This is a genomic window from Devosia sp. (assembly GCF_036676215.1).
Lineage (GTDB): Bacteria > Pseudomonadota > Alphaproteobacteria > Rhizobiales > Devosiaceae > Devosia.
In genome coordinates this window covers 1-51281 of record NZ_JAKFDJ010000074.1, presented here as the reverse complement: position 1 = coordinate 51281, position 51281 = coordinate 1, and the positions used below count along the sequence as shown (strand labels likewise).

The window sequence follows — 51281 nt, the reverse complement described above, 5'->3', positions numbered from 1 at the left end:
CATGTGCATTTGCATCATCGGCGTGGTGACTCCCCCGCCCTGCTGCATCATGCCCATCGCGTCCGGGCATTGGGTCATCGCCTTGCCTGCAGGTGGAGTTGGAAGCTGAGCGGTCTCGTCTGCCGGTGCCTCGGTTACTGTCGAGGGGGTATCGGCGCCTTCGGGGTGATGCGGGTCGATCTGGGCGATCGCAGGATTGGCGAGGCCCAGGAACAGCGCCGCGACGAATAAGGACTTGGTAGCGCGCATAGGTCTTCTCCCTTGCGTTGTGCTGAATTGAATATGGTGGTGACGAGACGCCGGCAGCAGGGCCGCTTGAGCGCAGGTGAGGGCGAAAACGTCAGCGACCGCCAAGGTCGCTTTGTCAGCCGAGGTCGCGGGGCGGATGGCGGTTGACGAGAGGATCGATCCCGTGGAGGCATTGCGCCCGTGTAAAAGCCCAGGTCCGGCGCACGGAATCTGCGAAGCCGGGGGCAGCGGCCGGTGCGACGAGGGCAGTACAACCGGCGCTGCCGCAATGCGCCGCACTTGAGCGACAATCGGCGATCCGGTCGCTGCACGAATCTTGCATGCAGGCGTCGTGCGGGCTCGATGCGTGATCGACACTGGCCATGCCGTGCAGCCCGACAGTGGTGTCGGGCAATGCCGCGACCGCCGCTGAGCCGAAGCCGAGCGACAATGCCAGGCTGAAGATCAGCGCTGTCACCAGGACTCGAAGTTCACCGCGCAATCGAACCATTCTCATACCGTAAGGCTATCCCAAGAGGCGTCATTGATCGAAATCAAAGTCGCGTCACGTGTCGGTGCTGCACTTCCAAGTGTGCCCGTTTTATCGCGGCTGGCGCTACAGCGGTCGAAGAGCAGCCAGCGTCACCGAGACTAACCGCTCCACCGCCTGCTTCGATTGCAGGTCGGCCGCGCCCGCCACCGCGCTGAGGCAATAAACGGCAAGCTCGCCGGCCGGCACGTCCACTCGTATCTCCCCGGCAGCGCCCGCTTCGGTGATGATGTCCGAAAGAAATGCCGTCAGGTGTTCGCGGGCATGCACAACGTGTCCACCCCGATGCAGGGCATTGGCGAGTTCGCCGCCTTCGTGGTTATGGCCCATCAGCCCATAGGCATCGAGCACCTTGCGCAGGCGCTGAAGAGGCGAACCGTCGCTCGCCGCGATCGCGGTGAAGGACGCCAAGTGCCGATGAACTTGTCGTTCATGCCAGGCAAGCAGCACCGCCTCCACGTCCGGGAAATATTTGTAGAGCGTAGCCCGGCCTATACCGGTCTCCTGCGCTATTTCCGACATGGTCACCGCGGCAAGGCCCTTTCGCGTGACGAGATCGGCTGTCGCGTCGAGGGTGGAATCCCTGACGTTGCGCTTGTGTGCGTCGATCGTGTCGTTCCAGAGCTTGGGCATGGCAGCCGTCATAGCCGACAAACTGACTACAGTCCATACAGATTGAATTGACCGAGACACACTGTATTGATAAATTGAGTCAGTGGAGGCCTTCATGACCGACCGAAAGCGCAGACCCGCCCCCGGCGGCTATTCGACACCCGGATGGGTGAAGGGGCTCGGCATTGCCGCCGCAGTCGTCGTGGTGCTTCTGATCATTGCGTTGGCGGGAGGGCTTGGCGGCAATCACGGTCCTGGACGCCACATGACGCAGGCCCAGACAGCGCAATGAGGGCGGGACCGGCACTTCGCAGACTGCTGCTGACGCTTCATATAGTCACGTCGATGGGGCTGGTGGGTGCGGTCGCGGCTTTCCTGGCTTTGGCTATTGTCGGCCTCACCACCGGTGCCGGCGGACCGCCGGTCTATCCCGCGATGGATTTGCTCACAGGGTACCTCATCGTACCGATGGCGCTGATGAGTCTGGCAATCGGTACGTTTCAGTCATTGGTCACGCCCTGGGGGCTGATCAGGCACTATTGGGTGGTGGCGAAGCTGATCCTCACCATTGCCGTGGTGGTGGTGCTGTGGATGCAAACCGGGAACATCCGGATGCTGGCAATGCAGCCAGTTGGTGCCGACGGGCCGGAACTAGCCGCCGCGCGTGCGTCCATGGTTCTGCACGCGGGTGGCGGGCTGCTGGTTCTTCTCGGTGCAGTGATCCTATCGGTCTACAAGCCCCGGGGGCTGACGCGATATGGCTGGAACAGGCGTGCGTCAGCGGGCGCCGAAGAGGCGTGAGCAACAGCCCTGAACCATGATCATCTCAATTCGCGGCGGGCAATCTTGCGAAACGACGTACTTCTTCATAGCGTCGATGGTGCGCGCGAAAGGTTCCATCCAGTCGGGCAGCGTTGCGGTCCGCGTCGCCAGCCGCCACGCTCCTTCCATCGTCTGGTAGGTGACGCGACCCAAAAGCAGCGTATCGGCCCGGCCCATGCTCTCGGTGGCGTGGAGATGGGTAGCGCGCAGCATCGTCTGCTGCAGCGCCTCATCCGACGGTATGTCGCGCTGTGGTCGACGCACCCATCGAGCGTCACGTTGATGGAGTAGAGTCCACAATCGATACCGGCGAGGCGCGCATTTTTGTACGTTCCGGTGGAAGTGGTCCACCACTGGCTGAGGACCCCGCACGACGATAGCCGCTGACGGGGGCGCCGGGCATGTGAGGGGAACCGGCGCCGCCCATTGAGGTCAGACCTCCTGCCGCAATCAGGCTTTGAGAAGCGCCGCGAACTGGCGGATGTCGGCGACAAAGAAGCCAGGGTCTTCCCACGCCGCGAAGTGGCCGGCGCTTTCCATATCGTGGAACTGAACCACGTTGCCGGCGGTCTGGCGGTCCGCCCATTCACGTGGCAGGCGGACGCCACCCGGGATGGGCGCTTCGGTGGCGACCGCAACCGGAACGCCGGTGTTCTTGCCCTTGATGGTCGGCGGCTGCATTGCATTCTGGTTGTAGACCCGGAAGGACGATGCCGCGGTCTCGGTCAGCCAGTGGATCATGATGTTGGTGATCAGCTCATCGCGGCCGAAGCGGGCATCCGCCTCGTCGCCGACGCCCATTCCGGCCATGAAGCTCATGATCCAGCCAGCCAGGCCCACCGGTGAGTCGTTCATGGCGAACGCCAGGCTTTGTGGCTTGGTCGCGTGGATCAGATTGAAGGCGCCGTGGGCGAAGAACCACTGCTGGATGGCACCGGCATAAGCCTGTTCGGGCCCGCTCAGGGCAGCGAAATCCGTAGTCTGGTCGGGATAGCCCACATCGGTCACGTGATAGCCGAGGAGCACTTCCGGATGGTGCTGGCTCAGCGACATCGAAATGATGGAGCCCCCGTCGCCACCCGCAGCGATGAATTTGCCGTAGCCGAGCGTCTCGGTCATCAGCCGGGCGAAGAGATCGGCGACCTTGTCCATCTGCAGGGCCGTCCTGCCGGAAAAGCCGGTCCCGGGAATGGACGGGACAACGACGTGGAAATCCTCCGACAGCGGCGCGATGACGCGATGGTAGCGATAAAAGGAGTCCGGCCAGCCATGCAGCAGCAAAAGCGGAACAGCATCCGGATTGCTCGACGGCTGATGGACGAAATGCAGATCGATGCCGTCCATGTTGACCTTGTAGTTGGCAAAGGCATTCAAGCCCGCCTCGGCCTGCCGCCAATTGTAGCCGTCGATCCAATAGTCGGTCAGCCTCTTCATGTAGTCGAGATTGGTTCCCATGGCCCAACCGGCGTCCGCCGGTTCATCCGGCCAGCGCGTGTGTTCGAGCCGGTATTTGAGGTCGGCGAGCTGTGCCTCGGGGATGGCGATCTCGAAAGCGGTCGGGTTGGTCATCGCAGAGGTCTCCTGTGAGAAGGTGGTTTTGCTGGCGTAGCCAGCGAGCAGGGCCGAGGCGGCGAGGGTCTTGCTGAATTGACGACGGTTCATAGTCTTCTCGTTCCTTTCGCTACGGGTGGACGTGGAAGCGGGTTCGGAGCAGGGCGCGCGAGCTCACGTTGACGCGGGGACGAATGTCGCCACGCCTGCCGTTCGGTTTGGGCGATGGGTTAGATGGAGAGCTTGCCGCGCATCACGACGATGCCGGCGCCGGATATCTCCGGCTCAGGTGCGAGGCTGACCCGGAGAATGCTCCGCCGCCCCATCTTGGTGCCCTGCTCGATCTCGATGGTTCCTTCAATCAAACCTTCGCTCTCGAGATAGGCGCCGAGCGGTCCGGCCGCGGTGCCCGTCGCTGCATCTTCCCACAACCCGACGGTCGGGTTGAAGAATCGCGCATAGGCGCTATGGGGTGCAGATTCCTCGAAAGCATAGACGTAGCAGCCCTCGGCACCAGCTTCGCTCAGCAGCTTGAGCAGTGCCTTGGCGGCCGGTTCGGCACGATCGACCGCGGCAGCGTCGCTGAGGCGCACAAGCAGGTGGGGCACGCCTGTGTCTGCGACGCGCGGCGCGGGTTTGGAACGAAGATCCTCCGGCGCCAGCCCCAGCGCCGCCGCCAGACGCGGGATATAGGTCAGCGGTGGGCCCAGCGTGAGCGCAGACTGCTTCACATGGCCGAAGATCCGTCCTTCAATGAGACGGAGCCCGACCGGCAGGACCGCGTCTCCAATCTCCTGGCTGAACATATGGTGCCCCTCGATGGGACCGAGCTTGCCTTCCCCCGCCAGCCAGAGCCAGGCGCCCAGTGCATTGTGGCCGGCACCCACGACCTCCGCCCCCGCTGCGGTAAAGGACCGGAGCTTCAGGTCAGCCCTGCCGCTCCGCATCACGAAGGTCGTTTCAGCCTGGTTGAACTCGCTGGCGATCCGCCGCATCTGCGTATCGGAAAGCCCGTCCGCGTCTTCGACAACAGCGAGCGGGTTGCCGCTCAGGGAGGTATCCGCGAAGACGTCGATCAGCCCGGCTGTGAGAACAGTGGTGTTCGGTTGCAGCGACACGGCGCAGCTCCTATCCTTCGAATGGAAGGACAGTGCACCAGGGCAGCGCAGCGGTAAAACGCGCATTCCTTGCCCACATGACAAGGGAAACTAATCATTCGGCCTTCAGTGGAGTCCCTCCGGATCTTCGAAATGTGCGTCAGCATCGGCAGCTTCGCCGGTGCTGCCGATCGTCTTGCACTCACGCCGGCAGCAGTCAGCCTCCGCATCCGCAGCCTCGAAGCCGAGCTTGGGCAGGCTCTGTTCACCCGCGTCGGCCGGCGTGTGGTCCCGACCCCCGCCGCCGTGACGCTGGCGCGCGAAGTTCGGCGCGCGCTGGACGATATCAACGTAGCGCTCGAGGCGTTCCAGACGCGAACCGCACCACTTCGGGTAACCGTGCCGCCGACATTTGCATCCCGCTGGCTTGCCCCCCGGCTGTCGAGCTATCGAGCGGCAGGCGGCGCCGCTGTCGAGCTCGACATTTCCTCGGACGTGCGTGACCCAACCGCCTTCGACATTGCTATACGGACGGGGCGAGGGGGTTGGGACGGCCTTGCCGAGTACCCGCTCATGCCTGTCGACGTTACTCCCATGCTGGCCCCGAGCCTGCTTGCAGCCCGTACGCTCGGTGCGCCGGAGGATCTATTGGACTTCGACCTTCTGCCGCATCCCGATTGGGCAAAGTGGTTCGCGCGAGCCGAGCGGCCTATGCCGGCCGGGTTGCGCTTCTCCTCTGTCGACTATTCCATCTTCGAGCTCATCGCCAATGCGGCGGTGGGCGGCCTTGGGGTCGCGCTGTTGTCGCCAACACTCTTTCGTCCGCTTCTCGACGACGGGTCGCTCGTCGCGCCCCTGGAACCAGTGTTGAAGGGCCCGGATTGGTACTTCGTCCTGATCCGTGAAGGCGACCAACGCCCCGCGCCACGCACGTTTTGTGATTGGCTCTGCGAGCAAACTCGAGCGTCGCTGGATTCAGTGCCAAGCGAATGATTGCGCCAACAAGTCGGCCCCCACGCACGCGGGTAGGTGTCCGCTTGGGGCCAATTCCGCACACTAAGGCCAAACGCCGGAGCGTCCGCTATTCTCGACGAGCGTCTGGTCAGCGGACAGTCCGCTCACGGCCCCTACCCTGCCAGTCCGTTTTGCGCCCCATGTCCGTTATTGGGGCCAGCTTTCGCACTGCCCGACGCCTCGGCTGGGGCGGCGGCTTCGGCAGCTCTCCTTGTTCGCAGCAAGGCATCAAAGCAATACCGCCCCGCGCGAGGCGGGGCGGTATCAGGGAGGAAAGGGAGACTTCCGCGGATCAGGAAGGCTGCACGAGCCCGGCTTCGACCAGCGGCCGGATGGCTTCGATTTCGCGTGCCACGGTTTCGCGCATTTCCTCGGGTGTATTGAGGACTGGCGCGACGCCGAGCGCCACCAGTTGCGCCTTCGACTCAGGCAGCGCAGCCCAGGCCCTGAGCGTGTCGTTGATCTTGCTGACGACTTCTGCGGGCATGCCTTTGGGGCCGACGATGCCGAACCACAGGGTCTGCTCATAGCCAGCAAAGCCCTGCTCGGCCACTGTCGGTAAGTCCGGCAATTCGCTCATGCGCTCGGCGGAAGTGACGGCGATGGCTTGCAGCTTGCCTGCCTTGATATGCGGCAGGTAGTTGGCGGGCGCATCGGCCGAGAAGTCGATATGGCCACCGAGCAGGTCGGCCGCGAGCGGCGGCGAGCCCTTATAGGGCACATGGTTGATTTCGATGCCGGCTTCCTGGCCGATGATGGCGGCGCAGATGTGACCCTTGGTGCCGGCGCCAGGATTGCCGATATTGACCTGGCCCGGATTGGCCTTGGCATAAGCGACCAGTTCCTGCAGCGTCTTGGCCGGCGCATTCATGCTGGCAGTGATCAGCGCCGGGCTATCGGCGAAAACGGTGATCATCTCGAAGTCGGCTTCAGGATCATAGGCCAGGTTGGTCTGCACCACCTTGTTGGCTGCGAGGGGGGCGCTGCCCGAGACCAAGATCGTGTAGCCATCGGGAGCGGAACGGGCCAGTTGGCCACCAGCCAGAGCGCCGGCCGCACCGGCAACGTTTTCCAGCACGAACTGCTGGCCATATTCCTTGGTCAGGATATCGGCGACGAGGCGCGCCAGGATGTCGCTGGTGCCGCCGGGTGGATAGGCCGAGATAACCGTGACCGGCTTGGAGGGCCAGCTATCCTGGGCAAACGAAATGCCCGTCGAGGCCAAAAGTCCTGCGGTACCACCAAGGACGATGAATTCGCGTCTTTTCATATATTCCTCCTGCTCGCCCTTTTTGAACGACTTGGGCTTGGCTGAGGCAATATCTAGCGCATCGGTGCAGCAGCTGGAATTTGTCAGGCGGCGCGTTTCATCTCACGAAACGGGCCCCTCGCCCGCCAGCCAGCGGTCTTCACCCGCGTGGAATTCGGCGAGCTGGTCGGGGCGGTCGTCGCCTAACAGGTCCTGGTTCACCCTGATGCCGCGGCTGCGCTGGATATAGGTGAGGAACTTGTAGGACGGCCGCATGGTATCGAGCAGCTGACGATCAATCGGCAGCGGGTCGGAGGCCAGGGTGGGCCCCATCACGTCGCGTTCAAAGAGGACGTGGAAGCTCGCCAGCTTCCAGTCGCCGTCCTCACGCACGGCGCGGGAGAAGAACCGGCAGAATACCTGGAAATCGATCTCGATGTCTTCGAGCCGCGCGCGGTTGAAGATCATGGCCGGGCTCTCGATGGTGGCGCGATGGCCCTGCACCTGGGCGAAGGCAGGGAACACCCAATGCTTGGAATTGCCGGTGTTGCTCATCCACTTGCGTGTGGCCGCGACATAGGCATCGCCGCCGGTGCCATCATACCAGCTGGTGCGGACATAGGCATCGCGATGAAAGCACGCAGCCATTACGCCGAACCTTTGCTGGTCGCGAGCGAAACGCTCGCGGCGCACGAGGTCGAACAGCTCGGTGCGGTCGAATTGGTTCTGCAGACGCGCCTCGCGACTGGTTTGCATATGTGTTTCCTCGTCTTGGTAAGTCGGCTCAGTCGATTTCCTGAAGACCCTCCTGTCGCACCTTGCGGAAGGCGGGAAGGAGGATGGAGACGAGCAGCACCAGGGCGATCAGCAGGGTGCTCATACTGACCGGACTCGTGAAGAACACGCTCGCATTGCCATGCGAGATCAGCAGGGCGCGGCGCAGGTATTCTTCGGCCATCGGGCCCAGGATCAAGGCCAGGATCAGCGGCGCCGGCTCGGCCCCGGCCTTGCGGAAGACGTAGCCGAGCACGCCGAACAGGGCCATCAGATAGACGTCGAAGGCGCTGTTGCGGATACTGTAAACGCCGATGGCGGTAAAGACGCAGATCAGCGGGAACAGAAACTTGTAGGGCACCGAAATCAGCTTGGCCCACATGCCGACCAGCGGCAGGTTGAGGATCAGCAGCAAGAGGTTGCCGATCCACATGGAGACGACGAGGCCCCAGAACAGTGCCGGCTGTTCGGTGAGGATATTGGGGCCGGGCTGCACGCCCTGAACGACGAGCGCACCGATCATCAACGCCATGGTGGCGGTGCCAGGCAGGCCCAGGGTTAGCATGGGAATGAAGGCGGTCTGGGCGGCGGCATTGTTGGCCGCTTCGGGCGCGGCCACGCCCTCGATGGCGCCCTTGCCGAATTGCTCGGGGTGCCTGGAGAGCTTTTTTTCCAGCGCGTAGGCGGAGAACGAGGACAGCAGCAGGCCGGCGCCGGGCAGGACGCCGAGCAGCACGCCGACACCGGTGCCGCGGATGATGGGCGCGGTCATGCGCTTCCAGTCTTCGCGTGTGGGGAACAGTGAGCTCACCTTGGCGATGGTGGCGGCGCGGGAATGCTCGTTCTCGAGATTGGCGAGCACATCGCCCAACCCGAAGATGCCGGTTGCAATGACGACGAAGTTGAGCCCGTCCAGCAGATCCACCGAACCGAAGGTGTAGCGCGCGGCACCAGAATTGACGTCAGTGCCGATCATGCCGAGCAGCATGCCCAGCAGCACCATGCCGAAGCCGGTGAGCAGCGAGCCCGAGGTCAGCACCATAGAGGTAACGAGACCCAGCACGATCAGCGAGAAATATTCGGTCGGGCCGAAGCTGAGCGCCATGCCGGCCAGGATCGGCGCAGCGATGACGATGAACATCGTGCCCACCGTGCCGGCAAAGAAGCTGCCGATGGCGGCGGCGGCGAGGGCCCTGCCTGCCTTGCCCTGCTTGGCCATTTCGTGGCCGTCGAGCGTGGTCACCACCGAGGAGGCTTCCCCAGGCAGGTTCATCAGGATCGCCGTGGTCGAGCCGCCATATTGCGAGCCGTAGAAGATGCCAGCCAGCATGATAAGCGCGGTGTCGACCGGCAGCCCGAAGGTGAAGGGCAGCAGCATCGAGATGGTGGCGATGGGACCAAGACCCGGCAGGACGCCGACGGCGGTGCCGAGCAGCACGCCGGCAAAGCAATAGGCGAAATTGGTCAATGTGCTGGCAGTCTGTAGGCCGAGCAGGAGCCCGCTGAAGATGTCCATTTCGACCTCTTGGAAACTAGGGTGCGCCGAGAGCCTGCAGCCAGCTCCCGACAAGGGGGATGGGCAGGCCGAGCAGGGTCACGAAAAGCACGCCGCAGACGAGCGCGAAGGACACCGCGCCGACGATGGCTTTCCAGTTTAGCTCGAAGCTGATGCTGGCGGTGCCGGCCCAGACGCACAGCAGCAGTACCGCGAGGGGCAGGCCAAGCTTGTCGAGCAGGAAGCCGAAGACGACGATGGCAATGGTCACGGTGGCAATAGGCAACCAGCGCGCCATGCGGATCACCTCGGACCGGCCCAAACGTGAGCGTGCCAGGATGGCAATTCCGGTCAGCGTCAGCAGAGCCGAGATGGCGACCGGGAAGAAGCCGGGACCCATGCGGCCGGGTGTGCCCAGAGGGTATTGCAGCGCCATCAGCAAGGCAACGAGGCCGATGGCGGCGAAGAGCCCGCCCTGCACCACATCCTGCGTTACTTTCATCTGCACTCTCCCTCTCGCTTCTGCCGGTTGTGAGGCTAGCCCGGATAGCCCAGCACGGCCTTGACTTCGAGATATTCGCGGAAGCCGTAGATGCCGAATTCGCGGCCATTGCCGGATTGCTTGTAGCCGCCGAAGGGCAGGCTGCGGTCGAAGGCTGCGCCATTGAGATAGACGCGCCCTGCCCTGATGCGCTTGGCGAGTCTCAGCGCGCGCTGGGGGTCGCTGGACTGCACGAAGCCGGCAAGGCCGAAGGGCGTGTCATTGGCGATCTCGACAGCCTCGTCCTCGGTTTCGTAGTTGAGGATGGAAAGGACGGGTCCAAAAATCTCCTCGCGGGCGATGGTCATCTGCGGAGTGACGTCGCCAAAGACGGTGGGGTGGACGTAGTAGCCGCGGTTCATTTCGGCGGGACGGCCCAGCCCGCCGGCGAGCAGGGTCGCACCCTCGTCGATACCGGTCTGGATGAGCTTTTGCACCTTGTCGAACTGGCCTTGGCTGACCAATGGCCCCAGCGTCGTCTCGGGCCGCAGGGGGTCGCCGAGCCGGATGCTGGCGACGGCAGTGCGAGCCGCGTCGAAGGCGACATCGCGCTGGGACACATGCACCAGCATGCGCGTCGGGGACTGGCAGTTCTGCCCGGCATTGGTGTAGCAGGCATGGACGCCGGCGATCACGGCGGCGCGGATATCGGCGTCCGGGAGGATGATATTGGCGGACTTGCCGCCCAGTTCCTGCGCCACGCGCTTGACCGTCGGGGCCGCGAGCATGGCAACGCGAATGCCCGCACTTGTTGAGCCCGTGAAGGAGACGAGGTCGACCTCGGGATGGGAGGCGATGGCCTCGCCCACGGTCGGGCCATCGCCATTGACCAGATTGAAGACGCCGGCCGGGAGGCCCGAATCATGAATGATCTCGGCCAAGATCATGGCGCTGAGCGGCGCAATTTCGCTGGGCTTCAACACCACTGTGCAACCGGTTGCAATGGCTGGCGCAACCTTGGAAGCGACCTGGTTGAGCGGCCAGTTCCAAGGCGTGATCAGCCCGCAAACGCCGATGGGCTCGTGGCGCACGATGCCGGCGCCCATGCGCTCCTCGAAGGCGAAATCGGCCAGCACACGGGCGGCTTCCTCGAAGTGAAAGAGCGCCACGGTGGCCTGGCGTTCGGTGGCGAAGGTGATGGGCGAGCCCATTTCGAGCGTCATGGTCCGCGCCAGTTCAGGCAACCGGGCGCGGAAGCCATCGATGATGCCACCCAGCCAGAACAGGCGCTGTTCGACACTGGTCTCGCAATAGGTGGCGAAGGCGCGACGGGCTGCGGCCGCGGCGCGGTCGACGTCGGCGGACGAGCCCAGGCTGATCCGGCCGATGGCCTCTTCGGTCGCCGGATTGATCACGCCGATCGTCGAAGCGCGCATCGGGTCCACCCACGCGCCATCGATGTAGAACATCAACCTGTCCATGCCTGCCCGTCCATGCGCCCAACAAGGGCAATCGTTGTTGCAACACTATTTCATAAGCCCATGGCCGCAATGCACGACCCGGAGCGTTCCGTCAGGCGAATATGCGCCCTGGTTTCAAAGGTGGCGTCCCTCGTCCACCGGCACGACAATGCCGGTGGAGCTGGTCAGATTGACAATGCAGGCCACCACGGCCCGAGCGACATCGTCGGCCGTGGTGACATGCCCGAGCGGCAGGCGCTCGGCGGTCTTTTCCAGTTGCTCGCGGGTGCGGCCCGGCACGAAGCCGGTATCGACGCCGGCCGGCGAGACTGAAAAAACACGCACCTTGGGCGCCAGCACCTTGGCGAGGGCGATGGTCAGGGCATCCACCCCGGCCTTGGCCGCCACATAGGCGAGGCTGCTGCCGATTCCCGTGCGCGCGGCAATGGAAGAGACATTGACGATAGCCGCACCGGCGCCGCGTTCGAGCAGCGGACGGAAGGTGCGCATCACCGCAAACGGCCCGCGCAGGTTGATCATGACAGTGCGGTCGAAAATCTCGTCGCTCAGGGCCGCGAGATCGGTAGCCGGGACAGGCGTAGTCGAGCCGCCGGAATTGACCAGGGCGTCGAGACTGCCGAAGCGTTGCTCGACCGCAGCGGCCGCTGCGGTGATGCTCTGGGCATCCTCCATGGAGATGCGCATGGCGAGGTGTCCACTGCCTTGGAGGCCAGCGACGACTTCATCGGCGATTTCCGGGCGGCTGTTGTAGCCGACGATGACGGTGGAGCCGAGGGCCGCGAGGCGGGCGGCCGTGGCCCGGCCGATGCCACTGCTGCCCCCGGTCACCAGGACGGTGCGCGGCACGGCAAGTGAGGGGATATCAATCATTGCCATGCTAAATCTCCCAGCCGAATTACGACCTGAAGTCCTTGAGCGCCGCGGTGGCGGCATTGCGGATGAAGCCGTGGTCACTCGATATGACGATGGCCGTGGCGCCTAGCCCGGTGACGAATTCCATATCAGGCTTGGTGGTGGGCAGCATCATCAGCGGCGTATCGGCGTCCTTGGCCGCCGCGGCGACGCACCGGGCGAGCTCGGCAACCTTGCCTGCTGCCTCCGGATCATCGCGGAACGATGCCGTCAGGTCGCCCCGCCCGACGAACAGCGCGTCGATGCCCTCGACCCGGGCAATATTGCCGGCCAGGTCGATGGCATGGTGATCTTCGATCATCGGGATCACGGCGACCTGGCTATCCTGCAACCGCATATGCTCGACCGGACCGACACTGCCCCAGTTGCTGGCGCGCGACAGCCCGACAAAGCCGCGCGTGCCATCGGCATAGCGGGCGGCGCGAGCGATAGCGGTGGCTTTTTCGACCGAGGCGACATGGGGGACCATGATGCCCATGGCACCCGAATCGAGAACTGAGAGCACGTTGGCTTCGGTGAATTCTGGGATGCGGACGATGGGCGCCATATTGGAGGCGCGGGCGGCGAAGATCATCAGGTCGGTGATGCTCCGGTCGAGAGGGGCATGCTCCTGGTCGATGATGATGAAGTCGTAGCCCATCTGGCCCAGCATCTCGATGACCTGCGTGGTCGGCAGCTTGACGAAGGTTCCAAACAGGCGCTGACGGCCCAGTAGGCGGCTGCGGAAGGTGGAAAAATGCGGGCGCTGCTCGGACATCGGTGGTCTCCTTGTCCGCACCTTCTACACGCAGATGGAGGACGCATGAGCCATTGAACCAAGCTCGTTTCCCTGTGCGAAATGGTCCGCTGGGCCGTTTCTGCGAGCGAAACGGACGGCGAATCCCGTTGCGGCCAGGCGACGGCAAGTGGGATTTACTCACTCCGAAAACCGCATGTGCGGCCGTTCGAAGGACCAAACCGTGGCCGATCCGACTATCCTCACCTGCGCGGTGACGGGCAATATCACGACGCTGGCGCAGACGCCCTATTTGCCAGTCACCCCCGAGCAGATCGCCAATGCCGGGCTCGAAGCCCTCCGGGCAGGCGCCGCCATCATCCATGTGCATGTGCGCCATGACGACGGCCGCCCCAGCATGGAACTTAGGCACTATCGCGAAGTGGTCGAGCGGCTGCGGGCGGCCGACGAGGACGTGGTCATCAACCTGACCACCGGGCCGGGACAGCGGTTCATTCCCAGCGAGGACAACCCGGCCGTTGCGGCGCCCGGCACGACGCTGATGCGGCCCGAACCGCGCGTGTCGCATGTGGAAGTGCTCCGCCCCGAGCTCTGCAGCCTCGATTTCAACACGATGTATTCGGGCACCTCGGTGGTCATCAACACGCCGACCAACCTCTCCATCATGGCCGAGCGCATCCAGGCCGCTGGCGTGCGCCCCGAAGTCGAGGTGTTCGACAGCGGGGATATCCAGTTGCTCAACGACATGGTGCGCCAGAACAAGCTGGAGGCGCCGGTGTTCTGCCAGATCGTGCTGGGGGTGCGCTATGGCGCCATCGCCACGCCTGAAACGATGGCCTATCTCATAAGCCTCTTGCCATCCGGAACGAACTGGGGCGGCTGCGGCATCGGGCGCTTCGAATATCCGATGCTGGCCCAAGCTTGGCTACTCGGCGGTCACATCCGCGTTGGCCTCGAGGACAACACCTTCATCGAAAAAGGCGTGCTGGCCGAAAGCAACACCCAGCTGGTGAAGAAAGCCGCACGCATCGTGCGCGAACTGGGCGGCCGGCTGGCGACACCCGGCGAAGCACGCGAAATCCTGGGGCTGAAGAAGCAAGCGCCGCTCCCCGAATAGGGGCGGCGCGGTATATTGGTAGGAGCCACCGAAATGTATAGTGCGAGCGATCCGCGATCCACCCTGGCGGGTGACAAGCCCAAGTCCGAGCCAGGCTGGGTGCATACCTCCTTTTTCGGCTCGCAGCTGGCGCTGTTTTACGGCACCGCGCCGCAGATCAGTGACGCCAGCGGCGAGACCTGGATCAGCCGCGGGCAGAACGTCGTCATCGCCTACAGCAAGGCCTTGGCGGGAGGCGTATTCGAACGCGTCGCGCAGGCCGACGAGTATGCAGTCATTATCCCCGATGCGGCAACCCAGGTGGAAGTCACCACCGCGGCGGGCGCCGAGGTCGTGCCCGGATATTCGGTGGTATTCGTGCCGCCGGGCAACAGCACCATCCGCATGCTGACTGCGGGTGCGATCGTGCGGCTGCTGACACCGAAATCGGCGGACATGGCCGATGCCGCGTCGAACGCGGCGGCGTTTGAAGAGCCCCATCCCAATGTGCCGCCATTCCAGCCGTGGCCGGAACCGCCAGGCGGATTGAAGCTGCGGTGGTACACGCTCGACGTGCCCGACGATCCGTCGCGCTTTGGCCGCATCTATCGCTGCACCACCTTCATGGTGAACTTCCTCGCCCCACGCGTCGGCCCGCGGGCGCGCAACAACGTTTCGCCGCATCACCACGATACCTTCGAACAGTGCTCCCTGGCCCTCACCGGCGCTTTCACCCACCACTTGCGCTGGCCGTGGACCACCAACATGAGTGTGTGGCGCGAGGACGAGCACCTTTATTGCGAGTCGCCCTCGGTCTGCGTGATCCCACCACCCGCGATCCATACCACGACTGCCGAAGGGCCGGGCATGAACCAGCTGGTCGACATCTTCGCCCCGCCGCGTATGGACTTTTCAGCCAAGCCGGGCTGGGTGCTGAACGCCGACGACTATCCGATGCCCAACGCATAGCCGACACCGTGCGTTGAGGACAAAAAGGCCGGGGTGGTGGGCACCCCGGCCTTTCTATTGCTTACGTTTGCGATCGATCAGGGCGTCAGGCCGACCAGGCGACATGGGTTGGTGGTCACCATGGTGCGGACATCGGCCTCGCTGTAACCCAGCGCCAGGCAGAGCTTGATCGCCTGGCGCATGCCTTCGACAGGGGTGGGATTGTCCACCTGGCCCAGGTCGGAGCCGATCGAGGAATTGGCCACGCCCGCCGCATCGATATGATCCTTGAGCTCCTGGGGCGAATAGACGTTGAAGCGCGAGTCGACATACATGGCGGCGGATTGTTCAACGATGACGCCGAGTTTGGCGAAGTCGCTCACGTCTTCCGGAGTGAAATGGAGGCCGTACATCGGATGATTGATCAGCAGCCGCTTTACGCCGCGGCTACGCGCCTCGTCGAACAGCTTCCAGATTTCCCAGACATGCAGGTGCCCGGACGAGAGGATAACGTCGAACTCGGCGATCTGGTCGAGGATCTGCTTGACGACGTCGAGGACGTTGCCGAGTTCGTCGAGCACGGTCAAAGCCGGCGAATTCACCAGTTGCACGTTGGAGACCAGTCGCGCCTTGCGATGCGCGCTGCGGATGTGGTTGGCAGACTGCGCGGTAGGCATCCAGATCAGCTTGGCGCCCATCTTGAGCTGGGCATCGACCACGTAGGGGTTAAGCCCGCCGGTGGAATTGTTCAGCACGAGGCCACTGAACATGGAGAAATCGGGCTTTTCAATCAGCCGCTCCATCAGCGGGATGAACGGCGCAGCGGAATAGTGATGGTCCTTGAACAGCACGGCGCGCATGCCGGCCGCGATGGCCTCTTCGGCGGCCTGCATATGGTCGAGCTGCCGGGGCATGGTGGAGGGTCCCGAATGCACATGCAGATCGAGTGCGCCATGCAGCAGACCGGCTGCAACGCCCTCATCCACGCCGGCCATAAGCTGCCGCGCCTCTTCCCGATTTTGCTGACTGGTGCCCATGAAACTCTCCCGCTGATACCCAGCCGGCATAGAGGTTGACGCCGGCGCCGCTCAACCTATAGTCCCCCCTGTTTCGTAGCGCGGAACGCGCATCGCGGGAGGACGGAGCCAGTGGGCATCAGATCGATCGAACGCTGTCTCAACGTGTTGTTGGAGCTCAACCAGCAGCCCATCAACACCATTGCGCAGCTGCATGCCCGCACCGGACTGCCCAAGCCGACGCTCGTGCGCATCCTCAAGACTCTTGAGGAAGCGGGCTATGTCGAGAACGACACGCGCCAGGGTGGCTACCAGGTCAGCGCGATGGTGACCTCGCTGAGCTCCGGCTACCACAAGAGCCCGCTGGTGGTGGAAGCCGGCCGGGCCTGGGCACTGGCCATAACGCGCAAGTACAAATGGCCCGTGGCCATCGCCCTGCCCGACTATACCAGCATGATCGTGCGCTTCAGTACCGTGCCCGACAGCCCGGTGTCGCCGTTTCACAGCACGGTCAACCGGCGCCTGCAGATGCTGACGCGCGGGATGGGGCTGGCTTATGTCGCCTTTGTCGAAAGCGAGGAATTCGCGCTGATCCTCGATGCCCTGACCAAGTCGGACGACCCCGAGGATGGGCTGAGCCACCATCCCGATGAGCTGAACCACCTGCTGACGCGGGTGCGCAAGGCGGGTTACGCGACGCGGGCATCGTTTGTCGAACCGCGCAACTCCAATACCATCGCGGTGCCGATCATCAGCCAGGAGGGCCGCGTGCTGGCGAGCCTGGGCCTCACCTATTTCAAGTCGGCCTTTGCTACGGAACAGGAGGCGTGCGAGCGCTTCGTGCCGATTTTGCGGTCGGCGGCCGTTGCCATTTCGGATGACCTTGGCCGCCTGTCCAAGAACATGTCGGTGGATGTATCGGAGTTCGGCGCGATCTAGGGCCGCTCGCCGGCCCGGGCTTCATCCATCGCCAGCACGACCTTGCCGAGCTGTTCGTTGGCGTCCAGCAGAGCGTGGGCTTCCCTGACCTCGGTCAGCGGGAACACGGCGTGGATGCGGGTGATCATCCTGCCCGATTCAAGCAGGGGCCACACAGCCTCTACCAACGCCGTTGCTAAGCTGCCTTTGTAATCCGTGCTGCGCGGCCGCAAGGTCGATCCGGTCAGCGTCAGGCGGCGGCGGACGAGGTCGCGGATATTGACCTCGGCCATCTTGCCCTGGTGGCTGGCGATGAAGACCAGGCGTCCATCATACGCCATGAGATCGAGCTGCTGCTGCACATACGGCCCGGCCTGCGCATCGAGGACGACGTCGAGGCAGTGCTCGCCGGCGTGCTCGCGGATGGCGCCGGCCCAATCCTCGCGATGATCGAAGACCGCGTCGGCCCCCAGTTCGGTGCAGGCTGCGCGTTTTTGGGCGCCGCTCGCCGTGGCGAAGACGCGGGCATTGCGCAGCAGCTTGGCCATCTGGATACCGGCCATACCGACACCGCTGGAGCCGCCCTGGATCAGCAGTGTTTCACCCTCGCCCAGCCGACCCAGCCAGATGATGTTGTTCCAGGCTGTGAACAGCGCCTCGGGCAGCGACGCGGCCTCGACGAAGCTGAAGCCAGCGGGGACCGGCATACATTGCGCAGCCGGCACCACAAGGTAATCGGCATAGGCGCCGCCATTGGCCAGAGCACAGACTGCGTCGCCGATCTTGAGCCTATCGACGCCCTCGCCTACCGCCGCAACCCGCCCTGCCGCATCAAGCCCAGGAATGTCGGTGACGCCAGGCGGTGGCGGATAAAGCCCGCGCCGCTGCTGGATGTCGGGGCGGTTGACGCTGGCGGCGAGCACTTCGAGCAGCACCTCGCCGGGACCCGGCGCGGGCGTCTCCCGGCTGACGATGTCCAGCACCTCAGGCCCGCCGGGCTCGGTAATTTCAACGACGCGCATACGCTCATCCTCTTTTCAATGAGGCCTGTCCGGTAGCAGCTTGTGGCGGCGCTACAAATCGGCTCTCACTTGATTTCGGTGCGTGGAACGCTGTTCCTGCTCCAGCAGCGCGTTCCGTCAGGCGGAACTTGTGGCCAAGCGGCATTGTTCTGCCGGCCGATGGCCGCAAGGGTCAAACGTGGCGTCGACTGCCATTTTACCAGAAGTTGCCTTGCTTCCAAACCGGACCACCGCTTCATGACGATACATTCCGACCTGCTTGCCGCACTGATCTTTCTTGGTTTCGGCATTGTCGCCATCGTCATCGGATGGGGCTATGGCTTTGGATCGCCGGCGGCGCTCGGTTCGGGGGCGATGCCGATGCTGGTCGGGGCGGGTCTCTGCGCCATGGGGGTGGTGCAATTGGTGCAGAATGCGGCGGCGCGGCGGGCCGGGCAGCAATTCGTCTCGGCCTTCCCGCGGCGCGAACTGCGCCCGCTGCTGCTGATCCTGGCCGCCGTTCTCGCCTTTGGCCTCCTGATTGACCGCCTGGGCCTTCTGCCTGCCCTCGCTGCACTGGTCGGCATCAGCTGGTTTGCCGATAGTGGGGGGCGAAAACGCGAAATGCTGGCCGTCATGGTCTGCGTCGGGGTTCTCCTCGTGGCCATCTTCTATTTCGGACTGGGCATTCCGTTCCGCCTCGTCAGCTGGAGGTTCTGAGCCATGGATCTGGTTTCCTCGCTCGTCATGGGCCTGCAGGTGGCAGTTACGCCGATCAACCTGCTCTATTGCCTGCTGGGCGTGACGCTCGGCACCGCCATCGGCGTGCTGCCCGGCGTCGGTCCCATCATCACCATCTCCCTGCTGTTGCCGCTGACCTTCGGGCTGACACCCGAGGCCTCCATCATCATGCTGGCCGGCATTTTCTATGGCGCGGCCTATGGTGGCTCGACCACGTCCATCCTGGTCAACCTGCCCGGCGAAGCGGCATCGGCCGTGACCTGCATCGACGGCCACCAGATGGCGCGGCAGGGGCGCGCCGGCTCGGCGCTGGCGGTTGCAGCGCTGGGCTCCTTCTTTGCCGGCACGGTGGGCACGCTGATCATCGCCCTCGCGGGTCCGCCGCTGGCGGGCATCGCCATGCGGTTCGGCGCCGCCGAATACGCGGCCCTGGTCTTTGTCGCCTTGCTCAGCACGGCGGCGATGACGCGAGGTGGCGTGGTCAAGGGCATTGGCGTGGCCTTGCTCGGCATGGTGTTCGGCACGGCTGGGTCCGATGTCTCGACCGGCCTGTTCCGCTTCACCTTCGGCATTCCCGAACTGCGCGATGGCGTGGAATTCGCGGTGCTGGCCGTGGGGCTGTTTGCCGTGGCCGAAATCATCGGCAATATCGGTGAGCCGCAGGGCGATGCCGTATCGTCGCGCAATATCGGCCGGCTGTGGCCATCGCGCGAGGACTTCCAGCGATCCTGGCCCGCAGTATTGCGCGGTACCGGGCTGGGCTCTCTGCTCGGTGTGCTGCCGGGCGCCGGTCTCGCGATGAGTTCCTTCACCGCCTACATGATGGAAAAGACGGTATCCAAGGACCCGTCGCGGTTTGGACAGGGGGCGGTTGAAGGTGTGGCAGCACCAGAATCGGCGAACAATGCGGCATCGCAAACCGCGTTCATCCCGACGCTGCTGCTGGGCGTTCCGGGCAGCCCCACGATGGCGCTGATGCTGGGTGCCTTCATGATCCATGGTGTCCAGCCCGGGCCGCGCATGATGGGTGATCACCCGCAGCTATTTTGGGGCCTCATCGTCTCGATGTGGGTCGGCAACCTGTTGCTGGTGGTCCTCAACCTGCCGCTGATCGGTCTGTGGGTGCGGCTGCTGCGTGTGCCCTACCACTGGCTCTATGTGTTCGTGCTGGCCTTTGCCTGTGTCGGCGTGTTCACGCTCAGCTCGTCGCAATTCGACATCTATTCGCTCGTGTTCTTCGGTGCGCTTGGCTATCTGCTCAAGGCAGCGGGCTGCAATCCGGCCCTGTTCATCCTCGGCTTCATCCTCGGGCCGATGTTCGAGGAGAACTTCCGCCGTGCCATGACGCTGTCGCGCGGCGATCCGATGATCTTCCTTGAGCGCCCGATCAGCCTGGCGCTGGTGCTGATTGGCGTCGCCGTGCTGCTGGCTACGACGACCTCCTTTGTGCGGCGTGGCCGCGCCGAGGCGACGGACTGAGGCGCCCCCGTCGCAGCAGCCGTCGGCACGACAAGAAACCTACGCCGGGCGTCCCCGCGTAGGTTTTCATTATCGGGCAGCGGCAGGCTAGTTGCGCAGCGGCGCCAGGATAGAGTCGATATCGCCTGCACCATCAAGGCCCAGCAGGCCCCCGATCAGCCGATCGGCGACATCGGCAGGGAGGACGCCGTCGACATTGCCGCGGAACTTGTCGAGATAGACCGCTTCGCTGGCCGGGTTGCGGCTGGTGCCCAGCATGTCTTCGACGGTGTGACTGATCACCCGTCCGTCGGCCAGACCGATGGTCACGACGCCGCGCGAGCGGCTGGTGTCGGCGTCGGCGAGAGGGTCGGCGATGTGGACGACCTTGTCGGCCAGCGCATTGATCACCGGGTCGGTGAGGCTGGACTGGCTATAGGAGGATTTGTCGAAGCGCCCCAGCGCCAGGGCTTCGGCGACAGTATGCTGCAGGCTGATGCGGCCATGCCACGAGCTGCGCGGTCGGCGCTTTTCTTCCACCGGTTCGCACACCGTGCGGAAGGAGCGCTGCATGATTTCGCAGCGGATTTCGACGATGTCCTCAAGCCCGAACGTGTGGTTGGCACGCAGCTCGAGGGCGGCCGCGATGAAGGGCATCAGCGTATAGGCGCAGGGATAAAGCTTGGGCGCGATGTTGAGCACTTCCCAGCGCGTGCCCAGCTGATCCGTGAGGGCGCCGAAGCGGAAATCCACGTCGGACTGGATGTAACTGCGGTACCAGCCGAACTTGCCCTCGAACACTTCCGCGGGCCCGGAAATTCCCTGTGCGGCCAGCGCCGTGGCGCGAATGCCGGCTGCAGCCGCGAAGCCGACATGGAGAATCTTGGTGTCGGCGCCGTCCTGGAAGGCGCTGATGGAACCGGCCGATAGACTGGCGGCGGTGCCGACCGCATCGGCCATGACCTTGGACGACAGTCCGCGCAGCCGTGCCGCCGTATAGGCGGCGGCGAAGACGCCATAGACGGCGGTGGGATGAAAGCCCAATTCGTGCATGCGCACCGGCGACACCTGACCCAGACGGCAGAAGATTTCCGAGCCGATCAGGACGGCTTCAAGAAATTGTCGCCCCCTGGTCGGAGCCTGCTGCGCCTGCGCCAAGGCGGCCGCCAGCACGACGCCGGTGGTGTGGATATTGGAGGCGATATGGGTATCGTCGAATTCGAGGAGCGAGGCGGCCACGCCGTTGAGGAAGGCGGCGCCGGCAATGGAGGTCTCGCCGCGATCCCAAAGGGCATGGACGCCAGTGCCGCCGTCGGTCTCCCGCTGCGCGCGCGCTGCGGCTTGGACGCTGCGCAGGCCGCTCGATGCAAGCATGACGCCGACATGGTCGAGAATACGCAGCTTGGTGTTGTGGATGACCTCGGCCGGGGCATCGTCAAGCGAGAAGCCGACGGCCCAGTCGGCAAGTTTGGAACTCAGATATGGCATCGGCAACCCCCGGTCGGGATTGGCCCCGGGGGCCGTTGATAGATGCCGATGGCGGAGCCGCCATCGGCTTGAGAATGGCTACTGCGCCAGGTCCAGCATTTCGCCCAGTTCGCCGACATAGGTGTATTCGTCAGCCAGATGCGCGGCTAGGTCGGCATTTCGAACTGCGAAACAGCGCTGCACGGATCACGATGAAAACGGCCGCCGGCGCAATGCTATGCGCCGGCGACGGCTGGTGTCAGTCAGATTACTGCGAGAGGCCGAGGCCGGTCAGCAATTCCTCGAAGCGGTCGTAGTCGGCGCGCAGGGCGGCATCGAGCTCGGCGCTGGCCATGAAGCGCGGCGTGACGTTGGCCTTGCCCAGCTTGTCGGCGAAGGCCGGATCGGCGATGGCTTCCTCAAGCGCCGTTTCCACCATGGCGACGACCTCTTCGGGCATGCCGCCGGGGCCCATCACCATCTGCCAGCCCGTGCCGCTGATGCTGTCATAGCCGATCGAGGCCAGGGCCGGCACGTCGGGAAATTCCGCCATCGGCTCGTCGCCGGGAACCGCGAGCGCCATCACTGCGTCCTGGCGTGCCTGCGGCACGGCGGCGGCGTCCATCATGAACTGGATGTCGCCCGAGAGCACGGCCTGCACGACTTCGGCAGCGCCCTTATAGGGAATGTGCGTCGCCTCGATGCCCATGACGTTGAGCATGTCCACCGTCGAGACGTGCCCGGTGGAGCCGACGCCGACCGAGCCGTAGTTCATCTCGCCGGGATGTTCCTTGCCATAGGCGACGAACTCTTGGATCGTCGTCACCGGCAGCGACTTGGACGAAACCAGCAGGCGCTTGGCTTCGCTGACATTGGCGATGGCGGTGAAGTCCTGGAAGGGCTCGAAGCCGACGTCGGCCAGATGCGGCGCGGTGGTGAAGATGGCATTGCCGGCCAGCAGGAGCGTCGAGCCGTCGGCGGGGGAGCGCGCGACCTGCTCGGCGCCGATGGCACCGCTGGCACCGCCGACATTTTCCACGACAAAGTTGACGCCGAGCCGGCGGCCGAGTTCATCGGCCACGAGACGCCCGACCGTGTCGCCGGCGCCGCCTGCCGCATAGGGCACGACCATGGTCACGGTGTCGACAGGATAGGCGCTCTGCGCCAGGGCCGGCGCCCCAACCGAAAGCGTCAGCATCCCGGCCAGAATTGCAGCTTTTTGTTGTTTCATAGTGTTCCTCTCCCTGTTGTCCAGCACACGTGACAGTTCTTGGCGGGCGTTCGCCAGCCTTGGCCGCTGCTCATTTCGCCAAACGAAACGACGTCACGCCCGGTGTGTAATGCATCAGACAGAGCAAGATTCAAAAAATGTGGCAGCACGGCCCCATTCCAGAGGTTCCACCCATGTCGTGGTCTTGGCCATGCCGGGTGTGGCGACATCCAGGCGGCGCTGGGCGCACAGACTTCGACGCGAGCGGACACGGGCATTCATCGGCAACTGGGTTGCCATGATTGCCGATCTGGCCCGGCCGCTTTGTTACCGTTGCATCCACGCCACAAATCTCGCTCACAACATTGCGAGTGATTGCTCCCGTTAAGGTTTGCAGAGTATTGATTTTTCGCGCGGAATGGCCCGCTGAGTCCGTGCGGGGCGAGGTGGAGCGGCCGTTAGGCGCTGTTGCCGTGCATGGAGCTTCGATGAACAAGATCCTGGTCTGCCTGATCGCCGCTCTGGTCGGTGCTGGTGGTGTTTTGCCCGTTTCCGGCCAGGAACTGGCCGGCTTGGCCGCCAGCCCGGTGATCATTGCGCCACCCCAGACGGCCCTGGGCCGGACCATAAAGGCCGGGCTTTCCACCGCCTATTATGGTTCCGCCAAGGATGGCGCCGCCTATTCCGAGGCGCAAAAGCTCTATTTCTTCTATGGCAGCCGCCATTTTGAGCCAATCTGGCTCGACGCCGCCCCCAATGGCGACGTGACGTTCTCCGAACCGGCCCGGAAAATCCTCAAGCTCTTTGAAGCCGCCGAGAGCGAGGGCCTGCGTCCCCAGGACTATCTGACACCCGACCTCAACCCCGTCGGAGCCAAGGGCGATCCGCTCAGGCTCGCCGCGCTCGAGACGGCCTTCTCCGCCGCTGCCCTGCGCTATGCCACTCATATCTATTCCGGCCGCATCCTGCCGCAGTCGGTCAGCGCTGCGCTCGACATCGCGCCCAAGAAACTCGACGAGGCCTCACTGCTGGTGCAACTGGCCACCAGTCCAGATCCGGTTTCCATCCTGAGCGCGCTTGAGCCGGACCATCCCGAATTCCTCGCCCTCAAGGCCGCTTTGGCGACTTTCGAGGAGACCGATCTCGATCGCCCGACACCCGTCGCTGAAGGCCCAACCCTGAAACCCGGCATGAGCGATCCGCGCGTGCCGGCGCTGCGGGCCCGTCTTGCCCTGCCGCCGGTCGACGGCCTCGTCTATGACGATGCGCTGGTCGAAGCCATGAAGGCCTTCCAGGGCAGCCTCGATCTCGAAGTCGATGGCGTCATGGGTCCGGCGACGCTGGCCGCGCTCAATGGCGGCGTGCCGGTGACCCGGGCCGACATTCTCGCCAATATGGAACGCTGGCGCTGGATGCCGCGCGATCTGGGCGCCTTCAACGTGTTGGTGAACGTTCCCGAATTCCGTCTCGCCATCAATCGCGACGGTCAGGAGGCCTATACCACCCGCGTCGTCGTCGGCACGCCCAGGAACCAGACGCCGATCTTCTCGGACAATATCCGCCACATCGTGGTGAACCCCTATTGGAACGTACCCAGCTCGATCCTCCGTGGCGAGGTGGCGCCCGCCGTGCTGAACAATCCGGGCTATATCGACAACCAGAACATGGACCTGCTCTACAACGGCAGCGCCGTCAGCCCCTGGCAGGTGGATTGGACCCAGGTCAGCACCACCAATTTCCCCTTCCGGGTGCGCCAGCGCCCGGGCCCCGGCAATGCCCTGGGCCAGATCAAGTTCCTCTTCCCCAACAAGCATGACGTCTATCTGCACGATACGCCGTCCAAGTCGCTGTTCGCCCGCTCGTTCCGCGCCTTCAGCCATGGCTGTGTCCGCGTGCAGAACCCGATGGAGTTCGCCGATGCCCTGATGGCCAACGAGGCCAATATCAGCCGCGCCTCGCTCGAAGCCATGTTCGGCTCGTCCGAGCGCTGGGTGAATCCGGACAAGCAGATCCCGGTGCACATCGCCTATTTCACCCTGCGCGTGGATGCCGATGGATCGCTCAAATCCTTCGGCGACGTCTATGGCCACAATGCCAAGCTGATCGCAGCCATGGGCCTCGATAAGCCCGCCTTTGCCCCCGAGATCATCGCCGAGGCAACGCCGGTGGCTGAGCTCTCCCCCTGATCTTCTTCACTCTCCCCGCAGGGGAGCGTGAGCATTGCCCGGCCCTTCCGGTTAACCTCCGCTTTACAATTTCGCCTTGGTTGCGCCCGGTTTTGCCCTTATTGAATTGTGGGTGAGGGTCCGGGATTGGCTGTCTGCAATCTCGTTAGCGTTAATCAAATCGATGATTTTTTACGCTAACGTGCGACGACAACTGGAAATAACCGGGCAGAGTTTGGCGTGGCGGGGACTTCTTTTTTGCAAAGGCACCATATCGCGCGGCTAGTGTTTGCCGCCCTTATGAGCATCACCGTCATCCTTCCCCAGGCCGTTCTGCCTGCGGCGGCCGCGTCCGAGCGCGCCCTCTATCTCTATTACACCCACACCAAGGAGACGGCCCGCATCGTCTTCAAGCGCAACGGGCAATATGTCCAATCGGGGCTCAGCGAGCTCAACCGGTTCCTGCGCGACTGGCGCCGCAACGAGCCCACCAAGATGGACCCGCGCCTGTTCGATCTGGTCTGGGAAGTCTATCAGGAGGTCGGCGGCAGCCAGCCGGTGAACATCGTCTCGGCCTATCGCTCGCCTGCTACCAACGCCATGCTGGCCAATAAGTCCTCCGGCGTTGCCGACAATTCCCAGCATATGCGCGGCACCGCCATGGATTTCTTCATCCCAGGCGTGTCGCTGGCCAAGCTGCGCGCTGCCGCCATGCGCAAGCAGGTGGGCGGCGTCGGCTACTACCCCACTTCAGGCAGCCCCTTTGTGCACCTCGACACTGGCTCGGTCCGCGCCTGGCCGCGCATGACCCGTGCCCAGCTCAAGGACATCTTCCCCGACGGCCGGACTATGCACGTGCCCACCGACGGCAAGCCGCTCTCCCAGGAGGGCTACCAGGTCGCCATGGCCGAGTGGAAGCGCTGCCACGCCTATCCGTGCAATGGCGGCAGCTCCTCGGGCACCCAGGTTGCCGAAGGCGGCAGCGGTCGCACGCTGATGGACCTGTTCTTTGGCGGCAATGATCAGCCCGCTGGCGTGAACGCCGCCGTCTCCGCTCCGGTTCAGGTCGCCGCCCTCGCGCCCCAATCCTCCACGCCACGGGCCGCACCAATTCCGGCGCCCCGTCCGGCAGCGCTCGGCGCCATCGTCCCGGTTGCAGCAGCGGCAGTGGAAACAACCGTGCCGCTCCCCTTCTCGACCACGGGCAGTGCTCCTCTCGACCCGACCGAACTGGCTGATGCCGCCTTGGCTCCCGTGCCGGCCGTCAAGTCCCATTCCCTCCAGGTGGCAACGGCCAGCGCGCTGCCATCCGGCGACGCGGTCACCGCACTTGCCGCACTGACGGCGCCCTTCCCGCAGCCGCGCCTCATCATGACCGAGCAGGACAAGCCCGATGTCATGACGGCCTATCTCGCGCCCATGCCGCAGGCACCCGAGGCCCAGCGCGCGCTCGAAATGATCATTGCGCGCGAGACCACGGCCGCTATTCCGCCGGCTCCGGTTGCACGCCTGCCCATTCTGCCGCCCTTGACCGCGGCCACCGGCCTGCGCACCGCCTCGCTTGGCGGCCAGCCGGTCGTTGGCACCCTCAGCAACCTCTTCAGCGGCACATTCGGCGCTGCCCGGCAGAACCAGCCGGTCGCTGCGGCACTGGCCGCGCACATCGCCAAGCGTCCCGTGGCGGGCGCCATGCGCAGCCCCGACATGATCGCCCCCGATCTCGAACACATTGCCGAGGTCTTCATCGCGCCGGCACCCATCACTTCGGATCACTTCGCCATGATCTGGGATCATGACGAAGCCGACTTTGACCCCACCGCCGAAATGGGCCGCTACGTAACGGTCATGGGCGTGGGCGACTTCCCCACGGGCCTGCCCCACACGCGCTTTGTCGCTGCGAGGCCCTTGGCGTTGGCGTCGAACTGACGCTGCCCTAATTCAGGCAAGTTCCGGCCCTAGCAGTCCCCCGCCGCGGGGGCCGCTCTTGTTGCAAAGCCATCGCTCCAAGCCTAAAGAATTGGAACGAGGCGCTTCCAGGAAAAGTGCCCTGCGGTTTTCCGGTTTGGAAGCGCGATAATCAAGGATGGAGCGGGTCTCCCGCTCCGATGCCGTTTTGGCAAAGGACCTTCCGCTTGGCCGACAAGCCCTCCACGCCCCTGCTCGATACCGTCCAGTCGCCCGCTGATCTGCGCGCCATGCCGCGCGAAGACCTGCGCCAATTGGCCGACGAATTGCGCGCCGAGATGATCGATGCCGTCTCGGTCACCGGCGGCCATCTGGGCGCCGGGCTGGGCGTGGTCGAACTGACCGTGGCACTGCACGCCGTGTTCGACACCCCGCATGATCGCATCATCTGGGATGTCGGCCACCAGGCCTATCCCCACAAGATTCTGACCGGCCGCCGCGACCGCATCCGCACCCTGCGCCAGAAGGATGGCCTGTCCGGCTTCACCCGTCGCGCCGAGAGCCAATACGACCCCTTCGGCGCCGGCCATTCCTCCACCTCGATCTCGGCTGGTCTCGGCATGGCCGTGGCCAGCGATTTGATGGCGACGCCCCGCAATGTCATCGCGGTCATCGGCGATGGCGCCATGTCGGCCGGCATGGCCTATGAGGCGATGAACAATGCCGGCGCCATGGATGCGCGGCTGATCGTCGTGCTCAACGACAATGACATGTCGATCGCCCCGCCGACGGGCGCACTGCGCACCTATCTGGCGCGCCTCGTCTCTGGCCCCGTCTATCGCGGCACCCGCGAGGCGGCCAAGAATGTCGTCAGCAAGCTACCCAAGATCCTGCACGAGCCCGCCCGCAAGACCGAGGAATTCGCCCGTTCCTTCTTCACCGGCGGCACGCTGTTCGAGGAGCTCGGCTTCTACTATGTCGGCCCCATCGACGGGCACGATCTCGAAAGCCTTCTACCCATCTTCGAAAATGTCCGCGACGCGGCCGAGGGTCCCATCCTCGTCCATCTGGTGACCCAGAAGGGCAAGGGCTATGCCCCCGCCGAGCATTCCGCAGACAAGTATCACGGCGTTTCCAAGTTCAACGTCATCACCGGCGCCCAGGCCAAGGCGGCGTCCAATGCGCCGTCCTATACATCCGTCTTCGCCGAGAGCCTGATCCAGGAAGCCAATGACGATCCACGCATCGTCGCCATCACCGCCGCCATGCCTTCGGGCACCGGGCTCGACAAGTTCGCCGAAATTCACCCGACCCGCATCTTCGATGTCGGCATTGCCGAACAGCATGCGGTGACCTTCGCGGCGGGCCTCGCCAGCGAGGGCATGCGCCCCTTCTGCGCCATCTATTCCACCTTCCTGCAGCGCGCCTACGATCAGGTCGTGCATGACGTGGCCATCCAGCATCTGCCGGTGCGCTTCGCCATCGATCGCGCCGGCTATGTCGGCGCCGACGGTCCCACTCATGCCGGCAACTATGACGCCGCCTATCTCGGCGCCATTCCCGGCATCGTGCAGATGGCCGCCGCCGACGAGGCCGAGCTGCGCCATATGGTGGCGACGGCCGCTGCCTATGACGATGGCCCCATTGCCTTCCGCTATCCGCGCGGCGAGGGCCTGGGCGTCGACATGCCCGCCCGTGGGCAGAAACTCGCAATCGGCAAGGGCCGCATCGTCCGCCAGGGCGCCACCATCGCCATTCTCAGCTACGGCACGCGCCTGGGCGAGGTGCTCGCCGCTGCCGATCGGCTCGCCGCCCTCGGCCTCAATCCGACCGTCGCCGATGCGCGCTTCCTCAAGCCCCTCGACGAGGAACTGATCGCCAGGCTCGCTACCAGCCATGACGTGCTGCTGACCACCGAAGAAAGCTCCATCGGCGGCTTCGGCAGCCATGTCGCCACCTTCCTCGCGTCCAACGGCCTGCTCGATGGCAAGCTGCGCTTCCGCCCGCTGATGATCCCGGATCGCTTCGTCGAACATGCCAGCCAGGCCGACATGTATGCCGAGGCCGGCCTCGACCGTGCTGGCATCGTCGCCACCGCGCTCACCACCCTGGGCTATGACGAAGCCGCCATGGTCGCCGCGCTGGGCAAGAGCAGCTAGGCCCTTACACGTAGTTGGTCGGCAGGCCGGTCGAGAGCTTGACCGTTTCCATCGAGATATAGGCCGACATATCGAACAGTTCGACCCGTCCAACCAGCTGGCGGTAGATCACGTCGTAATGCTCCACATTGGGCAGTACGAGCTTCAGGATATAATCGAAATTGCCGGTCAGCCGGTGCACTTCCACGATCTCGGGAATGGTGCTCACCGCCGTGTGGAACTGCTCAAGCCAGCCGGCCTCGTGCCGGCCCGTCCGCACGATGACGAACACCGTCGTCGGCAGGCCCAGCTTCTGGCGGTCGAGCATCGCCACGCTGCGGCTGACGTAGCCCTCCTCGCGCAGCCGCGTGATGCGCCGCGAACAGGCCGACGCCGACAGCGACACCGCATCGGCGATCTCGCTCACCGCCATTTCTGCATTGGCCTGCAGCAGTTCGAGAATACGACGATCACGGTCATCCAGCATGACTTGATCGTGCACGATTCAGACCAATCATGCAATCCAGACGCTCCAGCGGCGCAATCTGCGCCGTGGCCATGCGCACGACCTTGCCTTGGCCGGCCACATTGCATCCCGCTTGCAGCAATCCTCAAGCATGCTGGCAGCAAAGAGGGAGCAAGCTGCATGAAAACCATCGGCCTGATTGGCGGCATGAGTTGGGAATCCACTGCGGTCTATTACCGCCTTATCAACGAGGCAGTCCGCCGACAGCGCGGGGGTCTGCACTCCGCCGAAATCGCTTTGCGCTCCCTCGACTTCACCCGCGTCGTCGACCTGCAAAAGGCCGGCCGCTGGGACGATGCCGGGACACTGCTCGGTGAAGCCGGTGCCGGCCTCGCCCGCTCCGGTGCCGCCTGCGTGCTGATCTGCACCAATACCATGCATCTGGTCGCCGCACCCGTCGCCGCCATGAGTGGCGTTCCGCTCATTGATATCATTGACGAAACCGCCCTCGCCTTGCGCGCCGATGGCCGCCGCCGCCCCTTGCTGCTGGCCACCCGCTACACCATGGAGCACGGCTTTTATGCCCAGCGCATGGCCCGCCACGGCATCGAAATGGTCGTCCCTGCCGCCCAGGATCGTGGCGCCGTGCACGACATCATCTTCGACGAACTCTGCCAGGGCCAGGTCCGCGACGCCTCCCGCGCCCGCTATCTCGGCATCATCGAGGCCGCGCGATCCCAAGGCATCGACTCGGTCATCCTGGGCTGCACCGAAATATCGCTCCTCATCGACCCGGCGACCCTCCCCCTACCCGGCTACGACTCTACCGCCATTCACGCCGACGCCGCGGTGCGCTTCGCCCTCGCCGATGTCATGGAGCAAGCAGCCTGATATGTGCCGCTTCCTGGCCTATACGGGAGAGCCGGTCTTCCTCGATACGCTGCTGATCCAACCGCCTTCATCGCTGGTCAGCCAGTCCTTTGCGGCCCGCGAGGCCAAGACCGTGGTCAATGGCGACGGTTGTGGCGTCGGCTGGTATGGCGCCCGGCCCGAACCCGGCTGCTATCGCGGCACCCTGCCCGCCTGGTCGGATGCCAATCTCGCCTCGCTCTGCCATCAGGTCAGCGCCCCGATGTTCCTGGCCCATGTGCGCTCGGCCACGTCGGGCGAGGTCTCGGTGGCCAATTGCCATCCCTTCGCCGCCGGCCGGCACCTCTTCATGCACAATGGTCAGATCGGCGGTTATGACCGTGTCCGCCGCTCCATTGAAGCGATGATCCCCGACGACCTCTATGCCCGCCGCCGCGGCAATGGCGATAGCGAAGCCATTTTCCTGGCCGCGCTCGGCCATGGCTTGGACACCGACCCGGTCGCCGCCCTCGCTCGCACCCTGGCCAGTTGCCTGCGCGTCATGCAGTCCAGCGGCATTGATCAGGCGCTACGTTTTACCGCGGTCCTGGCCGATGGCGAAACCCTGCGCGCCTTTCGCTGGGCCAGCGACGAGCGGCCGCCCTCGCTCTATTGGCGTCGCCTGCAGTCGGGCATCGCCATTGCCTCCGAACCTTTTGGTGACACCGGCGATACCTGGCAAACAATTCCGCCCGGCAGCGTGATGACGGCCGGGCGGGACAATATGGCATTCAGCGATTTCGTTGTGGGCTGACCGGCCTAGTCTTCCGGCGGCGCCGCAACCATGCCCAGGGCCGCCATGTAGAGCTCGAGGATAGCTTCCTGCTCCATGCGCTCATTGGCGTCCTGCTTGCGGATGGCCACGATCTTGCGCAGAATCTTGGTGTCGAAGCCATTGCCCTTGGCCTCGGCATAGATTTCCTTGATGTCGGCGGCGATCGCGGCCTTCTCTTCTTCCATCCGCTCGATGCGCTCGATGAACGCCCGCAACTGATCCTGGGCAACGCTGTCTTCGACGGCCATGGGCAGATTCCTTTCGTTTCGTGGCCTCGTTCAACCCCACAAGGACGCGCGGTTCAACCCCTTTGTGATCCAATCCACATGACCGCGAAGTCGCATACCCGCAATTCCGTCAAATCGCGCCATTAGCCATTGACCAACGCTTCCCCATGGGCTCAAAGAAGGCACGTTTCTCCGATGTTTGCTGGCACCAGATTGCACAACACCCGTCTCGGTATGACCCTGATCGGCGCGATGTTCGCTAGCCTCGCCTTTTTCGCTACGCCAGCGCATGCCGACCTGCGCATCTGCAACGAAACGACCAATCTGGTTTCCGTGGCCTTGGGCTATCGCGCCGAGCGCGGCTGGATGAGCGAAGGCTGGTGGCAGACCCCTCCCGGCGATTGCCGCGTACTCTATCAGGGCGACCTGGAACGGCGCTTCTATTACATCTTCGCGGTGGACGATATCGGCGGCGGTGCCTGGGACGGTTCGGTGTTCATGTGCACGCGTGACGAAACCTTCACAATATTCGGGGTTGAGGATTGCCTCGCGCGGGGCTATGAGCGCACCGGTTTCTTTGAAATCGATACCCAGAACCGTACCGACTGGACGCTGCAGCTGACCGAGAATACCGCCGGCCCCGCAATAGTGGGTCCGGAAGGCGGCGAAGACCTCGAAGACCCCGCATTCCTTGTCGATCCCGACGACGTCACCATAGACGCACCGCAGGACGACATAACGACGCAAGAAACGGACACTCAATGAGACGCATGAGACGCGCGAAGATCATCGCCACCCTCGGGCCTGCCAGCCATGAGGAAAAGATGATCGAGGAACTGGCAAAGGCCGGCGCGGACGTGTTCCGCATCAATATGAGCCATGCCAGCCACGAAGTGCTCCGGCAGACCGTGGAGCGCATCCGCAATGTTGAGAAGCGCCTCAACCATCCGCTCGGCATTCTGGTCGATCTGCAGGGTCCCAAGCTGCGCGTCTGGAAATTCGCCAGTGGCGCCGTCAATCTGGTCGCCGGGCAGAAATTCACGCTCGACAGCAACAATGACGACAACGGCAATGCCGAGCGCGTTTACCTGCCCCATCCCGAGATTATCGAAAGCGTGTCGGTCGGCGATCGCCTGCTGCTTGACGACGGCAAGATCGCGCTCAAGGCCACCAAGGTTGGCAACGGCGCCATCGAGACCGAGGTGATCTACGGCGGCAAGCTTTCCGACAAGAAGGGCGTCTCCCTCCCCGATACGCTGCTGCCCACCGGCGCGCTGACCGAAAAGGATCATGCCGATCTGCTCGCCGGTCTCGCTGCCGATGCCGACTGGATCGCCCTGAGCTTCGTGCAGCGCCCCGAAGACATCATCGACGTCCGCAAGATCGTGCAGGGCCGTGCCGGCGTCATGGCCAAGATCGAAAAGCCCCAAGCCATCGATCGCCTCGAGGAAATCATCAAGCTCTGCGACGCCATCATGGTGGCGCGCGGCGATCTTGGCGTCGAACTCCCCCTCGAGACCGTGCCCGGCCTGCAGAAGCGCATGATCCGCATGGCCCGCCGCTACGGCAAGCCGGTGGTCGTCGCCACCCAGATGCTCGAATCCATGATCACCGCCCCGGTGCCGACCCGCGCCGAAGTCTCGGACGTTTCGATCGCAGTCTTCGAAGGCGCCGACGCCATCATGCTTTCGGCTGAGTCCGCCTCCGGCCAGTACCCGGTCGAAGCCGTGGCGACCATGAACAAGGTTGCCGTGGCCGTCGAAGGCGACTCCAACTATCGCAGCATCATCCGCGCCGCCCAGACCGAGCCGGAGGCCACCGCCGCCGACGCCATCTCCGCCGCGACCCGTCAGGTCGCCGAGACCCTCGATCTGGCCGCCATCGTCACCTATACCGCCTCCGGCTCCACCGGCATCCGCGCCGCCCGCGAGCGGCCGAGCAAGCCCATCATCGTGCTCTCGCCCAATATGCGCACCATCCGCCGCATGTCGGTGGTCTGGGGCGTCCATTGCGTGCAGACCGAGGATGCGGTGAGCCTCGAAGACATGGTCGACCGCGCCTGCGTCATCGCCTACCAGGAGGGCTTCGCCCGCCCCGGTGACCGCATCGCCATCACCGCCGGCATTCCCCTGGGCACGCCCGGCGCCACCAACATGCTCCGTATCGCTTTCGTGAGGCAGGACGGCGCTGGGTCTAGCTAACTTCGAGCCGGCCGCAACGCGGCAAAATCGCTCCAGTGGAGCGATTTTAGGCGAGAAGGCCTTGAGAGCTACGCTCGAAAGGCAGAAAAAACGCAAAAGGCCCGGCATCGCTGCCGGGCCTTTTTTGTTTTCGCCTCGATCTCAGAAGTGGAGGTTCACGCCCACTTTGACGGCATGCACGATAGGCGACACGGTAGTGCTGCCCGTAGCGAGCGTGCCCGCCGGCGCCGTGCGGCTGCCGAGATTGACATAGCTATATTCGGCCTTGACCGACATCGTGTCGGACACTGCCACTTCCACGCCCGCGCCGGCCGTCCAGCCGATGAAGGTATCGCTGAACAGGTTCGTGATTCCGGGGAATGCCGGGGTGATGGTGCCGCGCCCGCCGGCAATGGCAAGGCCGCCGGTGGCGAAGACCAACACACTGTCCATGGCATATCCGACCCGACCGCGAACGGTGCCCAGCCATTCCATATTGGCATTGCAGTCAAAGGCTGGCACTGAAACGCACGTTGCGGTGCCGCTCATGCCCGACCACAATATGTCGCCCTCGACGCCCAGCACAAAGGCGTCATACTGCACGTTGCCGCCCAGCGTGACGCCAAGCAGGCCGCCATTGAGCGGCACATCCGTCGCCACACCGGTAGCGTCGCTGGTCGAGCGGGCCGTCCCGCTGCCATATCCACCCGCCAGACCGGCATAGAAGCCGCTCCAGTCGAAGGCGGCGTCGGTATGGGCGATCGGCTCATCGATAATGAGATCGGCAGCAGCCACGGGCGCTGCGAGGGCGGCAAACGCCGCGGTCATCAGGACAAATTTACTCAACTGAACCCCCAAAGTACTGATGGGGCATTAGTGCCTTGTTATCCTTAAGGCACAGTTACTTTGCTTCCATTAGTGTCTTGAGCACCAATAAGTCCGCCATAACCCATTCTGCTTCCGAGGCAAACTGTGCGTTCGAAACCTCCGGCTGCTGCACCGCGGTATGTGTCAGCACCGTGCCGTCCCCGGCGGGGATGAGCCGGGCATAACCCGCATGCGTTATCAGGTCATTCTGTGACAGCTTGTAGTCCAGCACGAAAAACGGGTTGGGCCGCGTGAAGTGCAACAGCACCCGCCCCTCGGGCCCCGCGAATGACCATACCAGCAGCCCGGCCGCCGGTTCGTGCCGGCCATCCCTGGCGAAGGTCCAGCGACCTAGATTGGCAGGATTAACGAGAAACTCGTAAACTTCGGCAATCGGCCGCGCAATATGGACGGTCAGCGTTTGCGCCTTGAGCACCAATGCACCTTTCATGTCAGCGGCCGCTAGTTGGCGCACACCAGGGCGCTAATCAAGCGCCTAGCCGAGGCATCTGGGGCCTCGGTTAACGCACCCATTCCCGTTAGGCGCAAACTGTTGTCGACGATGAAAGTAACTGGAAACCGGTTATTGCGACGGACGCGCACCGATAGCGAAAAAAACGAGGCCCGCTTGCGCGGGCCTCGTCATTCAGAACATCAGTGAGCGTTGGCTCAGCCCTGGCGGGCCTTGTAGCGCTTGTCCACCTTGTTGATGATGTAAACCCGGCCGCGACGGCGGACGAGCTTGTTCGCGCGGTGGCGAGTCATCAGCGCCTTCAGCGAGTTACGGACTTTCATCGGTCAATCCTTGAGTCAAACAAAAGAGGCGCCTAGGCGCCCGGAAACTTGGGGGCATACATAGGGAAAACGGCTTGGCCTGTCAACGCGCAACACCCAGGGAATTTACCCCCTCCACCGCGCTTTTCCGCAACGCCACTGCGGACCGCCAATTAACGCCCTGTATTGAAAGCCAAGCTATTGTCTGCGTTCGTGAACAGCATACACGGCGGGGTCCGATGGCCAACGAGGAAATCACCAAACACGGCGTCCTGGTCGCCGATCACTCCCCGCATATGGCTGCCTTGGTCTCGGTGATGCTGCGCAGCCTGGGCCGCAGGGACATCCGCGAGGCCTATGACGCCAGCAAGGCCATGACCGAACTCAGGCGCCGCGTTTTCGATGTGCTCATCATCGATGACAATCTGGACGGCATGGATGGCGTGGCCTTCACCAGGAAGCTGCGCGCCAGCGTCGACTGCCGCAACCGCTACATTCCCGTCGTCATGATCAGCGCCGCTCCCGATGCCAGGCGCATCGCCGAGGCCCGCGACGCCGGCATCACCGAATTCCTGCGCAAGCCCTTCGCCGCCAACCATTTGCAGGCTCGCCTGACAAGCATCGAAGCCCATCCACGCGGCTTCATCGAGGCGGTCGAATACAAGGGCCCTGATCGCCGGCGCAAGATCGTGGATGTGGGCGACAAAGAACGGCGCGACCCTGTCGAGATACCGAAGGCGAGTTGATCGGTCACTGCTGCTCAGCCGTTCTTCTGAACAAAAGGCCCGCCAAAGCGGGCCTTCCATTTTGCGGCGGGCCTAAACTCCCAGCACCGCCTCGACCGGCACCTCGATCTCCCGCCAGCGATGACACGCCACCAGCCGGTTGTCTTCGATCCGCTCCAGCGGCGGCCGCTTTTCCGCGCAATAAGGCTTGGCAAAGCGGCAGCGCGTGCGGAAGGTGCAGCCCGATGGTGGATTGATCGGCGAGGGAATCTCCCCCTTGAGCGCATCGATATTGCGCATGCGCGCCAGCTTGGGGTCGGGTATCGGCACCGCCGTCAGCAGCGCCCGCGTATAGGGATGCTTGGGGTCCTCATAGATCTCGTCGCCCGTCGCCAGCTCGACGATCCGCCCCAGATAGAGCACCAGGATACGGTCCGACACATGCCGCACCACGCTGAGATTGTGCGAAATGAAGATCAGCGTCAGCCCGAACTCCTCCTTGAGTTCGGCGAGCAGGTTCAGGATCTGCGCCTGGATCGACACGTCGAGCGCCGACACGGGTTCGTCGCAGACAATCAGCTTGGGCTCGGTGATCAGCGCCCGGGCAATGCCGATGCGCTGCGCCTGCCCGCCCGAGAATTCGTGCGGATAGCGGTTGATCATTTCCGGCAGCAGGCCGACCGCTTCCATCGTCTTGAGCACGCGCGCCCGGCGCTCGTCCTTGTTCAGCTCCGGCCGCAGCGCGCGCAACGGGTCGGCGATGATCTCACCCACCGTCATGCGCGGATTGAGCGAAGCCAGCGGGTCCTGGAAGATGATCTGCAAGTCCTGCCGGCGCATGCGCATCTCTTCGGCCGGCAATCGCGTCAGATCCTGCCCCAGCCACAACACCTGCCCCTCGTCGGGCGCCAGCAATTGCAGGATGCAGCGGCCCAGCGTGGATTTGCCGCAGCCGCTCTCGCCCACAATGCCGAGCGTCTCGCCCTTGCGGATGGTGAAATTGATATCCTCCAGTGCCGTCAGCGTTAGGCGGCGGCTGAACAGCCCCCCCGAGATCGAGAAGGTCTTCTTGAGGTCCTTGATTTCCAGCAGGTTGATCGGGGTCTGGTCCATCAGGCGACCTTTCCATAGGCCATCGGGCCTTCGTAGAAACAGGCTTTCTCGCGGCCATTGCCGGTATCGGTCAGCGGCGGCCGCTCGACCAGGCACCGATCGAACGCAAAGGCGCAGCGCGGATTGAACGAACAGCCCTTCGGCAGGTGTTCCAGGCTCGGCGGCAGGCCCTGGATCGGGTTGAGCCTGGCCTCGCGCTTGGCGATATGCGGCGTCGAATGCAGCAGCCCCAGCGTATAGGGATGGCGCGGATCGTAGAACAGGTCATCGACCGTCCCCTTCTCCACCGCCCGCCCGCCATACATCACCATCATGCGGTCGGCGACGCCGGCCACCACGCCCAGATCGTGGGTGATGAGCACGAGCGACGTGCCGAAGTCCTCGGTCAGCGTCTTGAACAGGTCGAGCATCTGCGCCTGCACCGTCACGTCGAGCGCCGTGGTCGGCTCGTCGGCGATCAGTATCTTGGGCTGGCACAACAGCGCCATGGCGATCATCACGCGCTGCCGCATGCCGCCCGACAGTTCGTGCGGATAGGCATTGGCGCGCTTGACCGGTTCGGGAATGCCCACCCGCTCCAGCATCTCTATGGCCGCCACCGTAGCCTTCTGCTGATCGTAGTCGCGATGCTTGACCAGCACTTCGGCCAGTTGCGTGCGCACCTTGAGCGTGGGGTTGAGGCTGGTCATCGGATCCTGGAAGATCATCGCGATATCCTTGCCGCGATGCGTATCCAGTTGCTTGGGCGCCATGCCGATGAGGTTGATGTCCCCCATCATGGCCCGCCCGCCGGCCCGGCCATTCTTGGCCAACAGGCCCATGATGGCCAGGAACGCCTGGCTCTTGCCCGAGCCCGATTCCCCCACCACCGCCAGCGTTTCGCCTTCCGAGAGGGTGAAGTTCATCTCACGCACCGCATGCACCTCGCTCTGGTGCAAATCGAACGTGACCGACATGTCTTCGACTTTGAGGACTTGCTTCATTTCATCGATCCTTGGGGTCGAGGGCATCGCGCAGCCCGTCCCCGATATAGGTCAGGCAGAGCAGCAGGCTCACCAGCACGACGGCCGGTCCGATCAGCATCCAGGGCAGCGTCTCGGCCACCGGCGCGCCGAACGAAATCAGTGTACCCAGCGAGGTTTGCGGCTCTTGCACGCCAAGCCCCAGATAGGAGAGGAAGCTCTCCGTCAGGATGATCTCCGGCACCGTCAGCGTCGCGTAGATCACCACCGGCCCGGTAAGATTGGGAACAATGTGCCGGATGATAATGGTCCAGGGCTTCGCCCCGCCCGCCTTGGCCGCCTCAACGAACTCACGTTCCTTGATCGACAGCGTCTGCCCGCGCACGATACGCGCCATGGTCAGCCATTCCAGGCACCCGATGCCCACGAACAGCAGCACCGGATTGCGCCCGAAGATCACCACCAGGATGATGACGAAGAGGATGTAGGGCAGCGCATACATGATGTCGACGAAGCGCATCATCATCGCATCGATTTTGCCGCCGAAATAGCCGGCAACGGCGCCATAGATCACTCCGATGAACACCGAAACCATCGTGGCGACGCCGGCCACGATCAGGCTCATTTGTGTACCCTGCATGATGCGCGCCAGCATGTCGCGACCATTCTGGTCGGTGCCGGCAAAGTGCCCGGCCTCGAAATTGGGTGGCTTGCGAATGCCGCTCCAGTCGATCTTGTCGTAGGTCCAGGGCAGGAAATACGGCCCCGCGAATGCAAACAACACGATGAAGCCGACCACGAACACCGACAGCACCGCCGCCTTGTTGCGCATCAGGCGCCTTATGGCGTCCTGGGTCAGCGAGCGGCCCTTGGGCGCGTCGAGCGTTTCGAGTCTGCGCGCATACTCGGTGAGTACCGCGTCCTTGCCAGTAATACCGGCCATTAGTGGTACCTCACCTTCGGGTCGAGCCAGGCATAGAGCACGTCGACCAAGAGGTTCACCGCCAGGATGATGAACATGTACAAAATGGTCGTTCCCAGCACGAGGCCATAGTCACGATTGAGCGCCGCGCTGATGAAGTACTTGCCGATCCCCGGCAGCGCGAACACCTGTTCCACCACCAGCGAGCCGGTGAGCAGATAGGACAGGCCCGGCCCGAGATACGACACGACCGGCAGCAGTGCCGGCTTGATGGCGTGACGCGTCAGGATTAGCCGCTGGCCGAGCCCCTTGGATCGGGCCGTGCGCACATAATTGGTCCCCAGCACTTCGATCATCGAGCCGCGCATCAGCCGCGCCGTGCGCCCGGCATGGGGCAGCACCAGCACGGTGATCGGCAGGACCAGGTGCGGAATGGACCCCGCCTGCCAGCCGCCGGCCGGGAACCAGTCGAGATAGACGCCGAACAGGAGCTGCAGCACGGCGGCCATCAGGAAATTGGGGATGACGAGCCCCACCATCACCAGCATCACCAGCACATAGTCCGGCAACTTGTTCTGGTTGACCGCCGACAGCGCTCCGGCCACCAGCCCGACGACGGTGCCGATGATGAAGGCCGAAAAGCCCAGCATCAGGGTGAACGGCAGGCCGATCCACAGCATCTCGGCAACCGTGAAGTCATTGTAGACCATCGACGGGCCGAAATCGCCCTGCAGCAGGCGGCCGACATAGATGAAGTATTGCTGGATCAGCGGCAGGTCGAGATTGTAATGCGCGCGCAGATTGGCCAGCGTCGTCGGTGGCAGCGCGCGTTCCCCATCAAAGGGACCGCCGGGCGCCAGCCGCAGAATGAAGAAACAGGCTGTAACGGCAATCAGCGCTATCGGGATGGCCGACAGCACGCGCCGCGTCACATATCCAAACATGGATTCGGACCTTTCACATCCGCCGGCCACTCAGAAGGGCTCTTTCGTGCGGATAAAATAACGGCGCCGCCCCTCCCAAGGGGCGACGCCGCAGGGTTTTACGAGATTACTCGGACTTCGAGAGCCAACGCGTACGGTGGATATCCGAAGCGTTGCTGACGAACCCGGTGACCTTTGGCGACACAACGTTCTGGGCGATGTACCAGTAGATGGGCATGGCGCCAGTTTCATCCATGGCGATCTTCTCGGCATCGCCAAGCATCTTGGCGCGAACGGCCAGATCCTGCTCGGTGGTTGCCTGGTCCATCAGGGCCTCAAACTCGTCGTTCGAGTAGCGGCCATAGTTGTTGCCCCAGTTGGTGGTGCCGTCCTGCTCAATGCCCTGGCGCAGCAGGTCGAGCGTGTTGGACGGATCCGAGTAGTCGAGCAGCCAGCCGGCGCGGCCGATCTCGAAGTCACCGGCACGCAGGCTGTCGTAGTGCACGGCGGTTTCCGAGTTGAACAGCTCGGCCTTGACGCCGATCTGCTCCCACATCGACGAGATCGCCACGGCGATACGCTGGTGGTTGTCATTGGTATTGTACTTGAGCTGGACGGGCAGCGGCGTCTCGGCCGTATAGCCCAGGCCTTCCATAATCGCCTTGGCTTCTGCAACGCGCTCTTCATAGGAGAGGCCGATCCACTCCGGCTGGTAGGGCTCGACGCCTTCATAGTTGGCAGTGCCCGGCGGGACCCAGCCATAGGCCGGCACTTCGCCGGTGCCCAGCACGTCCGGACCGATCACGTCGCGGTTGATGGCCATGGACAGCGCCTTGCGCACGTCAGCATTGTCGAACGGCGGCTTTTCCTGGTTGATGACGTAGTAGTACACGCCCAGGAACGGAGCGAAGTAGTCCTGGCCGGGCAGGTTGGTCTTGATCCACTCGGCCTGGTCCGACGGAATGTCGGTCAGGATGTCATATTCGCCGGCGCGGTAGCGCGACAGGGCGGCAGCCAGGTCGTCCTGCACGAAGTAGTTCACTTCGTCGATCTGGACATTGGCGGCGTCCCAGTAGGTCTCGGACTTGACCGACTTGATGTAGCTGCCCGGCACCCACTCCTTGGGAGTGTAGGGGCCGTTCGAGACGATGTTCTCGACCTTGGTCCAGTCAGTGCCGACTTCGTCGATCACATGCTTTGGCACGGGATAGGCGGTGTAGTGGGTCAGGGCCTGCAGGAAGAACGGGGTCGGGCCTTCGAGGGTGATTTCGACGGTCTTGTCGTCGATCGCCTTGACGCCCAGTTCGGCGAAATCGGTCACGGTGCCTTCGGCGATTTCCGAACCGTTCTTGATCGGGAACTGCAGATAAGCGTAGTCCGAGGCCGTTGCGGGATCGAACAGGCGCTGGAAGGCGAAGACGAAGTCGCCAGCCGTCACCGGGGTGCCGTCCGACCACTGGACGCCGTCACGCAGGGTGAAGGTATAGACCAGGCCATCGTCCGAAACGGTGTAGCTCTCGGCCTGGCCAGGAATAGCCTGGGCGTCGGCGTCTTCGGCCATCAGGCCTTCGATATAGTCGCCGATGATGCGGTTTTCCCAGTCGCCCGACGCCTGATGCGGGTCGATCGAGCCGGGCTCGGAACCGTTCATCATGTTGAGCGTCACGGCCGATGCCGCGGTGCTCATCAACAGCGCAATCGCGCTAGCGGTCGTTACCGCCTTGAGGGTTTGAGTGAATTTCATGCTCGTCCCATCTCCTTGTGGAATTCCTGAAATCGTCTTTTTCCCGCAGTCGTAGCGCCGCGGAGTTCAATAGTCTTGCGGCCGCCGGATTTGACCCGGCGGTCAAGATTGCTGGACGGTATTACGCAATTCCGTCCACTGACAAGCAAAAGATTGACCTAAACGTCAAGGCAGGCGCAATTATCAACATACTGCGCACGCGCCCAAACCCGGAACCGCTTTGCGCCGGGTTCACAATCTGGGGAACGGCATGCTAGCCGCCCAGCAGACCCGACTGTTGCACCACATAGATCGCCACCGCCGCGGCAACCAGTGCCGCAAACGGCACCCAGCCGGGCAGCGGACCGCGTGGCTTCTTCACCGGCGGCTCGGGCTTCTTTTCCGGGCGGCGGAACTTGACCACATTCTCATTCATGCTGCGCTCTCGACGATTGCTGCGACGCCCTGCCCGCCCGCCGTGCAGACGCTGATCAGCGCCCGCTTGCCCGGTTCGGTCGATAGCAGTTTGGCGGTCACCCCCAGGATGCGGGCACCAGTGGCCGCAAAGGGATGCCCATAGGCAAGACTCGAGCCTTTGACGTTGATCTTGGCCGGATCGACCGGGCCCAGCACCGTGTCGCGTCCCAGCACGGTCCTGCAATATTCTGCATCGTTCCACGCCTTGAGCGTGCACAGCACCTGCGCCGCAAAGGCCTCGTGCAGCTCGAAATAGTCGATATCGTCGAACCCCAGATTGGCCCGTGCCAGCATCTCGCTCACCGCAATGGTGGGCGCCAACAGCAATCCCTCGCCATGGGCAAAGTCATTGCCCGCCACCCGCCCGGTGGTGAGATAGGCCAGCACAGGCAGCCCGCGCGCTTTGGCCCATTCCTCACTCGCCAGCAACACCGAGGAAGCGCCATCGGTCAGCGGCGTCGAATTGCCCGCCGTCAAAGTCCCCTGTCCGCTCGATTTATCGAAAGCCGGCTTCAGCGTCGCCATCTTGTCGAGGTTGGCATCCGCGCGAACATTGTTGTCCCGCACCAGTCCCGCGCAGGGGACCAGCAGGTCATCGTGGAATCCCTCGTCATAGGCCTGGGCCGCATTACGATGGCTCGCCACCGCGAGCGCGTCCTGCGCCTCGCGGGTAATGCCCCATTCGCGCGCCATCAGCTCGCAATGCTGGCCCATCGAGAGGCCCGTACGCGGCTCGTTGACCGAGGGCGCCACCGGCGTCAGCTCACCGAACGAAAAGCCCTTGAACGCCTTGAATTTCTCCCCGGTCGAGCGCGCCTTGTTCACATCGAGCAACCGGTGCTGGAACTTGTTGCCGAAGACGATCGGACTGTCGCTCACCGTATCGGACCCGGCCGCAATACCGCTGTCGATCTCACCGCTGGCGATCTTGGCCGCCAGCATCAGCGCGGCCTGCAGGCTCGTGCCGCAGGCAATCTGCATCGTCGTGCCCGGCGTGCGCGGCGAATAGCCGGCATCCAGCGTCGCCTCGCGCGCCAGGTTGAAATCGCGCGAATGCCCGATCACCGCCCCCGCCACGACCTCGTCGATCTTCTCGCCCTTGAGACCATATTTGTCCGCCAGCCCGGCCAGCACCGTGCCGAGCATGGAGAGGTTGGTTTCCTCCACATAGGCAGTGTTGCCACGGGCAAACGGGATACGCGCCGAACCGACGATTGCGACTTTGCGAAGTTCAGTCATGTCACTTCCCTGAAATTGGTTCTGGAATGCGTCAGGCCGAGGCGAGACAGGTGTTCGTTGAGCACCGGAGCGGAGCGTAGATTACTACGTGAGCACCGGAGCGCAGGCGAACGCCTGTCGCAGGCCGGCATCACGCATTGCGGGACCAATTTCACGCTTTCCCGTCTTTGCGTGCCTTCATCGGGCCGCCGAGGAACGGCGCGAAGCCCGTTCCCATGATCACACCAATATCCGCCAGCCCGTCATTGGCGACGACGCCCTCGGCCACCACCACCTCGGTCATATCGACCAGCGGCTTCACCAGTTCGCGCCCCAGCCCCGCCAGGTCGGCATGCGCGGGCACCTCGCCCTTCTGCGCCTTGCCATCGACCCAGCTATAGAACCCCTCGCCCGTCTTGCGGCCGAGTTTTCCGGCCTTGACCAGCGTGTCGAAATTGGACCCCTCGGGCACCCCATGCCCGAGCTCGGTCGCCACCGACTTGCCGACGTCGAGGCCCACCGTATCCATCAACTCGATCGGTCCCATCGGCATGCCGAAGGCCACCGCAGCTGCATCGAGCAATTCCTTGCTCTCGCCGCGCTCCACCCGCTCCACCGCGCCCAGCATGTAGGGCATCAGCACGCGGTTGACGAGGAAACCAGGCGCCGACTTCACCACCACCGGGCTCTTGCCGATGGCCAGCGCAAAGGCCGCGCCCTTGCCGATCTCGGCATCGGTATTGAACGTCGAGCGGATCACCTCCACCAGCGGCAGCTGCGCCACCGGGTTGAAGAAATGCAGCCCGATCAGCCGCTCCGGCGCTTTCAGCTTTTCGGCAATGCGCTCGAGTTCGATCGACGAGGTATTGGTCGCCAGGATCGCCCCCGGCTTGAGCTTGTCTTCCAACCCGCCAAAGATGGCCTGTTTGACCTCGAGCTTTTCCACCACCGCCTCGATGATCACATCGGCCCGGCTCACCCCCTTGCCCGTGGGATCGGCCTCGAGCCGCATCACCGCCGCGTCGATCTCGTGCTTCTTCCTGAGCCGCTTCTTGAACAGCTTCTTGCCCCGCTCCAGCGCTGGCGTGATGCGCTCCATGTCGAGGTCCTGCAGTGTCACGCTCATGCCGCGCAGCGCACACCAGGCGGCAATATCGCCGCCCATCACACCGGCACCGATCACATGCACCCGCGCGAACTTGGCGCCCTTCGTACCCTGCTTCTTCAACGCCTCGGAGGCGAAGAACACGCGCCGCAGATTGGTCGCCGTATCCGATCCCATCAGCGGCACGAAGCTGTCGATCTCGCCACGGATCATCGCCCGCCAGTCATCGCCATGCTTCTCGAACAGGTCGATCAGCGCGAACGGCGCTGGGTAATGTTCCACCCGCGCCTTCTTGCCGGCCTGCTCGCGCATCTTGCCGGCGACATAGCCGCGCAGCGGCCCCATCGCCATGACCTTTTTGACAAATCCGGCCGCTGTGGACTTTCGCTTCTGCAGCACCGCCTTGCGCGCTTCCCATGCCAGCATGTCGCGGTGGCGCACCAGCTTGTCGACCAGGTTCATGCCCCGCGCCGCGCCGGCCTTGAGCATGCGCCCGGTCAGCATGATCTGCATGGCATCGACCGGCCCAGCCTGGCGGATCGACCGCCCCGTGCCGCCAAAGCCCGGAAAGATACCCAGATTCACTTCCGGGAAGCCAATGCGCGTCTTGTCGTCATTGACCGCGATCCGGTAGTGGCAGGCCAGCGCCAGTTCCAGCCCGCCGCCCAGCGCAAAGCCATGAATGCCGGCCACCATCGGGATCTTGAGCTTTTCGATCCGCGCGAACAGCGCATGTGTGCGCTTGAGCGCCTCTGGCAGCACCGAAAAATCGCTCATCGCATCGAATTCGCTGACATCCGCCCCAGCGATGAAGCCGCTATCCTTGCCGCTTAGCAGGATGACGCCGACCAGCTCCTCGGTCTGTGCTAGTTCCTCGAAGCGGGTGACCAGCGTCTCCAGCTCCATGATGGCTTCGCGGCTCAGCGTATTGACCGGCGAGCCGGGCGTATTGATCGTGAGCCAGCCCAGATTCTCCACGTCGCGGTGGAAGCTCCAGTTCTTCGTCTCGGGCATCTGCGGCTGGATCATCGTGTCTCCTCAAATGGGGTCTTCTGGATGTATGGCGATCCATAGCCCTTCAAACCCGCAGCTCGCGTCCACTCGGATTCCAACGCTGTAGGTCAGTCTGCTTGTGTCGAAATAATTGTTCATGCTCCAGGTGATGGCTCGGTCATGCCCGGTGCTTGCCGACGCACAATCCCCGGCCAGGTACTCTTCAATCGACACCCCACTATTCTTGTTCGGTGTAAAACCATCTTGGCGGAGCTGCTCAAGCATCGTGTTTATCGAGATTGGCCACTCATCTTTGACGTCGTGTTGGTCCAACTCAACGGAGCCGACAAAGCTCTCCCTCTGCATTTCATCGAGCATCACGGTCAAAAAGGATGCCCTTGGATTTCCATCATTGAGCTTCTGAGCACATGCACTGATCCCCAGCAGGGGAAGCAGCACGAGCAGGCGCCCCGGACGCAGCATTACTCCGCCGCCACCCGATGCCTGCTCTCCGCCGCCAGCTCCTCCGGCGCAAAGTCATCCACCTTCACCACCCGGTCGGTGGCCTCATCCGCCGCCCGCATGATGCCCGCTTCATTGCTGTTCAGCACACCCGCGGCCACCGCATCATCGATCGCATCGCGATCCAGTCGCCGTTCGATCACGCCCTTGCGCGCTGCCTTGACGAATTTGGTCTCGATCTCCTCGGCCTCGGTCACCTTGATCAGCGCGTCCTCCAGAACGCCCGTCACGTCATTGGGGTCCATCGACACATAGGTGCCCGTGGTCAACCGGTCACGGAACGCGCCCGGCCGCAGCACGGCCCGCACGAAGCGGTAGTTCACCCGGTCACCCGCCGGCTGTGCATGCCGCCCCAGCGGGAAGCACAGAATGCGCATCGCCCAGGCGAACAGCGGATTGGGGAAATTGGCGAACACCTCGCCGAAGGTCTTTTCCATCGCGGCGACCCGGTCGGCCATGATGGCCTCCACCAGCTCCCGGTCCTCGCCGATCCGCCCCTCGTCCTCGAACCGCCGCAGCGTCGCCGACATCAGATAGAGATCGGAGAGGATGTCAGCCATGCGGCCGGAAATCTTCTGCTTGCGCTTGAGCGCCCCGCCCAGGAACACCGTGGTCCAGTCAGCAGTCAGCGCAAAGGCCTGCGAATAGCGGTGCAGCCGGCGATACCAATGCGCCATCGGCCCCTGATTGGGCGTCGAAGCAAAGGCACCATTGCTCAGGCCATGCAAGAAGCTCGCGACGATATTGCGCAGCATGAACTTGGTATGGCCGCCAAAGGCGACATCGAACTGGTCGAGCCCGGCCTTGCGGTCCTTGTTCTGCACCGCCTCGATTTCCTTGTAGAGGAAGGGATGCGCCCGCAGCACGCCTTGGGCAAAGGTCATCAGCGTGCGCGTCAGGATATTGGCGCCTTCCACCGTGATCGCCACTGGCGTCGCCATATAGCCGCCGAACAGATAATTGCCCGGCCCGTCCTGGATGGCGCGCCCGCCATGGATATCGAAGCTGTCGTCGACACTGTCGCGCATGGCTTCGGTGGTGCGATATTTGAGCAGCGCCGAAATCACCGCCGGCCGCTGGCCCTCATCCACCATTGATGCCGTCAGTCGCCGGCTCGCCTCAAAGGTATAGGCACGCTTGACCATTTCGCCGAGCGGCTCGGCTACGCCTTCCATGATGCCGACCGGAATGCCGAACTGCCGCCGCACCCGTGCATAAGCCGAGGTGACGCGCAGCGCCTGCTTGATCGAGGTCGTGCCGATCGCCGGCAGCGAAATCGCCCGCCCGGTGGAGAGGCATTCCATCAACATGCGCCAGCCCTGCCCGGCATAATCGGTGCCGCCGATCAGGAAATCCATGGGGATGAACACGTCCTTGCCGCGCACCGGCCCGTTCATGAAGGCCTGCCGCGCCGGGAAATGCCGGCGGCCGATCTCGACGCCCGGATGGTCATGCGGCACCAGCGCCAGCGTGATGCCGATCTCGGCGCCACGACCCAACAGGTTATCCGGGTCCTTGAGGATGAAGGCCAGGCCCACCAGCGTCGCGATTGGCGCCAGCGTGATGTAGCGCTTGTCAAAGCTCAGCTTCACGCCAAGCACGTCCTTACCCTGATACTTGCCCTTGGTGACAATGCCGATATCGCGCATGCCGCCGGCATCCGACCCCGAATGCACGCCTGTCAGCGCAAAGCACGGCACCTCCAGCCCCTTGGCGAGGCGCCCGAGATATTTCTCCTTCTGCGCATGCGTGCCGTATTTTTCCAGCAGCTCGCCTGGCCCGAGCGAATTGGGGACCATGACCGTGATCCCCGCCGCGACCGAGCGGCTGGAGATCTTGGACACGATCATCGACTGCGCCTGCGCGCCGAAGCCGTGGCCCCCATATTCCTTGGCGATCAGCATGCCGAGGAACCCGTTATCCTTGAGGAACTGCCAGACTTCCGGGCTGAGATCGGCGCGATTATTGCGCGTATCCCAGTCGTCGATCATCGAGCAGACCACATTGGTCGGGCCATCGATAAAGGCCTGTTCTTCCGCCGTCAGCGTCAGCGGGCGGATGGCATTGAGCTTGGTCCAATCCGGACGGCCGGAAAACAATTCGGCGTCCCAGCCGACCGTGCCGGCATCGAGCGCTTCCTGCTCGGTGCGGCTCACCCGCGGCAGGATGGATTTGACCGCGCCATAAATGGGGGCGGTCAGCAGCGGCTTGCGGAAGGTCTCGATGCTGAGCAGCAGCAGAACCGCGCCGATCACCAGCAGCAGCCAGCTTCCGGCGCCCAGGCCATAGCTGATCCCGTTGCCAGGGAAATCGAAGCCCGATAGCAGCCCGATCACCAGCGCCGCGACGCCCCATTGCCACAGCGGGCTTTCCCGCATGGCCAGAACGGCGAAGACGACGAGGCTGATCGCAATAAGCGCAAAGGTCACGGCATGCCCTCCATGGCGTCACTCACGCCAGCACGGGCGGAGCAACTCAATCCCAGAACGTCAGACCGGTTCGCCGAATCGTTCGGCAGATCATTGGGTCAGCCGCGCCGGGATCATAGCGCGGTGGACCCTTGTTGTTGAGGCTAGTTTAGCAAGCTTTACGTATACGTCAACCTAACGCCCATTACGTCGACAACGGCGGTGACTTTGCCTGCCCCAACCGTCAACGCCTTTCCCGCTCGAAAATTCGGACATCTGTTTGACGCTAACGTAAAGCCGTGGAATATTCCTTCCCTAAGGGCGCAAAGCCCAACCGCCGTAATCGGCACTGGAGGAATTCATGGCTGCTCCCATCGATACCCTTGCTCCGCTCCGCCCCTGGATTGCCCACTATCCCGAGGGGATTGCCTGGGATACGCCGATCGACACGCGGCCGGTGCACGAACAGGTGCTGGCCGCTTGCGCCAGAAATCCCTCCGCTGTGGCGCTCGATTTCCTGGGCGGCACCACGACCTTCGGCGATCTGGCGAAAAAGATCATCGCCTTCGCCGGCGCCCTCCAGCACCAGTTCGGCATCGGCAAGGGCTCGCGCATCGCCCTGATGCTGCCCAACACGCCCTTCTACCCGATTGCCTATTATGGCGTGCTCCGCGCCGGCGGTATCGTGGTCAACTGCAACCCGCTCTATACCGTGCACGAACTCAGCCACATCACGTCCAATGCCGGCGCCGATGTGATGATCACGCTCGATCTGCAGCTGATCTACGAAAAAGCCGAAAAGCTGGCCCAGGCCGGCCACGTCAAATCGCTCATCGTCTGTCACTTCCCCGACGCGCTGCCACTGGTCAAGAAAGTCCTGTTCTCGGTCGTCAAGCGCAAGGATCTCGCCAGGCTCGGCGCCTCCCCCATCCGCGACCGCATCACCCTGTTCCATGACATGATCGCGCGCAACGAGACGCCCGATGCCGTGGTCATCGATCCGCTCAAGGATATCGCCGTCCAGCAATATACCGGCGGCACCACCGGCATCCCCAAGGGCGCCCTGCTCACCCACGCCAATATCGCGGCCAATATGAGCCAGATCGACAAATGGGGCTGCGACCTGTTCTACCCGCCCAGCAAGGTCATCGCCGTCCTGCCCTTCTTTCACATCTTCGCTATGACGGTCTGCATGAACGTACCGCTGTGCAACGGCACGCAGGTGGTCATGCTCCCCCGCTTCGAGCTCAAGGCCCTGCTCAACGTCTTTGCCCGCACCAGGGCCAATGTCCTGCCCGCTGTGCCCACCCTGCTGAACGCCATCGCCCGCGCCGACAGCGTCACCACCGAGCACTTGGCGAGCCTCGAGGTCGCCGTCTCCGGCGGCGCCGCGCTGCCCGATGAAGTGCGCGCCGCCTTTGCCAAAAAGTCCAAGGCGCTGCTGGCCGAAGGATATGGCCTCACCGAAGCCTCCCCCGTGGTCTGCTGCGCCGCCCTGCGCGTGCCCAGCAAGCCCATGTCCATCGGCCTGCCTTTGCCCGGCACCGACATCCGCTTTGTCGCTCTCGACAGCGGCAAACCGGTCGGCATCGGCGAAAATGGCGAACTCCAGGTCAAGGGCCCGCAGGTCATGGCGGGCTATTTCAACAATCCCGAGGCCACCCGCGACGCCTTCATGGACGGCTGGCTGCGCACCGGCGATGTCGGCCACATGGACGAGGACGGCTATGTCTTCCTCGTCGATCGCATCAAGGACCTGATCATCTGCTCGGGCTTCAACGTCTATCCGCGCACCATTGAGGAAGCGCTGATGACCCATGCGGCGGTGGAGGAGACCAACGTCATTGGCGTATCCGACGAATATCGCGGCGAGGCCCCCATCGCCTATGTCAAGCTCAGAGCCGGCCAGTCCATTACCGAAGAAGCGCTCAAGCTGTTCCTCGCCGAGCGCCTCAACAAGATCGAGATGCCCCGGCAGATCATCTTCAAGGACGCCCTGCCCAAGACCCTGATCGGCAAGCTCAGCAAGAAAGAGCTGCGCGAGGAATATGCCGGGATGAAAGGCCAGAAGTGACCCGCTCCGCCTCCGAAACCCGCGACCTGTTCGCCATCGCCGATCTCGCCAAGGAATTCGGCATCTCGACGCGCGCCATCCGCTTCTACGAGGCCAAGGGCCTGCTCTCGCCCGAGCGCGTCGGCGCCACCCGCGTCTTCCGCCGCCGCGACCGCGCCCGGCTGATCCTCATCCTGCGCGGCAAGCGCCTCGGCTTCTCGCTGCGCGACATTTCCGACTATCTCAGCCTCTACGATGCCAACCGCAGCCAGCAGGTCCACCTGCTGACCGCCAAGGTCGATGAACGCCTGGCCTCGCTGGAAGCCCAACTGCAAGACCTGCAGACCACCATCTCCGAACTGCGCGAAATCAAGAAACTGGCGGACGAGCGGCTGGACAAGGCGGGCTGAAGGGCTACCGCCCGCCCCTTGGCTTCACATTCTTCGTCATCAGATCCGGCTTCTTGGGCTTCACCCACCCCTTGGGCGGTTGCCGCACCGGCACCTGCGTCCCCAGCCCCATCGCCCCCGGCGGCGGCTGGCTGACGGTCACCGTATCGGCATCGCCCTCCTGCACCGGCGCCTCGCCCCTGATCCGTGCAATTTCGTTGCGCAAGGCGGTGGCCCTTTCGAAGTCCATCGCCTCCGCCGCCGCCTGCATCTGCTTTTCCAGCGCCACCAGGCGCTCATGAATGGATCGCGATGACATCGAACCCTCCTAGCTGGCCGCCACGAAAATCGCCATATCCTCCAGCGTCGCCGCTTCACTGGCCGGCTTGTCCCACCGTATCCGGTTGATCCACGGAAACCTTAGCGCCACGCCCGACTTGTGCCGCGTACTCTCCTGCGCCGAGTCGAACGCCACCTCGAACACC

51 protein-coding genes are annotated in these 51281 nt (G+C 63.7%); 18 read left to right on the top strand and 33 right to left on the bottom strand.

Going from position 1 to position 51281, the window contains the following annotated elements:
• The 3 genes from V6M52_RS07805 to V6M52_RS07795 form a co-directional block, all read right to left on the bottom strand.
• Positions 1-249 (bottom strand): hypothetical protein (locus V6M52_RS07805; RefSeq protein ID WP_332700621.1); only part of this gene is annotated, 249 nt, incomplete at its 3' end.
• A 115-nt stretch (positions 250-364) separates the two neighbouring features.
• The gene (locus tag V6M52_RS07800; RefSeq protein ID WP_332700620.1) at positions 365-706 is read right to left on the bottom strand and encodes a hypothetical protein; all 342 of its coding nucleotides are present in this window, start codon (positions 704-706) and stop codon (positions 365-367) included.
• Positions 707-844: 138 nt separating this feature from the next.
• Positions 845-1411 carry a TetR/AcrR family transcriptional regulator gene (locus tag V6M52_RS07795; protein ID WP_332700619.1) on the bottom strand — a complete coding sequence of 189 codons (567 nt, stop codon included), beginning with the start codon at positions 1409-1411 and terminating at the stop codon, positions 845-847.
• Between the two features lie 94 nt (positions 1412-1505).
• On the opposite strand from V6M52_RS07795, the gene V6M52_RS07790 reads away from it, so the two are divergent.
• Together V6M52_RS07790 and V6M52_RS07785 are read left to right on the top strand one after the other, a co-directional pair.
• The gene (locus tag V6M52_RS07790; RefSeq protein WP_332700618.1) at positions 1506-1682 is read left to right on the top strand and encodes a hypothetical protein; all 177 of its coding nucleotides are present in this window, start codon (positions 1506-1508) and stop codon (positions 1680-1682) included.
• A 53-nt stretch (positions 1683-1735) separates the two neighbouring features.
• A complete protein-coding gene (locus V6M52_RS07785; protein WP_332700617.1) occupies positions 1736-2191 on the top strand; it encodes a hypothetical protein in 456 nt (151 codons plus the stop codon).
• On the opposite strand, the gene V6M52_RS07780 is transcribed toward V6M52_RS07785, so the two are convergent.
• From V6M52_RS07780 to V6M52_RS07770, 3 genes are all read right to left on the bottom strand, one after another.
• The gene (locus V6M52_RS07780) at positions 2168-2425 is read right to left on the bottom strand and encodes a hypothetical protein (RefSeq protein ID WP_332700616.1); all 258 of its coding nucleotides are present in this window, start codon (positions 2423-2425) and stop codon (positions 2168-2170) included. The genes V6M52_RS07785 and V6M52_RS07780 overlap by 24 nt on opposite strands.
• 237 nt (positions 2426-2662) lie before the next feature.
• Positions 2663-3874, bottom strand: coding sequence for an epoxide hydrolase family protein (locus V6M52_RS07775; RefSeq protein WP_332700615.1), 1212 nt, complete (start codon positions 3872-3874; stop codon positions 2663-2665).
• Between the two features lie 119 nt (positions 3875-3993).
• Positions 3994-4881 (bottom strand): PhzF family phenazine biosynthesis protein, encoded by an 888-nt coding sequence (locus V6M52_RS07770; protein ID WP_332689190.1) that lies wholly within the window; start codon positions 4879-4881, stop codon positions 3994-3996.
• 96 nt (positions 4882-4977) lie between these two features.
• Between V6M52_RS07770 and V6M52_RS07765 the strand changes: the two genes are divergently transcribed.
• On the top strand, positions 4978-5853 hold the full coding sequence (locus V6M52_RS07765) for a LysR substrate-binding domain-containing protein (RefSeq protein WP_332700622.1): 876 nt from the start codon (positions 4978-4980) through the stop codon (positions 5851-5853).
• Positions 5854-6166: 313 nt separating this feature from the next.
• Here the strand turns inward: V6M52_RS07765 and V6M52_RS07760 are convergent, their stop codons facing one another.
• From V6M52_RS07760 to V6M52_RS07730, 7 genes are all read right to left on the bottom strand, one after another.
• The gene (locus tag V6M52_RS07760; RefSeq protein ID WP_332689187.1) at positions 6167-7144 is read right to left on the bottom strand and encodes a Bug family tripartite tricarboxylate transporter substrate binding protein; all 978 of its coding nucleotides are present in this window, start codon (positions 7142-7144) and stop codon (positions 6167-6169) included.
• 102 nt (positions 7145-7246) lie between these two features.
• Positions 7247-7879 (bottom strand): nuclear transport factor 2 family protein, encoded by a 633-nt coding sequence (locus V6M52_RS07755; protein WP_332700614.1) that lies wholly within the window; start codon positions 7877-7879, stop codon positions 7247-7249.
• Between the two features lie 28 nt (positions 7880-7907).
• Positions 7908-9413 (bottom strand): tripartite tricarboxylate transporter permease, encoded by a 1506-nt coding sequence (locus V6M52_RS07750; RefSeq protein WP_332700613.1) that lies wholly within the window; start codon positions 9411-9413, stop codon positions 7908-7910.
• Between the two features lie 16 nt (positions 9414-9429).
• Positions 9430-9894 (bottom strand): tripartite tricarboxylate transporter TctB family protein, encoded by a 465-nt coding sequence (locus V6M52_RS07745; RefSeq protein ID WP_332700612.1) that lies wholly within the window; start codon positions 9892-9894, stop codon positions 9430-9432.
• Positions 9895-9929: 35 nt separating this feature from the next.
• Positions 9930-11342, bottom strand: a complete 1413-nt coding sequence (locus V6M52_RS07740) for an aldehyde dehydrogenase family protein (RefSeq protein ID WP_442881830.1) — start codon at positions 11340-11342, stop codon at positions 9930-9932.
• Positions 11343-11468: 126 nt separating this feature from the next.
• Complete coding sequence (locus tag V6M52_RS07735) at positions 11469-12230, bottom strand: SDR family NAD(P)-dependent oxidoreductase (RefSeq protein WP_332700610.1); 762 nt, start codon at positions 12228-12230, stop codon at positions 11469-11471.
• Positions 12231-12249: 19 nt separating this feature from the next.
• Positions 12250-13023, bottom strand: a complete 774-nt coding sequence (locus tag V6M52_RS07730) for an HpcH/HpaI aldolase family protein (protein ID WP_332700609.1) — start codon at positions 13021-13023, stop codon at positions 12250-12252.
• Between the two features lie 202 nt (positions 13024-13225).
• On the opposite strand from V6M52_RS07730, the gene V6M52_RS07725 reads away from it, so the two are divergent.
• Together V6M52_RS07725 and V6M52_RS07720 are read left to right on the top strand one after the other, a co-directional pair.
• The gene (locus V6M52_RS07725) at positions 13226-14119 is read left to right on the top strand and encodes a 3-keto-5-aminohexanoate cleavage protein (RefSeq protein ID WP_332700608.1); all 894 of its coding nucleotides are present in this window, start codon (positions 13226-13228) and stop codon (positions 14117-14119) included.
• Positions 14120-14152: 33 nt separating this feature from the next.
• Positions 14153-15067, top strand: coding sequence for a hypothetical protein (locus V6M52_RS07720; protein ID WP_332700607.1), 915 nt, complete (start codon positions 14153-14155; stop codon positions 15065-15067).
• 77 nt (positions 15068-15144) lie between these two features.
• On the opposite strand, the gene V6M52_RS07715 is transcribed toward V6M52_RS07720, so the two are convergent.
• The gene (locus V6M52_RS07715) at positions 15145-16083 is read right to left on the bottom strand and encodes a DUF6282 family protein (RefSeq protein WP_332700606.1); all 939 of its coding nucleotides are present in this window, start codon (positions 16081-16083) and stop codon (positions 15145-15147) included.
• 111 nt (positions 16084-16194) lie between these two features.
• Between V6M52_RS07715 and V6M52_RS07710 the strand changes: the two genes are divergently transcribed.
• Positions 16195-17001, top strand: coding sequence for a helix-turn-helix domain-containing protein (locus tag V6M52_RS07710; protein ID WP_332700605.1), 807 nt, complete (start codon positions 16195-16197; stop codon positions 16999-17001).
• Here V6M52_RS07710 and V6M52_RS07705 read toward each other — a convergent pair.
• Positions 16998-18002: an NAD(P)H-quinone oxidoreductase gene (locus tag V6M52_RS07705; protein ID WP_332700604.1), complete on the bottom strand. Its 1005-nt coding sequence runs from the start codon at positions 18000-18002 to the stop codon at positions 16998-17000. The genes V6M52_RS07710 and V6M52_RS07705 overlap by 4 nt on opposite strands.
• Before the next feature lie 237 nt (positions 18003-18239).
• On the opposite strand from V6M52_RS07705, the gene V6M52_RS07700 reads away from it, so the two are divergent.
• Both V6M52_RS07700 and V6M52_RS07695 read left to right on the top strand, forming a co-directional pair.
• Positions 18240-18701 (top strand): tripartite tricarboxylate transporter TctB family protein, encoded by a 462-nt coding sequence (locus V6M52_RS07700; protein WP_332688142.1) that lies wholly within the window; start codon positions 18240-18242, stop codon positions 18699-18701.
• A 3-nt stretch (positions 18702-18704) separates the two neighbouring features.
• Complete coding sequence (locus V6M52_RS07695; RefSeq protein WP_332700603.1) at positions 18705-20201, top strand: tripartite tricarboxylate transporter permease; 1497 nt, start codon at positions 18705-18707, stop codon at positions 20199-20201.
• 87 nt (positions 20202-20288) lie between these two features.
• Here the strand turns inward: V6M52_RS07695 and V6M52_RS07690 are convergent, their stop codons facing one another.
• Together V6M52_RS07690 and V6M52_RS07685 are read right to left on the bottom strand one after the other, a co-directional pair.
• Positions 20289-21668, bottom strand: a complete 1380-nt coding sequence (locus V6M52_RS07690) for an MmgE/PrpD family protein (protein ID WP_332700602.1) — start codon at positions 21666-21668, stop codon at positions 20289-20291.
• Between the two features lie 247 nt (positions 21669-21915).
• Positions 21916-22878: a Bug family tripartite tricarboxylate transporter substrate binding protein gene (locus tag V6M52_RS07685; protein WP_332688139.1), complete on the bottom strand. Its 963-nt coding sequence runs from the start codon at positions 22876-22878 to the stop codon at positions 21916-21918.
• Between the two features lie 467 nt (positions 22879-23345).
• On the opposite strand from V6M52_RS07685, the gene V6M52_RS07680 reads away from it, so the two are divergent.
• From V6M52_RS07680 to dxs, 3 genes are all read left to right on the top strand, one after another.
• Positions 23346-25043 carry a L,D-transpeptidase family protein gene (locus tag V6M52_RS07680; protein WP_332700601.1) on the top strand — a complete coding sequence of 566 codons (1698 nt, stop codon included), beginning with the start codon at positions 23346-23348 and terminating at the stop codon, positions 25041-25043.
• A 279-nt stretch (positions 25044-25322) separates the two neighbouring features.
• The gene (locus V6M52_RS07675) at positions 25323-26948 is read left to right on the top strand and encodes a DUF882 domain-containing protein (protein ID WP_332688137.1); all 1626 of its coding nucleotides are present in this window, start codon (positions 25323-25325) and stop codon (positions 26946-26948) included.
• A 206-nt stretch (positions 26949-27154) separates the two neighbouring features.
• Positions 27155-29086: a 1-deoxy-D-xylulose-5-phosphate synthase gene (gene dxs / locus V6M52_RS07670; protein ID WP_332700600.1), complete on the top strand. Its 1932-nt coding sequence runs from the start codon at positions 27155-27157 to the stop codon at positions 29084-29086.
• A gap of 4 nt (positions 29087-29090) precedes the next feature.
• On the opposite strand, the gene V6M52_RS07665 is transcribed toward dxs, so the two are convergent.
• Positions 29091-29552 (bottom strand): Lrp/AsnC family transcriptional regulator, encoded by a 462-nt coding sequence (locus tag V6M52_RS07665; protein ID WP_332700599.1) that lies wholly within the window; start codon positions 29550-29552, stop codon positions 29091-29093.
• A gap of 159 nt (positions 29553-29711) precedes the next feature.
• On the opposite strand from V6M52_RS07665, the gene V6M52_RS07660 reads away from it, so the two are divergent.
• Both V6M52_RS07660 and V6M52_RS07655 read left to right on the top strand, forming a co-directional pair.
• Complete coding sequence (locus V6M52_RS07660) at positions 29712-30422, top strand: aspartate/glutamate racemase family protein (protein ID WP_332700598.1); 711 nt, start codon at positions 29712-29714, stop codon at positions 30420-30422.
• Position 30423: 1 nt separating this feature from the next.
• Complete coding sequence (locus tag V6M52_RS07655; protein ID WP_332688133.1) at positions 30424-31194, top strand: class II glutamine amidotransferase; 771 nt, start codon at positions 30424-30426, stop codon at positions 31192-31194.
• Positions 31195-31199: 5 nt separating this feature from the next.
• Here V6M52_RS07655 and V6M52_RS07650 read toward each other — a convergent pair whose 3' ends face one another.
• Complete coding sequence (locus tag V6M52_RS07650) at positions 31200-31463, bottom strand: DUF2312 domain-containing protein (protein ID WP_295887473.1); 264 nt, start codon at positions 31461-31463, stop codon at positions 31200-31202.
• A gap of 231 nt (positions 31464-31694) precedes the next feature.
• Here V6M52_RS07650 and V6M52_RS07645 point away from each other — a divergent pair, with 231 nt between their 5' ends.
• Both V6M52_RS07645 and pyk read left to right on the top strand, forming a co-directional pair.
• Positions 31695-32207 (top strand): DUF1036 domain-containing protein, encoded by a 513-nt coding sequence (locus V6M52_RS07645; RefSeq protein ID WP_332700597.1) that lies wholly within the window; start codon positions 31695-31697, stop codon positions 32205-32207.
• Positions 32204-33643 carry a pyruvate kinase gene (gene pyk / locus V6M52_RS07640; protein ID WP_332688131.1) on the top strand — a complete coding sequence of 480 codons (1440 nt, stop codon included), beginning with the start codon at positions 32204-32206 and terminating at the stop codon, positions 33641-33643. The genes V6M52_RS07645 and pyk overlap by 4 nt, the downstream gene beginning before the upstream one ends.
• A gap of 141 nt (positions 33644-33784) precedes the next feature.
• On the opposite strand, the gene V6M52_RS07635 is transcribed toward pyk, so the two are convergent.
• From V6M52_RS07635 to ykgO, 3 genes are all read right to left on the bottom strand, one after another.
• Positions 33785-34468, bottom strand: coding sequence for an outer membrane protein (locus V6M52_RS07635; RefSeq protein ID WP_332700596.1), 684 nt, complete (start codon positions 34466-34468; stop codon positions 33785-33787).
• 55 nt (positions 34469-34523) lie between these two features.
• A complete protein-coding gene (locus V6M52_RS07630; RefSeq protein WP_332700595.1) occupies positions 34524-34928 on the bottom strand; it encodes an SRPBCC family protein in 405 nt (134 codons plus the stop codon).
• A gap of 230 nt (positions 34929-35158) precedes the next feature.
• Complete coding sequence (gene ykgO / locus V6M52_RS07625) at positions 35159-35284, bottom strand: type B 50S ribosomal protein L36 (RefSeq protein WP_046136523.1); 126 nt, start codon at positions 35282-35284, stop codon at positions 35159-35161.
• Positions 35285-35502: 218 nt separating this feature from the next.
• Here ykgO and V6M52_RS07620 point away from each other — a divergent pair, with 218 nt between their 5' ends.
• Entirely contained in the window at positions 35503-36009 is a 507-nt protein-coding gene (locus V6M52_RS07620) for a response regulator (protein WP_332700594.1), read from the top strand.
• A gap of 72 nt (positions 36010-36081) precedes the next feature.
• On the opposite strand, the gene V6M52_RS07615 is transcribed toward V6M52_RS07620, so the two are convergent.
• The 10 genes from V6M52_RS07615 to V6M52_RS07570 form a co-directional block, all read right to left on the bottom strand.
• A complete protein-coding gene (locus V6M52_RS07615) occupies positions 36082-37101 on the bottom strand; it encodes an ABC transporter ATP-binding protein (protein WP_332688148.1) in 1020 nt (339 codons plus the stop codon).
• Entirely contained in the window at positions 37101-38084 is a 984-nt protein-coding gene (locus V6M52_RS07610) for an ABC transporter ATP-binding protein (RefSeq protein WP_332700593.1), read from the bottom strand. Before V6M52_RS07610 ends, V6M52_RS07615 begins: the two co-directional genes overlap by 1 nt.
• A gap of 1 nt (position 38085) precedes the next feature.
• Positions 38086-39006 (bottom strand): ABC transporter permease, encoded by a 921-nt coding sequence (locus tag V6M52_RS07605; RefSeq protein ID WP_332688126.1) that lies wholly within the window; start codon positions 39004-39006, stop codon positions 38086-38088.
• Positions 39006-39929 carry an ABC transporter permease gene (locus V6M52_RS07600; protein ID WP_332688125.1) on the bottom strand — a complete coding sequence of 308 codons (924 nt, stop codon included), beginning with the start codon at positions 39927-39929 and terminating at the stop codon, positions 39006-39008. Before V6M52_RS07600 ends, V6M52_RS07605 begins: the two co-directional genes overlap by 1 nt.
• Before the next feature lie 106 nt (positions 39930-40035).
• The gene (locus tag V6M52_RS07595; protein ID WP_332700592.1) at positions 40036-41652 is read right to left on the bottom strand and encodes a peptide ABC transporter substrate-binding protein; all 1617 of its coding nucleotides are present in this window, start codon (positions 41650-41652) and stop codon (positions 40036-40038) included.
• A 253-nt stretch (positions 41653-41905) separates the two neighbouring features.
• Positions 41906-42067, bottom strand: coding sequence for a hypothetical protein (locus V6M52_RS07590; protein ID WP_332700591.1), 162 nt, complete (start codon positions 42065-42067; stop codon positions 41906-41908).
• Positions 42064-43347 (bottom strand): acetyl-CoA C-acetyltransferase, encoded by a 1284-nt coding sequence (locus tag V6M52_RS07585; protein ID WP_332700590.1) that lies wholly within the window; start codon positions 43345-43347, stop codon positions 42064-42066. Before V6M52_RS07585 ends, V6M52_RS07590 begins: the two co-directional genes overlap by 4 nt.
• Positions 43348-43498: 151 nt before the next feature.
• Complete coding sequence (locus V6M52_RS07580) at positions 43499-45460, bottom strand: 3-hydroxyacyl-CoA dehydrogenase NAD-binding domain-containing protein (RefSeq protein ID WP_332700589.1); 1962 nt, start codon at positions 45458-45460, stop codon at positions 43499-43501.
• Positions 45461-45469: 9 nt separating this feature from the next.
• Entirely contained in the window at positions 45470-45907 is a 438-nt protein-coding gene (locus V6M52_RS07575) for a hypothetical protein (protein ID WP_332700588.1), read from the bottom strand.
• Positions 45907-48375: an acyl-CoA dehydrogenase gene (locus V6M52_RS07570; RefSeq protein WP_332700587.1), complete on the bottom strand. Its 2469-nt coding sequence runs from the start codon at positions 48373-48375 to the stop codon at positions 45907-45909. The genes V6M52_RS07575 and V6M52_RS07570 overlap by 1 nt, the downstream gene beginning before the upstream one ends.
• Positions 48376-48715: 340 nt before the next feature.
• Here V6M52_RS07570 and V6M52_RS07565 point away from each other — a divergent pair, with 340 nt between their 5' ends.
• Positions 48716-50428, top strand: coding sequence for a long-chain-fatty-acid--CoA ligase (locus V6M52_RS07565; protein ID WP_332700586.1), 1713 nt, complete (start codon positions 48716-48718; stop codon positions 50426-50428).
• Entirely contained in the window at positions 50425-50817 is a 393-nt protein-coding gene (locus tag V6M52_RS07560; RefSeq protein WP_332688118.1) for a MerR family DNA-binding protein, read from the top strand. The genes V6M52_RS07565 and V6M52_RS07560 overlap by 4 nt, the downstream gene beginning before the upstream one ends.
• Positions 50818-50821: 4 nt before the next feature.
• On the opposite strand, the gene V6M52_RS07555 is transcribed toward V6M52_RS07560, so the two are convergent.
• Complete coding sequence (locus tag V6M52_RS07555; protein ID WP_332700585.1) at positions 50822-51115, bottom strand: UvrB/UvrC motif-containing protein; 294 nt, start codon at positions 51113-51115, stop codon at positions 50822-50824.
• Positions 51116-51281 lie beyond the last annotated feature (166 nt).

Coding starts and splice junctions, on each gene's coding strand:
- V6M52_RS07795 (WP_332700619.1), bottom strand. CDS start 1,411: ATGCCCAAGCTCTGGAACGACACGATCGACGCACACAAGCGCAACGTC.
- V6M52_RS07790 (WP_332700618.1), top strand. CDS start 1,506: ATGACCGACCGAAAGCGCAGACCCGCCCCCGGCGGCTATTCGACACCC.
- V6M52_RS07785 (WP_332700617.1), top strand. CDS start 1,736: ATGGGGCTGGTGGGTGCGGTCGCGGCTTTCCTGGCTTTGGCTATTGTC.
- V6M52_RS07780 (WP_332700616.1), bottom strand. CDS start 2,425: ATGCTGCGCGCTACCCATCTCCACGCCACCGAGAGCATGGGCCGGGCC.
- V6M52_RS07775 (WP_332700615.1), bottom strand. CDS start 3,874: ATGAACCGTCGTCAATTCAGCAAGACCCTCGCCGCCTCGGCCCTGCTC.
- V6M52_RS07760 (WP_332689187.1), bottom strand. CDS start 7,144: ATGAAAAGACGCGAATTCATCGTCCTTGGTGGTACCGCAGGACTTTTG.
- V6M52_RS07755 (WP_332700614.1), bottom strand. CDS start 7,879: ATGCAAACCAGTCGCGAGGCGCGTCTGCAGAACCAATTCGACCGCACC.
- V6M52_RS07750 (WP_332700613.1), bottom strand. CDS start 9,413: ATGGACATCTTCAGCGGGCTCCTGCTCGGCCTACAGACTGCCAGCACA.
- V6M52_RS07745 (WP_332700612.1), bottom strand. CDS start 9,894: ATGAAAGTAACGCAGGATGTGGTGCAGGGCGGGCTCTTCGCCGCCATC.
- V6M52_RS07740 (WP_442881830.1), bottom strand. CDS start 11,342: ATGTTCTACATCGATGGCGCGTGGGTGGACCCGATGCGCGCTTCGACG.
- V6M52_RS07735 (WP_332700610.1), bottom strand. CDS start 12,230: ATGGCAATGATTGATATCCCCTCACTTGCCGTGCCGCGCACCGTCCTG.
- V6M52_RS07730 (WP_332700609.1), bottom strand. CDS start 13,023: ATGTCCGAGCAGCGCCCGCATTTTTCCACCTTCCGCAGCCGCCTACTG.
- V6M52_RS07720 (WP_332700607.1), top strand. CDS start 14,153: ATGTATAGTGCGAGCGATCCGCGATCCACCCTGGCGGGTGACAAGCCC.
- V6M52_RS07715 (WP_332700606.1), bottom strand. CDS start 16,083: ATGGGCACCAGTCAGCAAAATCGGGAAGAGGCGCGGCAGCTTATGGCC.
- V6M52_RS07705 (WP_332700604.1), bottom strand. CDS start 18,002: ATGCGCGTCGTTGAAATTACCGAGCCCGGCGGGCCTGAGGTGCTGGAC.
- V6M52_RS07700 (WP_332688142.1), top strand. CDS start 18,240: ATGACGATACATTCCGACCTGCTTGCCGCACTGATCTTTCTTGGTTTC.
- V6M52_RS07695 (WP_332700603.1), top strand. CDS start 18,705: ATGGATCTGGTTTCCTCGCTCGTCATGGGCCTGCAGGTGGCAGTTACG.
- V6M52_RS07690 (WP_332700602.1), bottom strand. CDS start 21,668: ATGCCATATCTGAGTTCCAAACTTGCCGACTGGGCCGTCGGCTTCTCG.
- V6M52_RS07685 (WP_332688139.1), bottom strand. CDS start 22,878: ATGAAACAACAAAAAGCTGCAATTCTGGCCGGGATGCTGACGCTTTCG.
- V6M52_RS07680 (WP_332700601.1), top strand. CDS start 23,346: ATGAACAAGATCCTGGTCTGCCTGATCGCCGCTCTGGTCGGTGCTGGT.
- V6M52_RS07675 (WP_332688137.1), top strand. CDS start 25,323: ATGAGCATCACCGTCATCCTTCCCCAGGCCGTTCTGCCTGCGGCGGCC.
- V6M52_RS07665 (WP_332700599.1), bottom strand. CDS start 29,552: ATGCTGGATGACCGTGATCGTCGTATTCTCGAACTGCTGCAGGCCAAT.
- V6M52_RS07660 (WP_332700598.1), top strand. CDS start 29,712: ATGAAAACCATCGGCCTGATTGGCGGCATGAGTTGGGAATCCACTGCG.
- V6M52_RS07655 (WP_332688133.1), top strand. CDS start 30,424: ATGTGCCGCTTCCTGGCCTATACGGGAGAGCCGGTCTTCCTCGATACG.
- V6M52_RS07650 (WP_295887473.1), bottom strand. CDS start 31,463: ATGGCCGTCGAAGACAGCGTTGCCCAGGATCAGTTGCGGGCGTTCATC.
- V6M52_RS07645 (WP_332700597.1), top strand. CDS start 31,695: ATGTTCGCTAGCCTCGCCTTTTTCGCTACGCCAGCGCATGCCGACCTG.
- pyk (WP_332688131.1), top strand. CDS start 32,204: ATGAGACGCATGAGACGCGCGAAGATCATCGCCACCCTCGGGCCTGCC.
- ykgO (WP_046136523.1), bottom strand. CDS start 35,284: ATGAAAGTCCGTAACTCGCTGAAGGCGCTGATGACTCGCCACCGCGCG.
- V6M52_RS07620 (WP_332700594.1), top strand. CDS start 35,503: ATGGCCAACGAGGAAATCACCAAACACGGCGTCCTGGTCGCCGATCAC.
- V6M52_RS07615 (WP_332688148.1), bottom strand. CDS start 37,101: ATGGACCAGACCCCGATCAACCTGCTGGAAATCAAGGACCTCAAGAAG.
- V6M52_RS07610 (WP_332700593.1), bottom strand. CDS start 38,084: ATGAAGCAAGTCCTCAAAGTCGAAGACATGTCGGTCACGTTCGATTTG.
- V6M52_RS07605 (WP_332688126.1), bottom strand. CDS start 39,006: ATGGCCGGTATTACTGGCAAGGACGCGGTACTCACCGAGTATGCGCGC.
- V6M52_RS07600 (WP_332688125.1), bottom strand. CDS start 39,929: ATGTTTGGATATGTGACGCGGCGCGTGCTGTCGGCCATCCCGATAGCG.
- V6M52_RS07595 (WP_332700592.1), bottom strand. CDS start 41,652: ATGAAATTCACTCAAACCCTCAAGGCGGTAACGACCGCTAGCGCGATT.
- V6M52_RS07590 (WP_332700591.1), bottom strand. CDS start 42,067: ATGAATGAGAATGTGGTCAAGTTCCGCCGCCCGGAAAAGAAGCCCGAG.
- V6M52_RS07585 (WP_332700590.1), bottom strand. CDS start 43,347: ATGACTGAACTTCGCAAAGTCGCAATCGTCGGTTCGGCGCGTATCCCG.
- V6M52_RS07580 (WP_332700589.1), bottom strand. CDS start 45,460: ATGATCCAGCCGCAGATGCCCGAGACGAAGAACTGGAGCTTCCACCGC.
- V6M52_RS07575 (WP_332700588.1), bottom strand. CDS start 45,907: ATGCTGCGTCCGGGGCGCCTGCTCGTGCTGCTTCCCCTGCTGGGGATC.
- V6M52_RS07565 (WP_332700586.1), top strand. CDS start 48,716: ATGGCTGCTCCCATCGATACCCTTGCTCCGCTCCGCCCCTGGATTGCC.
- V6M52_RS07555 (WP_332700585.1), bottom strand. CDS start 51,115: ATGTCATCGCGATCCATTCATGAGCGCCTGGTGGCGCTGGAAAAGCAG.